Genomic DNA, 45546 nt, shown 5'->3' on the forward strand with positions numbered 1-45546 from the left:
AAAAAATATTTTATAATAGTGTTGCGGAATTAAGGTTTAAAGAAATATCCGGCTATAAAGAAGAATATAGCCAAATGATATTGGTTGACAAAAATTTCCCAAAACGACGAGTTTACGCAATGCCCTATCACTACGCTGATGATAGCAATTCCCTTTATAATAGAGAATGTAGGGTTATGTTCATTCTTGAAAACCATACAGTTTATCGTAACTCTTTATGTCCATGTATTTTTCGTTCATCAATAATTCCCATTTTTGCATATTTCTTGCATTGAGTCTTTTAATCTTCGGGAAAAGCAACTTTATAGCTTTGGGCGAGATATAAGCACAGGCAAGTGCTCTTATCGCATACCATTTGCGAACCTTGATCCATGGAATATTTACGAAGGCTTTCATAGTAGTTACATCAGTTGCGAAAATGCGTATAAATTTCAATAAATAGCATTCAAGATCTTTGTCGTATTTTTCCAATTGCCCGACATCTAATGATAATAATATTTTTTTTATCAGATGAAGATGACTTTTCAAGTGCTGCTTGCTGCTGATCTTACTGCTAATACTGCCGTTAGTTTTAAAAATACGATAAAAATAATCCGGCTTAGTATCAGCGTAAGCGTATTTACATCCTTTCAACAATGCCTGTATGTTAAAGTCGGAATCTTGCATGGAAAGTAAATTTTCATCCCATTCGAGTTTTCGCTCTTTATATGACAACACCCTATAAATATTAGTCCATCCTACCATCGGCAAAGTCCAATTTAATAAAGCCTTTAAGGTGTCATCAAACAGCTGGTAGCCATAAACATAGTGATACTTATGGTCTTCGCAAACCATAAGAGCCGGGAAAATGGCAAAGTCTAAGTCTTTATGTAAATCCATGTAAGAAACCCTTTGCTCAAAACAATAAGGAGCGATAAGATCATCGGCATCGAAAAAGATAACATATTCAGAATCGCTCGCTAAACTCAGCCCCATGTTTCTGCACGTTTGCGCACCTTTGGGCAGGCGATTCCTTAAATGATATGCAATACGTTGGTCTTTTTTACTAAAACCTTTGACAACTACTGCCGTGTTGTCCGTGGAATGATCGTCAATTAGCAAAAGACGCCAATCTTGAAAACTCTGGTTCAAGATACAATTTAATAGTTGCGCGATGTATTTTTCGCAATTCCAGCATGGAACTACCACTGTTAGTTTGGGTGTGTGCATTTTAATTTATATTTTTACTTTTTGAACCATCAAGATAAGGAACTTCTTCGTGAAGTATGTCATACGTCCGGCAGTTGATGTGAAGGTTAATTCTCCAAAATACACATGCCCGTCTATTTTATAGAAATCAACTCTAACGACCTTGAAAGGTTCAGAAAGTTTGCGTGCGTATTCTATCATATCAGCGAGCTTTGAAGGCTGTGGTACCATATGATTATTCTTGTAATCAGGCGATATGTATCGGTCTAAATTTTCCCATTTTAAAGAGAATAGATTCAACTCCCTCTCTCTTGGGGGTAATATTTTTCTGCAATAATTAATGGTTTAATATTCAGATAATGAGGTTTTGCTGTCATTTTACCGAATTTCCGGTGTAGTTTTTTTTGAGTATATGATTAATGTGTTTTTTATCAATGTTCATCTTGTCATGAACAAGGATTGTGTCCAATTAATATGTTTATGAAAAATTTCATAATACAAATAATCCGCCAGCTTTTAAGGATTATATATTGAGTAAAACTTCTTGATGTAATAACGATATTCCCTTCTGACCTTTTGGGGCATATTCTGTAACTTCATCTTTCTTTATTATTGTAAATTTACGCTAAACTAATCAACCTATAAATAGAATATTGAGCCATTTTTGAATCCTGCCATTCGTAGTGTTCAAGTTGCGTATCAATTGCTCTTGCAAAAAAACTATGAGAAACGCTGCGCTCATAGCGATAGCAAACTTAGCCATATAATGCATGTCACTGTTTGTATATGTAAAAAATTCCACAAACGGAATATGCCAAAAATATATCCAAATAGTATGTGAGCCAATGTATTTAAAAAAAGTGCTTACTTTACCCTCTAACATGCCATTTATTTTTCGTTCTATAGATTTTCTTCTCATCCATAATATGCTAATTATTGCAATAGCGAATGAGGAATAATATATTTGAGGAGGATATTTATATGCACTTGTCACAATGAATTGGTGCGAAGTAGAATAATAGTAAAATGCAATAATGGTAAATATCAACAATCCAGATCGTTGTATTGTGTAATATATTTTTACCCCCCCCCGTTTTAACAGTAACCATGCCTAATATGAAAAATATGGAATAGGGTATTATTTGCGCAAAAATATTCCACAGAAGAAAATCTGTATTGATATACCTAAGCGTTATTTCATAGCAAACGTAAACAAGTGTTAATTGTGTGGCTATTTTCTTAGAACTGTTGATGAAATTAATATATTTTTTAAATAAAGGTGCCAATAAAGCAATCAGAAAAAATACCCTTATTATCCAAACAAACCAATAAGTATAGAAGATGCTATTGAAAAGCAGGAATTTGGCCATAAAATTGGATGAAAGAAATGACAGAACGCACCCATATCCCCATATGAATATCCACGCAGGAAGTATCAGACGCTTGAAGCGCTTCCAGCAATAAGAACCATAAGATTCGTTTTTAGAACTTAATGCATATGACACTCCTGAAAGGAAAACCATCATAGGTACATTAAATTCTGTCAACTGACATACAAAATTACTATCAGGATGACAATGTATAAGAATAATGGCAATTAGAGCAAAGCTACGTAGTATATCAATACTGTTATCTCTAGTTTTAGTGGCAGAACTTATTATCGTTTTCATTTAATAGTTTTTTTCTTTCCTTTTTTCAAGCCCTTAGCTTTTCTATAGCACCATGAATATATCCGATAAATAAATTTATATTGGCAAAACCAAAGAAATCGTCTGTCTATATATCGATACAAAGGTTCCTTCCCATAAGTAGCTATAAATGTTTTTAAAGCTTGATACTCTTCGTGTTGAAAAGATCGTGACGGGTTAAAGAAGTTGCTTACACACGTTGCTTTTTTTAGCAATTTTGCATAGTTCCATTGAGGGTCATCCCCTAAAATCATACGATTAATCTTACCTATCCGAAGTCCATATTCATCAGACATTGATATTGTATTCATCACTCCATTAGGATTCTCGCAATAAACATATGTGCATTCATTTATTATTTTAGCTTGAGATATATGCTTACCAATATACAGATTCGTAGTAAAATCTTCACCGATTGTAAGCTTGTTTTTAATGCACAAATTAAATATATAATCGTCTAATAGGTTTCTACAAAATAAAGAACCGCACATATATGCATCAAGATCTCCTAAAAAAATTTGCTCTATAAACTCTTTTGAGGTCAAAGATTTAGTCTGATACTCATTCTTCCCTTTGCGAGGCGTAGCGTTATTAACGCATACCACACCTTTCACTATGTCGCAGCCATTGCCAATTTCAGCAGCCATTACTTCCAAAGAATAAGGAGGAAGCAAATCATCTGAGTCAAGAAAAGCGACATACGCTCCATCGCTATGGTGCAAGCCAGTTAATCTTGCCCCGTGAGCACCGCGATTTTCTTGCTCCACCACGATGATACGCCTATCTTGTTCTGCCATTTTCCGGCAAACAACCACCGAATCATCGGGGCTGCCGTCAATCACTAAAATTAATTCCCAATGAGTATATGTTTGAGAAATAACCGAACGCACTGTACGCTCAATAAACTTCTCAGCCTTATAAATAGGTACGATTACTGATATTTTTTCCATCAAATACTATTCTTTTACTTTTTAAATTATCATCAACCTTTTTTTATTTAGGTGTTTTTTCAGCCATACCAATAGACCTTTTTGATTTTACTATTTCAATGAGGTCATTATAATTTTCATCATTTGTAAGAATAGATATGCCTATATAACTAATTATGCCAATAAAACTACCTAAAATGAACTGATAATAATAATTTGAAGTTAAGAACATAGGTATTGAACATAACAATCCCATAGCCCATGCTTTTGCAAGCAGAGGAATAATACACTTCATTTGTTCCCAAAAGCCTAATTGAATAAATTTGCCTGTATAATAACAGTTAACACTATAGGCTATTAAGCCGTAAAAAGCACGGCCAAAGCACAACCACCAAAGACCAAAGGGAATTGTCGTAAATAAAATAGACAAACCTATTATACGATTAACTATGTCCAATTTTAATATAAGGTCAGTTCGTCCTTTTACATACAAAATATTCAAATTAACACGAGTCAACGGATCAAACATATAGCCAAATGCTAATACTTGTAATAAAGGAACACAAAAAATCCATTTTTCACCTATCAATAGAACAATAAAAGGTTCTGCGAGCACAATTAGTCCTACTAAAATGGGATGAATAATATATATAGGAAGCCGCAGAATTTTTTGATAGCTTCGTCGTAAACGGTTTGTATCATCTTGTACTTTGCACATTAATGGATATGCAACTTTCATCACAACACTTATCAATGTACTGGACGGTAAATCAGCGAATTGATTAGCACGATTGTAGTGTCCCACTTCCGTTGGAGTAAAAACACGACCAATAACCAATGTATATAGATTATTATAAATACTAAATAAAAATCCGGACACTAATACCTTGCTCCCAAAATTAAACAGATAGTGGAAAGACTTCCTTGAGAAAACAAACATTGGTATCCATCTTGTATATATTTCAACGAATAAGACTCTTAGCAAACAGGCTGAGACTTGTTGGAATACAAGCGACCAAACTCCAAATCCAACATAAGCCAAGACAATCCCTATGATTCCGGAAATGAGATATGAAGTGATATTTATAATTGAAGAGGCTTTAAATTTAAGTTCTACAGACAGCTTGGCGTTTTGCGAAATAATTAGAGAATTAAATACAAAACCTAACGAAATAACCTTGATTACATCTGTAAGCTCAGCTGTATGATAAAAAACGGCAATATGTGGTGCCGCTATAAACAATATTGCATACAAAAACAATCCAACAATTACATTAAAATAAAAACAAGTTGAATAATCGACCTCATTCCTATCTTTTTTTTGAATCAATGCGCTGCCAAAACCACTGTCGAGAATTGATTGCGCCAAATCGGTAAATATAACGGTCATGCCCACAATCCCAAACATTGACGGTTCAAGAATACGGGCGATTATTATTCCGATTATTAATCTAAGAAATTGGTGACCAAACCGTTCCATAGCTGTCCATAACATTCCGGAAACGGCACTGCTCCTTAAAGATGCTTTCATTATCCCAAGATTTCTATTTAGATTGTAAGTACTCAATTTAGGGTATCCTTCTTTGAAAGGGCTCTTTAGAGTGTCCTAAAAATGAGTATGGCTAAAAATTCAATTGATTTTACTCAGTCCCTCCTGAAAATATCCCTCGTATAAATCTTCTCCTTCACATCCTCCAAACAAGCATCATATCGATTGGCTATTATCGCATGGCTCTGCTTCTTGAACTTGTCCAGATTATTCACCACCCGGTTGCCGAAGAACGTGCTTCCATCTTCCAGTGTCGGTTCGTAGATGATAATCTCTGCCCCTTTTGCCTTTATCCGTTTCATTACACCTTGAATGGATGATTGTCGGAAATTATCCGAATTGGACTTCATCGTCAAGCGATATACGCCAATTACAACTTGCTTTTCTTTTGCAACATCATAATTACCTTCTGCATAACTATAGTAACCGGCTTTCTGCAATACACGGTCAGCAATGAAATCCTTGCGTGTGCGATTGCTTTCCACAATGGCGGTCATCATGTTTTGGGGGACGCGGTCGTAATTGGCAAGGAGTTGCTTTGTATCTTTAGGTAAACAATAGCCGCCGTAACCGAAAGAGGGGTTGTTGTAGTGTGTGCCGATACGTGGGTCGAGACATACTCCGTTGATGATGGCTGCGGTATCAAGCCCTTTCATTTCGGCATACGTGTCGAGTTCGTTGAAATAGCTGACACGCAGGGCAAGGTAGGTATTGGCGAAAAGTTTTACGGCTTCGGCTTCTTTCATACCCATAAATAGGGTATCTATGTTCTCTTTAACAGCACCTTGTTGGAGCAATGCTGCGAAAATTTTGGCATATTCTTCCGCATTGGGATTGCTGATGGCATTTATAGCTGTATTTTCTTCTGTAAATTCTGTTCCTTCAATAATTTTAGGATAACCTACTATGATGCGAGAAGGATAAAGGTTATCGTAAAGTGCTTTACTCTCACGCAAAAATTCCGGAGAAAAGAGCAGGTTGAATTTCTTGCCTTCCAGTTCCGGATTGTGAAGGAATTGTTGTGCATATTTTATATAGAGTGAACGGGTATACCCCACGGGGATGGTTGATTTGATGATCATTACCGCATCCGGATTTACGCTGATGACGAGGTCTATCACATCTTCGATATGATGGGTGTCGAAGAAGTTCTTCACCGGGTCGTAGTTGGTAGGAGCGGCAATAACGACGTAGTCCGCATCTTTGTAGGCTGCCTTGCCGTCCAGAGTAGCAGTTAGGTCAAGCTCCTTTTCTGCCAAATACTTCTCTATATATTCATCCTGAATGGGTGATTTCTTGTTGTTGATAAGTTCTACTTTATTAGGGATTATATCGACAGCAGTGACATGGTTGTGCTGTGCAAGCAAAGTTGCAATACTCAGACCTACATAGCCGGTACCTGCAACGGCAATATTATATTGTTTCATAATCATGATTATATTTTATATGGAATAGCTGCTTACTTTCTCTAATATCTATACCATAAAATTCACAGATTCTTGTAGGTAATTTTTCTTTTCAATTTCTGTCAATTTATGTAATCAGTGGTAAGCCGAAATGACACCTGTGTCACCCCTTAAACATAAATACCCGTTACGCGCGCGAGACAAATTATCAATATGCACAGACCTGTATCGTTTGTGTGTGATAAATATTAGCCTAATAGGGAGTATTGGAAAAAGGGTGCCACAAGTGTCAAGGTTGCAAGTGAAGTTAAGGCTTCAGGACTCCGGTATGGATTCTGTAGTTCCTCAAATCACTCTCCAGGCAATCTGCCACCTCTTTCTCAAAACTCTCCCTTTCTTGGTCTGTTTTCGGGAACGACCTCCAGAAATGCGTTATGGCATGTATCTGGTTGATGTTGTTGCTCAGCCCTTTTTTAAAAGGTTGTAGGTTCTGGTACTCATCATCGTTGCTTGGGCGATGGTCTCGTTGGTCAGATGTCTGCCGTTAACGAGCTGTTCTTTCTGGCATTTGCTCAGAAAGGCTCCGAATGCCGGTGTCACCGGCTCTTTCTTTGTCATGTTGACTCTTTTAATTGTTAAACAATAATAAAAACAAGCGAAATCATTTCCATGTAGTGGAAACGACCGGACTTGTGTATCTGGGCACTTATGCGTTCCTTCGCGTCGTAATTTTAAACATAAACAAAAATCAGTAAATTATGGAACACCGCAATATCAGCCTTTTCAGAGGCTATTCGGACACAGAATCAGTAGAAACTTCTCTTGAAGAAATAGTCAACATCATTAAATGCGACGCTGCCCTGCGAGACCGCACCGAGAAACATCGCTACTACTTGCAGCAAGACCTGCGTAGGGATGCCGACCGCGAGAAGTCCGGCTGTCCCTGCTTCGCTGTTGCCGTCTGCTTTGAAGGTGGGAAGACCCGCGAACATATCTGTGCCTGGACCGGCTATACCTTGGTCGACCTGGACCATATCGCTCCCGAGCGGATGGCTGCCACACTGACATTGATTTGTGCCGACAAGTATACATTGATGGCCTACACCACTATCAGCGGTCATGGCATCCGTATCATCTGCCGCATCGATGACCTGAACGGAGCGGAAAAGGGAAAAGCCTTCCGGCAATACGCCAAGTATTTCAATCAAGTCAACGACTACTATTCCTGCCTGGTGGGCTTCGAAAGCGACGGGCAGTGCAAGAATGCTACCCGTATCAGTGGACTGGCTTCCGACCCTCATGTATATTACAATCCCAGTGCCGCTTCTTTTGTTTTGCAAGATAGTCCGATTGCTCCCCAACCGCAGGATAGCGCTTCCGAAGCTGTGCCGACAAAGCGCAACAAACGTTTGGAGAAGGTGGTGAAAGCTGCCGAACGCCTGCTGGAAGAGGAGGGAGTGAGTTATTGTGAACATCATCATAACGAATATGTGATGCGCATGGGGTATCTGCTCAACCAGTACGGAGTGGCCCGGAAGACAGCCGCCGCTTGGGCAGCGGAGCACTTTCCTGACTATGACGGGGATGTGGCAACTGTCATCGGCTCCTGCTACGCGAATACCGGGGAGCATGGCACCCGCTCCCTTGTCCGCAGGGGAGAGGGCGATGAAAAGTTTGCCACGGTGGCAGATATCGAGCAGTTCCTTTCCGAACAGGCGAAGTTCCGCAAAAATACGGTGAGTGGCAAGTTCGAAGTCCTGATGACCGACTGCGGAGAGGAGTATGCGGAGCTGACCGACCGCTACGTCAACACGTTGTGGAGCCGCATGAACAAGGCAGGGATGCTTGCCCGCATTGCGGACATACGTTCCGTGCTCGATTCGGAGTACACACCGCTTTTCAATCCCTTTGTAGCCTATCTGGAGGGGCTGCCTGCTTGGGACGGTACTACTGACCCTATTGCTCGTCTGGCTGCCGGCGTACATGTGAAGGACGACCAGAAGCTTTTCGGCATCTACTTCAAGAAGTGGCTGGTGGCCACCATTGCTTCGCTGCTCGATACTAAGGTGGTGAATCATGAGATTCTGGTCTTCATCGGTAAGCAGGGCATCTACAAGACTACCTGGATGCAGCGTCTGCTTCCTGTCGAACTTCAGCGTTATTTTTATGTGAAAAGCAACAGCCGGCGCGTCAGCAAGGACGACCTTTTTACGCTGACCGAGTTTGCACTGGTATGCCTTGAAGAGCTGGAGGAGATGACCTCTGCCCAGGTCAGCCAGTTGAAGGCCATCACCGGCATGACAGACGTGAACGAGCGTGCCGCCTACGGACACTTCAAGGAGAGCCGTCCGCATATTGCCAGCTTCTGTGGCACGAGCAACAACGTCACCTTCCTCAACGACCTCAGTGGCAACCGCCGTTGGCTTCCCTTCGAGGTGGATTCCATAGACAGTCCTTTCGATTATCCCATAGACTATGCCGGAGTGTATGCGCAAGGCTATGCCCTCTGGAAGAGCGGCTTTCACTACTGGTTTGAGCAGGAGGAGATTGATGCCGTGAATCTTCATAACCGTTATTTTGAGGTGCCCTGCCTGGAGCGTGAGCTCGTTCAGGTGTACTATCGCCGCCCCATGCCGGGCGAGGAGTGTATGTTCTTGACCAATGCCCAGATACTGGGACATATCAACATAGGTATCCGGCAACCCTTGAGTCCCACGCGCCTCGGTCTGGTGATGAAGCAGGAGGGCTATGAGGCTGTCCGTTCCGGTGGCCGTCGTGGTTATCGGGTGGTCGAGCTGAAAGGGGATGAAATCTACCGCAACCAATGCGCCATGGCGCGCTATGTGGGGGATTGATTCTTTCACGGTTTTCCTAAATACCTGAATATAAGTTCCACCTGCAGGGAGGTGAATATTTTCTGGGAGCCTTTGTAGCCGGTATGCCGCAGGGCTTCGTCCAGTTCCAAATTCAGCTTCATCCATTTGGACAAGCGGTTGAGTGCGGATGCCGGTGAAATGGTGGGGGCGTATGCCTCTGCCAGTTCACGTTTGTAATAGGGGCGGACGGGCCACTCTTTGCCGGGGATATTTTCGTAGTCTTCAACGTACTTCATAAACAATGCTTTAACTGGTTATTACACTGTAAATGTACGGAATTTTTTCTGTATACCCATTGCCGGAACCCGGTATAATCTTACCTAATCTCACATTTTCCCACATCCCTTCATATCACTTCACCGCATCTCTTATTCTGCCCGGAGGTACGTCGTATCTTTGTTCTGTCAGACGATGAAGGGTGAAGATTAGTAATCGTGACGCGCGAAGATTAGTAATCGTAAGCCCCTGGGATTAGTATCGTCTCCCTATCTTTTAATTTTTAACTTATAATTTTTAATTTATGATTAACTACAGTATCGTGATGCGTGGCAATCCTACCGATAAGACGGTTGCCAAAAAAGCGTACGCAAGTGCGCAGTATTCGGAAGTGATGGACATCAACCGCTTTGCCGAGCATATAGCCAGTCATGGCTGCGTGTACAAGCGTTCGGATATCGTTGCCATCCTCACCATGTCCGTGGATTGCATGCGGGAGCAGTTGCTGGCCGGACAAAAAATCCAGTTGGGCGACCTGGGGAGTTTCTACATCAGCATCAACAGTATCGGCGCGGCTTCTGCCAAGGAGTTCAATCCTGCCATCCATATCCGTAGGCTGAATGTGAACTGGACCTGTGGCCAGCGTTTTGGAGAGCTGCTGGAGGAGGCGGAATTCAATCTGGTGGCAACCCGAAGTGCAGCCCGTGCCGTGGTGAAAGCCCTGAAGGCCGGAAAGACTACCGTGGACCTGACCGGAGCCACTGGCGGGGGTGAAGATGCCGGTGGAGGCAGCAACCCGGGAGGCGGTTCGGACGGAGACCAGGGGGAAAATCCGTTAGGATAGAAGGCTAATGTGCTAATTGGCTGCGCTTTAGCATGTTAAAAATCCAGATAACCATATTATTTAATTCCTTAATTGCAAATTGTTATGAGTGAGAAAACAAAATCAAAATCTGTATGGGGCATTGTCCTCAAAGTGATTATTACCGTGGCCACTACATTGGCCGGAGTGTTTGGTCTGACTTCCTGCATCAACCGTTAGCCGGATGAAGGCAGGCAGTTTCTATCAGAACTATCGGGAGGTACGCCTCCTGGTAGTTCATTGCAGCGCTACGCGTTGTGACCGCCATTTTTCGGTGGAGGCGCTTCGCCGCAGTCATTTGGCACGGGGCTTTGCCGATATCGGCTATCATTTCTACATCACCCGTGACGGTGAGGTGCATATTTGTCGTCCGGTCCATCAGATTGGAGCTCATGCCACCGGTTGGAATGACAAGAGTATCGGCATTTGCTATGAAGGCGGGCTCAACGAAGAAGGTTCTCCCGCCGATACACGTACGTATGCACAGAAATGTTCCTTGCTCGACTTGCTCCGGCAGTTGAAGACGGACTATCCCCTTGCCCGGATTTTAGGGCATCGGCAACTCAGTGCATCCATCCATAAGGCTTGTCCTTGCTTTGATGCAAAGGGGGAATATGGGGGGATAATCACTAATCACCCAGCATTGCGGTAATATCTTCCCGTATTTTGTCTATTTCCCAATATCCTATGGTCTGCAGACCTTCTAATATAACATCTTTCTCAAAGTTTATATTCGAGCGATGGCAAAAGTAGTCTCCTATTGATTTTATCAGTGTATAGATGGTATGGCCTTTTATATGCAGATATGTATTTTTTTCATTCAGACCTAACTGTTGAAAGTATACTTTATCTTGTACATTGACATACGGGAAGTTGTCTGTTTTTATTTTACGAAGAATGCCTTTCCCGTTTTCTGCTAATTCTTTATTGTTGCATTGTCGTGGGATAGGTTCATCAAAACGCCTTAAAGAAAAGTCTTCTTTGAACCCTCGTTTCCTCATTGTCAGAAGATGCAGGAAACTTGTATAGGTGGCACACGAAAATTCATTGATGAAATATAGAAAACTGAAACCCTGCGCTTTCTCCGGACATTTGCTTTTCCATGATTTTTCTAACTTTTCAGCGTAACAATAATGGTTTTCCCATGAATAACTATATGTTTGCAAGATAAAATGAGCACTGTCTATCCCTTGTTCCCGAGATAGATGCCTCAAATCGCTGTCTATACAGATAAAAAAATTACGGGAAAGATGATTTTTGTATTTTAAACATTGCTTACACCCCTTTGAATCGTTCCCTAACTCACTTTTACTGAAATAAATGTAGTTGTACTTTCCGGGACGGCATTCTTGTAACATGGTGTCCCAAAACATCTCGTCTTTTTCATTTTCCAAGTGGACGGAAGCTCTATATGTTTTGTCAAGAATGGGAATATTGGCAAAATATTCGGCTTGCATCTCAAAAGCAGATACTGATTCCGGCATGGCTTACTTTATTATATCTTCCATATAAACAACTTTATCTCCCCAGCCGGCTCCAAACATACTTGGTGAATGGGTAGCAATAATGATTTGACAAGAAGGGTTAATCTGTCGTATTCGGTCGATAATTTCTCTTTGCCATCGGATATGCAATGAGATTTCCGGTTCATCCATAAAAATGATGGCAGGTTTCTTTTCCTGCAAGAAGACTTTTAACAAAATTAGCAGTAATTGTTTTTCGCCGGATGATAATTGCTCCAAATGGAGTGTATTCTCATTTTGGTGGAATATCAATGTACTGTTGTTCCCTTTGGAAATACTGATTGTTTTACCCGTATCCTGGAATAATTCATTGATGATACCAAACAATTCATCTATATTTTGTTGTATCTCGTTTGCTTTATCGCGAAAATCCAGCATTTTCATCCGATAATTGAAAAATGAGATGCCTTCCTTGTTTTGAAAGACCACATTGTTCAGTTCTTCCATCAATGGACTTCCTGATTTACGTTTATTGGCTAAAGGGGTATCGAATGTACGGAGATATACCAGCGGATAAACTTCTGTGCTGAGAGGGGTGCTTTGAATATCTTGATATTGATATTTTTTTAGTTCTTTTGCATCATTGGTATAATAAGCATACATGATATCCATGAGCGTAGTTTTTCCACTGCCATTGATTCCAACCAATACATTTACATCTGAATTGATGGTTGTCCACTCCACTTCTTTATACCCCCACAATCCTTGTAAGGAAAATGATTTTATATATGTTTTATGAGAATCCTTCATAATTTTTCCACTTATCATCAGCAAATATATGGAAAGTTATTGAGACTTATGTTTTTTATGCATTTTAATTTTTAACTTTTAGTTTTTCCACGTATCCTATCGGCATGTCCACATGTGCGCAGCCCAGCATATCCAGCCGGACTGCCACTTTGCTTTTTCCTCCTATCATGACCAGTTCTCCCTCCAATCCGGCAAGGGGGCCTTTTATTACTTTCACGGCATCACCTGCTGCCAGAGGTGTACTGCAAATCTCTACAGCCTCCGGGCTATAGTCCAGCATAAAGCGGAAACGTTCCATCTGTTCCTCGGGAATGACGGCGGGACGGCTTTCACCGCGCAATACCATGTATCGACTGATAGCTTGTAAGGTAAGCGGCAGGGGGCGTTCCTGCGGAGTGACATGCACGAAAATCATCATCGGGATGACCAGGCGGTCCACTTTCTTGCGCCGGTCGCTCCATTGGCGTATTTCGCTTTGTATGGGTAAGTAATATTCCACTCCCATAGCTTTCAGCCGTTCGGCAGTCTTCTTTTCCAGACAAGACTGCACGTATGCCACCAGCCATTGGCGACGAGGAATAATATGAGGGGTGATATCAGTATGGCTCATCTGAATTTTTTTTAATAAGGTGTTCCGGAACAGCGCTCTGCCTGCCGGAACACCAAACAAACAAAACAAACAAAATAAATCCGGGTACAAAGAACAGCGATGCACTTTGCATGACGCCCCAGACTTATAGGAATATGCTGAATAAAGTATTTCTATGGTCTATAAATAGTTGAGGTTCGGGCGCGCTACGCGGTCGCCTGTCACATTGGAGGGGCGGGGTTAATTAAAAATTAGAAATTAGAAATTAAAAATTAGACACTCGATTATTTACTCTCAACTCTTAATAGCTAGTCGCTAACTCAACTGTATCCGTATTTCTTACCGTAGCCGTAATACTTTCCGTATTTACCATAGCCGTAGTAATAACCGTATTTTTTCTTCTTCATATCGATTCCGTTGACTACTGTGCATAAGTTGGGGAGACGATGATGCTCCTGAAGCTCGTTGATGAGCTGGTAATCGGTCTTATGCGTATAATCTGCACGACAGACGTAGATGCTGGCGTCCGCTACGCGCGAAAGGATGAGCGTGTCGGTCACCATGCCGATAGGGGCTGTATCCAGTACGATATAGTCATATTCTTTGCGTAATGTACTGATGGTGTCTTCCAGTGACTGGCGTGCCAGTAGTTCCGTAGGATTGGGTGGGATGGGACCGCCCAATAGCAGGTCGAGGTTGGAAGTTATGCCGGAAGGCTGTATCAGCGCATGAAGGTCTGTGGATTTGGGGGCGGCAAGGTATTGGGTGATTCCTTTTTCTTTGTGTGAAAGATGGAACAACTTGTTCAATCCCGGTTTGCGTATATCCAATCCTACCAGAATGACCTTTTTGCCGAGCAGCGCCAGACTGAGGGCGAGGTTGGAAGCTATGAAAGTCTTGCCTTCACCGCTTATGGTGGAGGTAACCAGGACGACTTTCTTATCCGGATCGCCCATCATGAAGAGCAGGTTGGTGCGCAGGCTGCGGAAGGTTTCCGTCATGATGTCGTTGTCGTTTTCGCGTACGGCAATGGCAGACTCTTCATGCTTGTTTGAACCGGTAAGGGGGATGTCACCGATAATGGGAACCTTTGTGAGCTTTTCCACATCGGTATGCCCTTCAATGCGGAAACGGAGCAGGTTCAATAGGAAAATGATGCCCAAGGGAATGCCGATGCCGATGACAAAGGCAATCATATAGATTTTTTTGCCTTGGGGAGAAACGATGCCGGCAGGCATGGGCTCTTCGATAATGCGTCCATTGTTGGCGGTTGCAGCCAGTGTGATGGCGTTTTCCTCGCGTTTCTGCAGCAGCATGATGTAGAGGGTGGCCTTGATTTCCTGCTGGCGTGCGATACTCATGAACTCCTGCTCCTGCTTGGGGGCGTTGCTGATGCGGCTTTCGTACTTGCGCGACTGTCGGTCGATGTTGCTCCGGGTGATTTGCAGGCCTTTCAAAACACTGTTTACGGTGGTTTTCACATTGTGGCGCATGGCCTCGATCCCCGTGTTCAGATTGATGATGGCGGGATTGCTTTCGGAGGAGGTACGTAGCAGGCGCTTACGCTCCACGATGAGATTGTTGTACTTGTCTATGGCGGAGGTCAGGTTCATGTCGCTCAGTCCTACGTTGGCAGGGATGATCTCGTCGTTGTTTGCAGGATTGTTGATGTAGTCGCGCAGATAGTTCACGAGGTTGATTTGGGTGGCGTTCTCTGCATATTGCTGTTCGTACTTGGAACTTTCCTGAAGGGCAAGCTGCGCGTCGCTGCTGATGTCGGTCAGTCCGGCGCGTTGCTTGAATTCCGCCAGTTCGGTTTCTGTGGTGCCCAGTTCGTGGTTGATGATGCTGATACGTTCCTCGATGAAGTCGGCGCTTTTCTGGGCCACTTCATTCTTTTCGGTGTTGGTGTCCTGATTATAGAGTATTATCAGTTCTTGGGTGAAATCGGAGGCTCGTTGTATATGGGTGTTTTGTACACTGATGGTGGCAATGGTACTGGTATTGGATATGGGGGCTACGGTCAGACCTGCCCTATAGCCTGCTGCTGCGGCAGTGGGGGTACTGATGATAGCCTTCAGATTGACGGGCTCTTGCGGAGCAGGCAATGAATCATTGTGCGAAATGGTGATGACACCTACCGGGAGTGGTAGAATGGCAGGTAGTTCGTCGAAAGATTTGGTCGTTTCTTGCTTGTCTCCGTTTTGTATATAAAAGGCTGTGACAGTCAGTTGGCCGGTAGGGGAGTATATCAGTTCCAGCCGAATGTTCCCTTCCAGTTTGTCAGCTTCCTCGGCGGTCATGAACACATCAAGAGGGGAGTTTTTGTAAAGTGGAACATCGTAGCCGAAAGATTGTTCGATGGCGATGTTGGTATAAAGGTTCAGACGTGACACGACTTTCTTGATGAGTGTCCTTGATTTCAGAATTTCCAGCTCATTGTCAAAGTTGCTGGTCATGGAAAGCATACCAAAATCCTGCATGGCAGACAGTGCATTGTTGGTACTTTTCTTGTCGTCTTCTTTAATTAGGATAGAAGATGACACTTCGTAGACAGGTATTTGGTAACGGAGATAAGCAAAGGCCAGGCCAGTGCATATCAATACGCTTGCCACAAACCAGGGCCAATGAATGATGTATTTGAAAAAGAGGGCTTGGAAATCTGTTTTTTCCTCTTTTTCGTTTAAAAGGTCATCGTATAAATCTTCTTTCATTTTTTGAGGATTAAAATTATCTTACAATGTTGACAATCAGACTTGCGAGTGAAACAAGGGAAGTAATCACAGAAACCCAGATAGTGGTACTGTTACTGACGCTTGCACTCTTTGCCTTGGTTTTATTTGGAGCTATATAAAGGATATCATTCTGCTGCATGTAGTAGTAGGGAGAATGAAGAATATTCTGCTCGTTCAAGTTTAGGCTGATGACATTTCGCTGGCCGTTACAGTTTTCGCGGATGAGCTTGACGTTGTTTCGTATACCGTAAATGGTCATGTCGCCTGCCATGGCAAGCGCCTCGAAAATATTCACTTTCTCATTATTGATAGTGAAAGTTCCGGGACTGTTCACTTCACCGAGGACAGAAATTTTGTAGTTGGACATACGTACAGTGACAATAGGTATTTCTTTGAGATAAGGACGAAGCTGTTCACGGATAAGGTTCTCGGCTGCATTTTTAGTTAAGCCCCCTACTTTCAGTCTGCCTATCACGGGGAAGTCTATCTCACCTGCATTGTCTACGAGATATTGTTGCAGAGCTGGTTGCGATGTAGTGCTGGCATTGGATTGTGCTATATTATTATAGGTCTGCATGGTCAGGTTGAACGGTGCGGCAGCTTGCGGATCAGTGGTGTTTATGGTGATATTCAGCAAGTCTTTAGGTTGGATATGCGCATCGTAGAGGGTATCCTGCTGGTTGACTTCATTGATGACGATTTCCTTATAACTCTTATCTGTAAGTGATTTGTAACTTTGTAGATAAGGTACTTTTTTGTAAGATTGGCAGCTTGCCAATGTAATTGCCGCCATCAAGATGGCTATACTTTTCTTGTTTTTCATTACTGCTCCTTTTAATTTTTGATTTTCAATTTTAATTCTCAATACGCTTCTTTCTCGCCTTGAATGGCGTTTCTGATTGTCTTGTATATAATGTATAAATCCAATAGAAAAGTCCAGTGTTCCAGATACCATACATCGCGCTGTACACGTCCTTCCATTTGCCAGAGTTCTTTGGTCTCACCACGGTAGCCGGTGACTTGGGCCCAACCGGTGATGCCGGGCTTTACCAGATGTCTGACCATATATTTGTCGATAAGGCGTGAATATTCTTCAGTGTGTTTCAGCATATGGGGGCGTGGCCCTACAACGGACATTTGCCCCAGTAACACATTGAAAAATTGGGGAAGTTCGTCAATGCTGGCTTTACGGATGAAATCTCCGATTTTTGTTTTGCGCGGGTCATTGGCGGTGGCTTGTAGTTCGTCACTGTCTATGTTGACACGCATCGAACGGAATTTGTAACACCAGAATTCATTTCCATTCTCTCCGCTTCGTTTTTGTTTGAAGAAGATAGGACCGGGGGAGGATAGCTTGATAGCGGTACCTATGATGATGTAGACGAAGGGGAATACTGTACACAGAAAAACGAGGGAGAAAAAGAGGTCGAAGGCTCTTTTCAGTAGGCGATTTTCCATTTGTGCCAAAGGTTCCTCGCGGATAGTGAGTACGGGGATATTGCCAAACATCTCGAAGTGCATGCGACGATGCAGGTAATTGCGAATATTAGGTACACTATAGAAACGAATCAAGTGATTTTCGCAATAATTGATGATTGGAAGTATTTCATGGCTACGTGCAGAAGGCAAGCAGCAATAGACTTGTTCTATATGGTGTTGCTGTAAATAAGTGACAACTTCTTTAGGCTGCCCTAAATAGGGGACATCTTCGGGAAAATCATCAGAAGGTACATCACAGAAATAGCCGGTAATGCGGAAGCCCGTGGTGGGATCTCCGGTCATTTCTTGATAGAGTTCTGTCATGTTTTTGTTACTGCCGATTAAAATGACGGTACGTGAGTTACCTCCATGTTCTCGATATTTTTTCAGTAAATACCGGAAAAGAAGGCGATATATAGCGAGGCAGATAAAGAAAATACTATAAAAGCATGTAAAAAAACGGAGTGAACTGGTACCTATATCTGCTAAAGTAGCCAAGCTGATGAACAGCGTGGCGTGAAAAGTTGTATTACGGAGAGCCCGACGTACAATGCGTTCCGGACGTACAATACGTTCATGCAGTACGACGCCATTGGAGTAATTGCAAAGTAGATAGACTAGATTCAATAATACCAATAGCTGGGACAATGAATGTGTAAATTCATTGCCCAGTGTTTGGTAGTCAAAAATGTGATATAGCGAGATGAAAATGATGTTCAGTAAGCATAAGTCACCAAAGATAATGACGAACTTAATCACTTTATTGAAATGGAGAACTTGTTTCATAATTCACACTAATTCAATAGCTTTTTTCTTTCTCAATGGTATTGAAAGAGAAAAAACTGTTCATTCTTGTTTGTTTAATAATTCTCTTACTTACAAGGTAATGGATACCAATACTCTCTTACTTACAAGGTAAGAGGTGGTATTTTATTTGGAGAATAATCTTATAAACCAGCCATTAAAAGGTATTTTACATTAAAAGACTATATATGTAATTAAAATGTAAAACGATATTTTATCTCATAATTAAATTTAATTTTTGAATTCAAAATGGGGGCTTTTATGTAAATATATAAGACTGAAATACAAGTGGCTGCAATGTGTCTTATATCTATATATGAGATAAATATGAATTAAAAAATAAATCTATTTTTTTGCGATTGTAGTAATCTTTTTCATATCTTTGCAGCCACAAAACATATTCTCTTACCTTGTAAGTAAGAGAATAAAATTGGATAATAAAAGTACTCCTATACAAATAGGAATACTTTTACAAATTCTAGTTTTTAGGGTTTTTTCTTTTTGTTTGGATGGATTGTTGCAATCACTTTTTTATTTGCTTTACTCATCGCATTGTTGTCAAAAGAAGCAAGGTAAACGTGAGTTACCTTTTCAGAAGTATGTCCTAAGCTTTCACTAATCACAGAAATGGCCACTCCTTCGTCTTTGGCAGTGGTGGCCCAGCTATGGCGGGCTACATAAGATGTTAATGGAATGCTTAACCGTAACATCTTCGAAAGTGTGTGTAAATGTTGGTTGTAGAGCCGTAAAGCACTTTTGTATTGTCTGTAACCATCTTCCCCGGTTAGTGATAATATCGGTAGCAAATAGGGGGAAGAGGCGGCTTCGTTTTTATACCTATTTATAATCTGTGCGGCATACGACTCTATATGTACGGACAATTGCTGACGGGTCTTATGGCGGTAATAATAAATGGTATTGTGCTTGACATCCGTTTTGCGGAGATGTACAAGGTCTACGAACGGAATGCCTCGTAAGTAAAAACTTAACAGAAACATGTCGCGGCTGAAACGCAAGGCGGGTTTCTTCTCCAAATCAAGATTTACCAAGCGCCGGATTAGTAAAGGAGAGATGGCCCGTTTGGCGGTAGGCTCATAGCCAGTGAATACATAGGCGAACAAATCGTCTATACTGTGTGTGAATGGAATGCCTTGTTCGGCAGCTTGGTGAGAGATGGAACGGAGCATACGCATATAGGTGGATATGGTATTATGGCGCCGCCCTTCGCCGAGCAGCCGGTCTTCGTATTGCTTGATGAGGCTGGGGGTGAGATCTGCAAAAGTGATGGAACGGTGGCCGATGAAGCGGAAAAAGCTGTTCACTGTACTGGTATATATACCGGATGTACTGTATCGTCCGGCTTGTTTTGTCCGCTGTATCAGGGAAGCGGAAAAATTATGTATAGTATTCATAATCTGAATTTTAATATTTTAAATACATATAAAACAACCTTGAGCATGAAATGATTGTATGGCAATCAATGCACGCTTAGGGGAGAAATGGTAAAATTTCTATATAAATTCAGATATGTATTCTCCGGGCAGACAGGAGGAGGGTTACAGTATGCCCGAACGTACCCGACTCAGTGTTTCGGGGGTCATCAGCAGATAGGACGCAATGTGCGACAAAGGAGCCCGCTTGATGACTTCGGGCTGATGTTCCATGAGCTGGTTATAGCGCTCGCGTGCAGTCTCAAACCGCCAGGAGTCAGCCTTTATCTGTGAAACAATCAGGGAATATTCCAGAATCTTCCGATAGAACATGTTTATTTCCCATGAGATTTCGGTAAGTGTCAGCAGCTTGTTGTATGGCAGCAGGTATACGACACTCGGTTCGAGTGCCTCAATCATGAGGTGGGTGGGTTCCTGCTTCAAGGTACTTTCTATGCAGATGATGATGCAGCCTTCATAGGAAAAGTGTTCGGTGACGTCTTTACCGTTTTTATAATAGAATTGGCGCAACATGCCTTTTCCTACAAATACGATATTATGGCTTATCTGCCCTTCATTGAGTAATAATGCGCCCTTTTCTACTTCCTTGCGAATGAGGATTTCCTCTATCAACCTTCTTCCCTCGGGAGCCATGCCTGGATAGCGGGAGTTGATAGCGGCATCTACGGTTTCTTTCAATAGTGCATCCATAAAGCCATAATTTGTTTGTTCGAGGGGCAAAGATAAGGTTTTTACGAGAAAAAATCAGCTCCGTATGAAACTTTTGTTTACCCATTTCATGCCATACCAGCGGCGGACGAAAATGAAGCCGCGGATATTCTCGTCCAACAGGAAGGCTACCCACATGCCGCAGATACCCCAGCCGAAGGGGAAGCCGAAAAGGTATCCCACACCTACAGCTACACTCCACTGCACCACCAACCCTACGTAGAAGGGGTAGTTGACATCTCCTGCCGCACGAAGGGCGTTGGTGGCGAAGATGTTGATGGGGCGGCCTATTTCGAGGAGTACATCTATGATAAGGATGGTGGCACCCATACGTATGATGTCGGGGTTGGACGTGAGCCAGCCAAAGATGGCATGCCCCGAAAGGGCGAGGATGCAGGACAGCATGACGGTAATCATGACGGATTTCTTCATGACGTATTTTCCCATAAGGAAGGCTGCGTGAGGTTTCTTCTCGCCTATCAGATGCCCGATACAGATGGCGCCGCCTTGTGCCATGGAGATGCTGAACAGATAAGCGAACATGATGATGTTGACACAATAGGTACGGGTGGCGAGCGCTTCCACTCCCAACATGTTGATGAAGTAAGTGATGACGACCTGCGACGAGCTGTACGACAATTGTTCGCCGGCGGAGGGTAGGCCTACCTTCATCAGATTCTTTAGTTCTATCCATGGGAAAGGGCGGAAGTATGCCACTGGGAAACGGTGGATGTGCTTGCGGAACAGTATGACGAACAGTATAATCATGGAGACACCCCGGCTGAAGGCTGTGGAGATGGCAGCGCCTTCCACACCCAGTTCCGGAAAGCCGAAACGGCCGAAGATGAGGGAGTAGTTGCCGATGATATTGAGGATATTGACCACAACGGTGACCATCATCGGGTAGATGGCTTTGTTGGCACTGCGCAGGGAGGCGGAGAGAGTGAGGGATAATGCCTGGAAGAAGGCAAAAGCGCCTACGATACGCATATAGTCCATGCCGTCCTGCATCAATTCGGCGGTGAGCCCCATCAGTTGGAGGATGGGACGGGCACAGAAAAACAGTACCAGGCTGACCGTGACACCGACCACCAGGTTGATGAGGATGGATACGCCGACCACTTGCACCACTTTTTTATGCAGTTTCGCACCGAGATACTGGGAACACAGAACGGACGTTCCGAGGTTGATGACTTCGAAAACGAGGAAAGTGAGCATGATAATCTGGTTGACTACCCCTACGGCGGCAACACTGTTGTCCGAGTGGCGGCTCAGCATGATGGTGTCCACCGCACCGAGCATCATGATGAGAAGTGTCTCTATAAAGATGGGGGCAGCCAGCTTGGCAAGCCGCTTTTTCAGGCTTTCTTGTTGTATCATTGTCCGTGTATGTGCACTATACTTTAAAAATCGCGCAAAGATAAGGAAAGGTTGAAAAGGACGGTTTGATATGTATCAAATTTTTTTTCTTGTTTTAGGGTTTGAGTGTTAACGTGTTATCTCAAATTGTATGAAAACGGTGAAAAAAATATGTAGGAAAGATTTGCACAGTCCAAAAGTTTGCCCTACATTTGCACCGCATTTGAAAAGAATGCTGGTTATAAAAAAGGAAGTTTGGGTGAGTGGCTGAAACCACCAGTTTGCTAAACTGACGTACGGGTAACCGTACCGGGGGTTCGAATCCCCCAGCTTCCGCCAGATGCACTCTTAGCTCAGTTGGTAGAGCAACTGACTCTTAATCAGTGGGTCCAGGGTTCGAATCCCTGAGGGTGTACAAGACAAATGCGAGGGTGGGTTCATCTAACGGTTAGGATACATGCCTCTCACGCATGGTATACGAGTTCGATTCTCGTACCCACTACAAAAACAAGAAAGCGGTTGACTGATGAAACGGTTAACCGCTTTTTGTTTTTCATTTTTCTGTTGTAATCCGAAAATAGTTTCTATATTTGCACCCGCTATGGCGAAATGTATATTCTATATCTTGTTAGGGTTGTTCCTCATATCGAAGTTCACTTCCGTTTCTGATGATATGGAGGGATGTAAGACACTCCCTACTGCGGATGTGCATTATTTCTCCGGAGCCCAGCACAGCTTGTCGGGGGCAGATGGCAGACAATGCCAGGAAAAAGGGGAGGACGCGAATTATAATTGCCTGGCAGATGCCGGTTGCATAGGAAATACCTTCTCATTACGGCATGCCTCTTGCTCGAAATTGTTGAGGCTTAATCCGGACTTCATTGCCGCCAAGGTTGCGAGAACCCTGAAAACTCTGCTCCCGGAAGAAAAGACAACTTCTTTCCCCTTTACTTTCCATCCCCATAAGATTTCATATAGATATTATGTATATACGCTGAGGCGTATTCTTATTTAGTACTTTCCCCTCCTCTCTTTCGGGAGCCGGAGAGATTGCCCGTCTCCCCATGCCGAGTTTTTCTCTATTTTTTAAGTACTGATAATCAATATATAATGGATTTTCTATTAGATTTTATTCTCCATATCGATCAGTATATGATTGATATAGTGCAGGAATATCATATGTGGGCGTATGCCATATTGTTTCTGATTATTTTCTGCGAAACGGGGCTGGTGGTCACACCTTTCCTGCCGGGCGATTCCCTGCTTTTTGTGGCGGGAGCTATTGCTGCACTGCCCGACATGCCTCTCGAGGTCAATGTGCTGGCTTTGATATTGTTTGTTGCCGCGGTATTGGGAGACTCTTGCAACTACATGATAGGGCATTTCTTCGGGCGAAGGCTCTTCAATAATCCCGATTCCAGAATATTCAAGCAAAGCCATCTCGACAAGACCCATGAGTTCTATAAGAAATATGGAGGCAAGACAATTATCATAGCCCGTTTTGTGCCTATCGTCCGTACGTTTGCGCCATTCGTGGCGGGGATGGGTAAGATGCATTACTATTACTTCATGCTGTACAACCTGATTGGAGGCGCCTGCTGGATTGCCATTTTCTGTTATGCGGGTTATTTCTTCGGCGACCTTCCGTTTGTACAAGAGAACCTCAAACTGCTGATTGTGGCCATTATTGTGGTTTCCATACTGCCGGCCGTGGTAGAAGTGCTGCGTGCAAGACTGAAACAACGAAAACAAAAATAAATTAATATACTTAGTACATTTATCCATTATGAAGAATTCTTTTTTTAGCCGGTTCACACCGAAAGAACCGAAATTCTTTCCTTTGCTGAAGCAATTGTCTGAGATTTTATTGTCCTCGTCGGCTCTGTTGATAGAAATATTGGGCCATGACTCGCCTGAGAAGAGGGCGGAAGATTATAAACGAATCAAAGATTTGGAGCGCGAGGGCGATAAACTGACCAATCTGATTCTGGATGAACTGGGCACTACTTTCATTACTCCTTTTGACCGGGAGGATATCCACGATCTGGCTTCGGGCATGGATGATGTGATTGATGGAATAAACAGCTGTGCCAAGCGTATCACTATCTATAATCCTTATCCTATTTCGGACAAGGGGAAAGAGCTGGGACATATGGTTCAACAAGAAGCGGCCCTCATCGGCCAGGCCATGGATGAGCTGGAGGCATTCCGCAAGAGTCCGGATAAGCTGCGCGCATATTGCAACCAGATGCATGACATAGAAAACCGGGCGGATGATGTTTATGAATTTTTCATCACCAGGCTTTTTGAAGAAGAGAAGGACTGCATTGAACTCATCAAAATCAAGGAGATTATGTATGAGCTGGAGAAAACGACGGACGCAGCCGAACACGTGGGCAAGATTTTGAGGAGCCTGATTGTGAAATACGCATAAACGGACGGACGCATGGAACTATTAGTGATTATCATTGTACTGGCTCTGATATTCGATTATATCAACGGTTTTCATGATGCGGCCAATTCTATTGCCACCATTGTGTCTACCAAAGTGCTTACACCGTTTCAGGCGGTGATATGGGCGGCTTTCTTCAATTTTGTGGCCTTTTTCATCGCCAAGTGTGTCATCGGCGGTTTCGGCATTGCCAACACCGTATCGAAAACGGTGATGGAGCCTTACATTACTTTGCCTATCATTCTGGCCGGCGTGATTGCGGCCATTGCCTGGAATCTGTTCACTTGGTGGAAGGGAATCCCTTCCTCTTCTTCGCACACGCTTATCGGAGGTTTTGCCGGAGCTGCCATCATGGCACACGGTTTTGAGGCTATCCAGTTGAGTATCATTCTGAAGATTGCGGCATTCATTTTTCTGGCTCCCTTGATTGGTATGGTGGTGGCATTCGGTTTTACGTTGTTGGTCTTGTACATTTGCCGCAGGGCGCATCCCCATACGGCCGAGGTGTGGTTCAAGAAACTGCAGCTGGTGTCTTCGGCTTTGTTCAGCATCGGGCATGGTCTGAACGATTCACAGAAGGTAATGGGTATCATTGCTGCGGCCATGATAGCCGGACATTCGGAAGGACTGGGGATGGGGATAAACAGTATTGATGACCTGCCGGACTGGGTGGCATTCTCTTGTTTTACGGCCATTTCACTCGGTACCATGTCCGGCGGGTGGAAGATTGTGAAGACCATGGGGACTAAGATTACGAAGGTGACGCCGCTGGAAGGGGTGATTGCGGAAACTGCCGGTGCGTTTACGCTCTATCTGACGGAGTATCTGAAGATTCCGGTAAGTACGACACACACCATTACGGGAGCCATTATCGGGGTAGGGGCCACGAAGCGGCTTTCAGCCGTGCGCTGGGGAGTTACGAAGAGTCTGATGACCGCCTGGGTGCTGACTATCCCCGTCAGTGCTTTGCTGGCAGCAGGGATTTATTGTATCGTGTCCCTTTTTTAGAAGTACTGCCGCATAAAAAATAGACGGGTTCGTTTTTTTTGCATTAGGTTTGCACTATCTTTGCAGCCTGAAACTGTAAAATAGAATGCACATTGGACTGGCTATATAGTTTATTCGTTGAACACTCCGCCTTGCAGGCGGTTGTGGTACTCTCACTGATTTCCGCTATCGGATTGGGATTGGGGAAGATACATGTTTGCGGCATTTCATTGGGAGTGACGTTTGTATTCTTTGCCGGCATCATTGCCGGGCATTTCGGGTTGTCCATAGACCCTCAGATGCTGAATTATGCGGAAAGCTTCGGGCTGGTGATATTTGTGTATGCTTTGGGTTTGCAGGTGGGGCCGGGCTTTTTCAGCTCTTTCCGTAAAGGAGGGGTACAACTGAATATGCTCGCCACGGGTGTAGTGCTCATCGGCACCCTGCTGACTGTACTGGGCAGCTATGGATTGGGAGTATCCCTGCCGGATATGGTGGGCATACTTTGCGGTGCCACGACAAACACACCGGCACTCGGTGCGGCACAGCAGACATTGAAACAGATGGGATTGGAGTCCAGTACCCCTGCTTTGGGGTGTGCGGTGGCATATCCTCTGGGGGTGGTAGGGGTCATTCTGGCCGTACTGTTCATCCGTAAGACGCTGGCACATAAGGAAGACCTGGAATTGAAAGAGAAGGATGACGTGAACAAGCCTTACATTGTTGCGTTCCAGGTGCACAATCCTGCCATCTTCAACAAGAGTATCAAGGAAATAGGTGGGCTGAACAGTTATCCGAAGTTCGTGATTTCCCGCTTGTGGCGGGATGGGAATGTGAGTATCCCTACCTCGGAAAAGATTATAAAGGAAGGTGACCGCCTGCTGGTGATTACCTCGGAGAAAAATACGCCGGCTCTGACCGTGCTTTTCGGCGAGCAGGAGCATACCGACTGGAACAAGGAAGATATAGACTGGAATGCCATAGACAGCCAGTTGATTTCGCAACGTATCGTGGTGACGCGCCCGGAACTGAACGGCAAGAAGCTGGGCTCTCTCCATCTGCGTAATCATTACGGCATCAATATCAGCCGGGTCTATCGTAGCGGCGTGCAGCTGCTGGCCACGGCGGAACTGACCTTGCAATTGGGTGACCGCCTGACCGTAGTGGGCGAAGCCGCTGCCATACAAAATGTGGAGAAGGTGCTGGGCAATGCTGTGAAAAGCCTGAAGGAACCGAACTTGGTGGCGGTATTTATCGGCATTGTCATCGGTCTGGCTTTGGGGGCAATTCCTATTTCCATTCCCGGCATCAGCGCTCCCGTGCGGCTCGGATTGGCAGGAGGTCCTATCATCGTAGGTATTCTTATCGGAACATTCGGCCCGAGAATGCACATGGTGACTTATACTACGCGCAGTGCGAACCTGATGCTCCGTGCATTGGGATTGTCTCTTTACCTGGCTTGCCTGGGACTGGATGCGGGTGCCCATTTCTTCGATACGGTATTCCGGCCGGAAGGGCTGTTATGGATTGCTACGGGTTTTGCGTTGACTGTGGTTCCGGTATTGATTATGGGTATCGTTACTTTCAAGTGGCTGAAGATAGATTTCGGAACAATGGCGGGTATGCTGTGCGGAAGCATGGCAAACCCCATGGCGCTGAACTACGCCAACGACACCATTCCGGGAGACAATCCGTCTGTAGCTTATGCTACGGTTTATCCGCTGTGCATGTTTCTACGGGTAATTATAGCCCAAGTGCTGCTCATGTTCTTCATTAATGGATAATGAAGAATGAGGGATATTATCAACTGTCAATTATCAACTATCAATTAAATAACTATGGGAAATATAACTCCGGAAAGTATTGTCAATGACTTGCGTTATTTGCAATTATTATCACGCAGTTTTCCTACCATTGCTGATGCCAGTACAGAAATCATCAATCTGGAGGCCATTCTGAATCTGCCGAAAGGTACAGAGCATTTTCTGACGGATATTCATGGCGAGTATGAGGCTTTTCAGCATGTGCTGAAGAATGCATCGGGGGCAGTGAAACGTAAGGTGAACGAAATATTCGGGCATACACTGCGCGAAAGTGAGAAGAAGGAAATCTGTACGTTAATTTATTATCCGGAAGAGAAGCTGCAACTTATCAAGGAGCAGGAAACGGACCTGGATGACTGGTATTTGATAACACTGAACCAGTTGGTAAAAGTATGCCAGAACGTTTCGTCCAAATATACCCGTTCGAAAGTACGCAAGGCACTTCCAGCAGAGTTCTCGTATATCATTCAAGAGCTGTTGCACGAATCGAGCATCGAACCTAACAAGCATGCCTATATCAATGTCATAATCAGTACCATTATCTCTACGAAGCGTGCGGATGATTTTATTGTGGCGATGTGCAACCTTATCCAGCGCTTGACCATCGACTCGCTGCATATCGTGGGCGATATATACGACCGCGGACCGGGTGCGCATATTATCATGGATACTCTCTGTGATTATCATAATTTCGACATCCAATGGGGTAACCACGATATTCTGTGGATGGGTGCCGCATCGGGTAATGATGCTTGTATAGCCAACGTAATCCGTATGTCGATGCGCTATGCCAATTTAGCAACGCTGGAGGATGGTTATGGCATCAATCTGTTGCCGCTTGCAACGTTTGCCATGGATACCTATGCGGATGACCCTTGCACCATCTTTGCGCCGAAAATGAACTTTGCCGATGCGGAATACAATGAGAAGACCTTGCGGCTGATTACACAGATGCACAAGGCGATTACGGTTATCCAGTTGAAACTGGAGGCGGAAATCATCAGCCGCCGTCCTGAGTTCGGTATGGAGAACCGGAAACTGCTGCATCTGGTGGATTTCGAGCGTGGTGTGTTTGTATACGAAGGCAAGGAATATCCGTTGCGCGATGTGAATTTCCCCACCGTAGACCCGGCGGACCCGTATCGTCTGTCGGACGAAGAGCGCGGACTGATGCACCGGATTCATTCTTCTTTCATGAACAGCGAGAAGATGAAGAAGCACATGCGCTGCTTGTTTACGTATGGCGGCATGTATCTGGTGTGCAACAGTAACCTGCTTTATCATGCTTCCGTGCCTCTGAATGCGGACGGCAGTTTTAAACATGTCCGCATCGGCCAAAAGGAATACTGGGGACGTAAGTTGCTGAAAAAGACCGACCAGCTGATACGTACCGCTTACTTTGACGAGGACGGTTCGGACGAGAAACAGTTTGCACTGGATTATGTCTGGTACATGTGGTGCGGACCGGATGCCCCTTCCTTCGATAAAGACAAGATGGCTACCTTTGAACGCTATTTTGTGGCCGACAAAACATTGCATAAGGAGACGAAAGGGCATTACTATGCTTTGCGCAACGAGGCTGAGGTGTGTGACCGCATTCTTGAAGAGTTCGGCGTGAAGCCGGGGCCACATTCGCATATCATCAACGGACATGTACCGGTAAAGACCATTAAAGGTGAGAAACCCATCAAAGCGGATGGTAAGCTGCTGGTGATTGACGGTGGTTTTTCAAAAGCCTATCAGCCGGAAACGGGAATTGCGGGATATACGCTGGTATATCATTCCCACGGCTTGCAGTTGGTGCAGCATGAGCCGTTCCAGAGCCGTCAGAAAGCCATTGAAGAAGGACAAGACATCAAGTCTACAACCCTGGTTGTCGAATTCAATTCGCAGCGTATGATGGTGAAGGATACGGATAAAGGAAGTGAACTCGTTACGCAGATTCAGGATTTGATGAAACTGCTGGTGGCGTATAGGACGGGGCTGATTAAGGAGAAACAATAATTTATAATTTCAGTATCGTCACCCCGCCCTCTACAATGATGCCTTTGTCATAGGTTTTCCCTTGGGTGTAGTAGCGGCTGCCGCCATAACCGCCGGTGAGGAATATGCCAAAGCGCTCGGTCAGGTGGTATTCCAGATTGACACGTGCCTGGAGGGCATAGAGACGTGCCGGAATGCCGTAGTCCTTGTTCTTGAAGGTTTCTATATGTTGGTATCCCAGATCTCCGCTGATGAACAGCTGTTTGTAGAGCGGTAATTCAAGACCGGCACGGTAGAAGAGGGCAGCGGAAAACTTATCGCCAAAATCCAGATAATGGGTACCGCCACCGAGGATGGTATAGAAGAGCCGGTTCTTGAAACGGGCACCTACATTCAGCTTGGTGGCATTACCACCGAAAAACATCAGTTGAACTTTTGTTTGGGGATTGGCATTGACTAATCCCAACTGGAAACCATCTAATTTTTCTTTGTAGTAGTTGAATAGACCTATTTGAAGCCCTTTGGCACGTATGGCCATATTGGCAGCGCCTATTTGTAATCCTCGGGCTGTACCACCCACCACATTGCCCAGGCCGGAAACCTGAACACCGGTCATATCTCCGGCGGTGATGTTGGTAAGGGCGGACATCTGCATGCCATTCAAGTCTTCACCGATTACACTTAGCAGGCCGGCCCCTGAAAATCCTTTGAAATTTCCACCGGAAATATTGGCGAGTCCGGCAAAGTGTATGCCGGAAGCACCTTCTCCGCTGATATTCAACAGGCCGCCTATGGAGGCGCCACGATTATAGTCCCCACTGATGTTTGCCAGACCGGAAATGATGACGCCTTGCGCATGGTTTCCGGTGATACCTACCAGTCCCGAAACGGATACTCCGATAAGGTTGTTGCCATTGATGTTGGTAATTCCTGCTATCTGCATGCCTCGCATGCTTCCCCCCACCATATTTGACAGACCTGCCATCTGTACACCGTTCACATCCCTGCCGGTTATACTGCCAAGAATATTCATGCCGAGGCCATTCAGACGGTTCATGGATGAGAACACACCCAGATTGAAGCAGGTGCTTCCTATGGTATCAGTCCGCTGTGTGGAGATGTTTTTCCATAAGGAGATATTGATACCTACCGGGCCATGGTCTGTTCGTGGAGAGCGTTGTTTCCGGAAAGATTTCTCGGAGGATTTCTGAATCGTATCCGGCTGTACGCTGCCCGGATTATGTTCTTGGGCAAGAGCTGTCCCTGCAAAAAGCAGGGACACAAGGAGGAGGGAAAGGTTTCGTTTCATACTTTTTTCTATATTTCGTCCGGCCAGGGAGCTGGTTGGCGGGTGGCACGCAACAGAGGGCGCTGCGCATCCACAGACCGGAGGTAATTACTTAATTTCCGTGACAACTCTTTGACAACTTCAGGCTTCTCTCGGGCCATATCATGTTTTTCACTGATGTCGGCGGGGATGTTGAAAAGTTCCCGTCTACCGTCACCGAAATAATACACCAGCTTCCACTCGCCCGAACGGATGGAGCAAGTGGCTCCGATGCCCGGGCCGGAAGGACCCCAGCTATTGGGATAATGCCAGTAGATATCACGGTCTTTCATTTTACCTTTTCCGGTGAGCAATGGCATGAAACTGATACCGTCGCGTTGCTGTACGGTTGTATAGTTGTCTACGCCTGCCATCTCAAGGATGGTGGGGAAGAAGTCCTCTATCATCAGGTAATGGTCGCATTGGGTTTGGGGCGCTACGATGCCCGGCCAGCGGACAATCATCGGTTCACGTATGCCTCCTTCGTAGGCGGAACCTTTACCACTATTGAGCGGATAGTTCTGGATATGCAATTGCCCGGCGCGGGTATGGGCCGCCAAACCGCCATTGTCGGACATGAAGATGAGGATAGTGTTTTCCGTCAGGTTGTTCTTGTCCAGATAGTCCATGATGTCTCCCAGACTTTTGTCCATACCCTCAATGAGAGTGGCATAGGCGGCTTCTACCGGAGGAAGGCCTTTGTCCAGGTACTTCTGGTAGAAACGCATGTCAGGTTGTATAGGGGTATGGATGGCATAGTGTGCCATGTACAGAAAGAATGGCTTGTCAGTCTGCTGTGCATCGTCCAGTGCCTTCATGGCCTCTATGGTAAGGGCTTCACTTAGGAAAGTGTCGGTTCCATGATATTTCTCCAGACCGGGTACGGCAGCCAGCGGGCTTTTACCGTCTGTTTTGTTGCCGAAATTCTCCTTGCCATAGTAGCTGGCAGGTGAACCAGCGGCATGTCCGGCTATGTTCACTTCAAACCCCATTTTCAACGGGTCGGCTCCGGGAGTGCCTTCAGCACCGAAGTGGGCTTTTCCGCAATGAATGGTGTGATAGCCATGGTCTTTGAGCACTTCGGCCAGGGAGGTGACTTGTGTGGTCCGTTCCACGCCAGGCTCTTGACAAATGCCGTTAACGTTCCATTCCGGATAAATCATGACCGAGTCGGGTTGTTCATGGGTCGTGTTCTTACGGAGGGTCCAACTGGTGACTCGGTGCCTGGCAGCATTCATTCCCGTAAAAAGGCTGACACGCGTAGGTGAACTGATGCTGCATGCATAGGCCTGCGTAAACATTTTGCCTTGTGCGGCCATCCGTTCCATGTTGGGAGTATGGTACGTATCGTTGTACTTGGTACGCTGTGTCCAAAAGGGGAGGGACGTGTCTTGCCATCCCATGTCATCCACTAGGAACAGAATGATGTTTGGCTGCTCTTTTGGAGCAGGTACGGCATCCCCAGGCGGCATGCCATACGCTTCTCCCGCCATTCCGCATATCGGAAGCATGGCGGATAATAATAATTCGTTTCTCATTTAGATAATAATTTAGAAAGGGTTAGATAGGTTGTAGTTTAATTGTTTTTTTACATTATCCTTTGGCCTCCTGATACAAGAAGCGCTTGATAGATTTCTTCGGCGTTTTTTCAAATTCTTCAGGATAGATTTTCATTTTGAATATCTGGCTGTATGCGGGCAGTTCTGCATTCAGTACCACACGGTTTTCCTCCATGACGCGTTCGATGTCGTCATTGTTCAGCCCATGGGCAAAGGCATCATCGAAGTCGGGGTAAACCAGACCTACTAGTTTCTCATTCTGCTGCACGATGATGCTTTCGGCTACATACGGCATATTGTTCAGTTTGTCTTCTATCTCTTCCGGGTAGATATTCTGACCGCTCGGACCAAGGAGCATGTTCTTGCTGCGTCCCTTGATGCTTACGTTGCCTTCGGCATCCATCAGGGCAAGGTCTCCGGTGTGCAGCCAGCCGTCTTTGTCGAGTACCTCTCCGGTGGCCTCGTCGTTCTTGTAGTAACCCAGCATGACATTGGGACCACGGCAGACAATCTCTCCCGGAATGTTTTCGGGATCGGATGATAGGATTTTCACCTCCATACGCGGTGCAGCCTTTCCGCATGAACCGGGTTTGAAGCGGGTCCAATCCTCGTAACAGATGATGGGGCCGCATTCCGTCATTCCATAGCCTACCGTATAGGGGAAATCTATCATCTTTAAGAACTGCTCCACTTCCTGGTTGAAGGCAGCTCCTCCTACAATGATTTCTGCAAAGTTTCCGCCAAAGGCTTGAATCATTTGTTCGCGTACGGTCGCCTTTATCTTGTCATTGATGATGGGTACTTTCAGCAACAGTTTCATGGCGGGAGTTTCCAGCTTGGGCAGTACGCTCTTCTTTATAATCTTTTCGATAATGAGCGGAACAGCCACAATCAGGTTAGGCTTCACTTCGGTGAAAGCCTGGAAAATGATTTTGGGGCTGGGCATGCGGGTGAGGAAGAATATGTGGCAACCTACGGCGAATTCATACAGAAACTCGAATGCAAGTCCGTACATATGCGCCATTGGCAGCATGGAGACAATCTTGTCACCGGCTTTCAGCGGCAATACTTCGAAAGCAAAAGTGGTGTTTGACCAAAGGCTGCGGTAGGGCAGCATCACTCCTTTGGAGTAACTGGTGGTGCCGGATGTATAATTGATGACAGCCAGTTCGTCGGGCTGGTCCTTGTGATAACTGACATGTTCCTTGCGGAAGTTCTTGGGGTATTTCTTACCGAACATTTCGTTGAGATGTTCGCGGGCATAGTCCAACTTTTCGCTGCGGGAGACAAGAATGTAGAAGTCTGCCATCATCATGATGCCCTCCAGCAGCGGCATGGCACTTTCGTTGAGGTTTTCCCAAACCTGGTCGCCTACGAAAAGCAGTTTGGCTTCGGAATGGTTCACGATGTTGTGTACATTATCTGCCTTGAACTCGTGAAGGATGGGAACGATTACCGCACCGTAGGTCAATGTTGCGAGGAACGTTACGCCCCAGTGGGAACTGTTGCGGCCACAGACGGCAATCTTATCACCTTTCTTGATGCCGCTTGCCTCAAAAATGATATGCAGCTTTTCTATTTTGCGGGCTACGTCCTTATATTGTAGGGTTGCTCCCTTGTAGTCGGTCAGAGCGTCTAAATCCCAATTTTCCTTTATACTATTCTCTATATAGGCGATAAAACTTTGTTCCATGATATTAATTGCACATTTGATTGAAAATTGTGCAAATATAAGGGTTTATATATAGAAAGCAAACTTTTATAGGGAAAATAGTTTTTATGGCGGCTATTTGCTAAAACTCGACAGTTATACCTAAAGTGGGCAGGATAGTGCCGCTTTCCTGCTTGAGGTATTTCATTTTATAGCGCTGTTCGGCAACAGGAGCAGACGGATTTTCGATGATGCCCGTACTCATTATCACATCCGGCTGCTTCAGTTTGTTGCCGGTGATATTCTGTATGTCCAGATAGATTCCTATCATGCAGTGATGGAAGTAGAAGGACTTGTCCACGCGCAAGTCTAACTGGGCAAAGTTGGGAAGCCGCCCGGTATTATAGTACGCATAGTCGTAGTAGGGCTGTCCTTTGGCATCCCATGCTTCTACGAGTGATGATTTGTCTTCATCATAGGGAGTGTAGGGGCTGCCGCCTATATAGCTTAGCTTGCCTCCTATGCTCCAGCGCCGGGGCAGGTTGTATGTACCGCTCATGTTGAGTATGAAACGGTTGTCCCAGGCAGATGGAATGAAGTCTCCATTTGAACGGTTGCGGTATTCGCTGCGGTATAAGGTGAAGGAGGATACGAGATTGAACTTGCCGGATGCCTGCCAGCGGAACATGGTTTCCAGTCCGTAGGCCCTGCCGCTGGCTGTAGGGACGAGTGCTTCGTTGCCGGTGACACCGTAATCGTTTCCTTTGCATGCCAACGGAATGTTGTCTTGGAGGGAAAGTGGCATACGGCTGTAACGCTTGAAGAAACCTTCTGCAGAAACCATGAACCGGTCTTGCAGGTGCCAGTCCAGACCGAGGCTACTTTCAAAGACCTGCATGTACTTCAGGTCTTTGTTGAGATATTGCCCTTCATTGTCTTTATATCCCAAAGCGGTGTAGGGAGGCAATTGGTGGTAGAGGCCGGTACTTCCGCTCAGGGTCCATTGTTCCGAGAGTTTGTAGGATGCAGAGAGGCGTGGGGAGAACTGTTTCCATAGCTGCCGCATCTTTCGGTTGTAAGTGTTGCCGTCCATACGGATACCGGCAGAAAGGGCCAGACGCTTGTCGGCGGTGGTATAGTCGGAAGAGAAGAAAGCCCCCCAGCCGAAGATGTTGAGTGAGGTTTCATAGATGGAAAGCGTACCCGAATGACTGCCGTATAATCTTTGCCGGCTGTGGTTTGTATAGATGGAGTTGTTCAGTTCTGCTCCTTCTTTTAGGGTCCATGCTCCCAAGCGCGTCTGGTTTTCAAAACGCAGGGTGGTCTTTTGCTCTGTGGAGCGTAGGCGCAGGGTCAGGTTGTCTTCGGAAGAGTCATCGTTGTTGCGGTATTTCAGATTGCGGTTGTTCAGGTAGTTATGGCTCAGTATAAGGGATTGCACGTGTCTTCCATTGTAGTGTCTGTAAGAGGCTCCGAGAGTGAATGTTTCCTGATGGATGGTGGGGAGATAGCTGAGCAGATATTCGGCATCTTCTCCTTTTTCATCGGTATTCAGTTTCATCTTGTCAATGCCTACGAGACCAAGCAGGGTCAGCTCGCTGTGCTCGTTGAAACGGGTTTTTGTTTTGAATTGTCCGTCAATGAAATTGGGCAGGAAGGGCAGTCCCAAAGCCTTGAACAAAAGTTGCAGGTAGGACTGGCGTGCAGAGAACAGATAAGTGGTGCGTTGTCCCAGGTGTCCTGCTCCGCTGAGCGAGACTTCCGATGCACCGATGGTGGCTTTGAACGCCTGCTTGTCCGGATTGCCGTCCTTGAGGCGGAAGTCGAGGACGGAACTCAGGGCTCCGGAGCGGTTGGCGGGGAAGGCGCCCGTATAAAATGTAATCTCGCGTATCAGGTCGGCATTGACAATGCTTACCGGTCCTCCGGATGCACCTTGAGTGGCAAAGTGGTTGATGTTGGGAATTTCGATGCCATCCATATAAAAGCGGTTTTCGGAAGGAGAACCGCCCCGAACAATCAAGTCGTTTCGATAGCCGATGGGAGAGAAAGAAACACCGGGATAGGAGCGTACGATGCGCGAGACATCCCGGTTGGCTCCGGGACTTTTCTCTATTTCCTGCAGGCCGATGATACGCATGCTGACCGGGCTTTCGATACTTCGCCGGAAGGGGGAAGGCATCACCACTACTGTGTTCAGCAGATTGGCATCCTCTTCCATCTCTATCTCGATGAACGGGGTTGAGGCTGAAACGATATATTCGGGGGTGGAAACAGTCTGGTATCCTATGCAGGATGCTTCAAGGCTATAAATGCCCGGAGGCACCTGCTCTATCTTGAATGTGCCGAGTGAATCGGTGGAAGCCCCTTTCCCGGGGATGCCGGCAACGAAAACGTTGGCGTAGGCCACGGGTTGTCTGGACTGTCTGTCGATGACTTTGCCGCGAACGGAATAGGTCACGGGAGCCATCATGGCATGTACGGTGGGGCTGATACCTGATAAAAGTATCAGCAATATAAACAATACAGCTCCCACCTTGTGCCGCATGACATTCATGGCTAATCAGACGTCACTAATTACTTTCCCAAGTACCATCGGTACATGCGTTGCACACCTTCCTCGATATCAATCTTATGACGCCATCCCAATGCATGTAACTTGCCGGGATCGGTCAGTTTGCGCATGGTTCCGTCGGGTTTGGAAGTGTCGAAGGTCAGCCGGCCTTGATAACCTACGGTATTGACAATCAGCTCTGCCAACTGGCGGATAGTGATTTCCTTGCCCGTACCGATATTGATGTGGCAGTTGCGGATGTCCTTGTCGCCCGGCTTGAAGGTATCTTTGAAGTCGACGTGTTCCATGACGAAGACGCTGGCATCTGCCATCTCCTCGCTCCAGAGGAATTCGCGCAAGGGGGTGCCGGTACCCCATAATCTCACTTCTTCTTCGCTGATGCCGTATTTCCGGAGGATATTCAGAATGTCCTCTTTGCTGCTGTCGCCGTTGATGCCTTCCACCGGACGCAGGTTCATGTCGTGGCATACGGCATCCCAGTCGCCTTGTTTCAGGCAGTGGGCAAGGTGTATCTTGCGTATCATGGCGGGGAGCACGTGACTGCGTTCCAGGTCGAAGTTGTCGTTGGGGCCGTAAAGGTTGGTGGGCATTACGGCAATGTAGTTCGTACCGTATTGAAGATTGAAGCTTTCGCACATTTTCAGTCCGGCTATTTTGGCGATGGCATAGGGCTCGTTCGTGTATTCCAGCGGAGAAGTGAGGAGTGCGTCTTCTTTCATCGGCTGTTCGGCATCACGGGGATAGATGCAGGTGCTGCCCAGAAAGAGAAGTTTTTTCACTCCGTGGCGGAAGCTTTCGCCGATGACGTTCTGCTGTATCTGCAAGTTCTTGTAGATGAAGTCGGCACGGTAGATACTGTTGGCCATGATGCCACCCACAAAGGCGGCGGCAAGGAATACATATTCGGGCTGTTCCTCGTCGAAGAAGCGGCGTACGGCAACTCCGTCGAGCAGATCGAGTTCTGTGTGGGTCTTGCCGATGAGATTGGTGTATCCTTTCTCCTCAAGATTTTTCCAGATGGCAGAACCTACCAGTCCCCGGTGGCCTGCTACATATATTTTGGCATTTTTGTCTAACATTGTTGTCTGAAAGTTTAATAGTTCATTCAAAGCTCTTTGCTTCTTAAATACAGTTTCTTCACAAATTTCATGTCGTGCTCTGCCATGATGCGTACCAACTCTTCAAAACTGGTCTGCCTCGGATTCCATCCCAGCAGTGTTTTTGCTTTGGTGGGGTCGCCCAGCAATTGTTCCACTTCGGCAGGCCGGAAATATTTGGGGTCGACTTCCACGAGGACTTTTCCGGTCTGTGTGTCGATACCCTTCTCATCCACTCCCTGGCCTTCCCAGCACAGAGTGATGCCTACCTCTCGGAATGCCAGTGTCGCAAATTCGCGTACGGTATGCATTTCTCCGGTGGCAATGACGAAGTCTTCGGGGGTGTCGTGCTGCAGGATGAGCCACATGCACTCGATGTAGTCTTTGGCATATCCCCAGTCGCGCCGGGCATCCAGATTGCCCAGATACAGCTTGTCCTGGAAGCCTTGGGCGATGCGGGCAGCCGCCAGTGTGATTTTTCTTGTCACGAAGGTTTCACCTCGGCGTTCGCTCTCGTGGTTGAAGAGTATGCCGTTTACAGCAAACATGCCATAGCTTTCGCGGTAGTTCTTTGTAATCCAAAAGCCATACTGTTTGGCTACGCCATAGGGGCTGCGGGGATAGAACGGGGTCGTTTCGCTTTGCGGCACTTCCTGCACTTTTCCGAAGAGCTCGGAAGTGGAGGCCTGGTAGATGCGTGTCTTCTTTTCCATACCGAGAATGCGTACGGCTTCGAGCATGCGCAGGGTGCCTACGGCATCGGTTTCGGCGGTATATTCGGGCACGTCGAAGGATACTTTGACATGGCTTTGGGCGGCAAGGTTATATATTTCGTCCGGCTGCACACTCTGGATGATACGGATGAGAGAGCTGGAGTCTGTCATGTCTCCATAGTGCAGGTTAATGGTACGTTTCTGTTTCATGTCGCGTACCCACTCATCGAAGTAGAGGTGTTCGATGCGGCCGGTGTTGAAAGAGGAAGAGCGACGCAGGATACCGTGCACTTCATATCCTTTCTGCAGGAGGAATTCGGCAAGGAACGAGCCGTCCTGCCCGGTAATGCCGGAGATAAGGGCTTTCTTCATAATGTATGCTTCTTGTTATTATGTCTTTTCGGACTGCAATATTCGTTATTTTCCACGAGATGGCAAAATATAAACTATTTCTTTCCCATCACTTTGTCGATAATCAGTGCGATTGCCCCGTCGCCCGTCACATTGCAGGCAGTACCGAAGCTGTCCATCGCTATGTATAGTGCAATCATCAGCGCTTGTGCCGACTCGTCGAAGCCCAGCATGGATTGCAGGATGCCCAGTGATGCCATGATGGCGCCTCCCGGTACCCCGGGAGCGGCTACCATAGTGATGCCCAGCATGAAGATAAATCCTGCAAATAGAGGGAAATCATGGGGCATGCCTTGCATTATCATCAGTGCCAGGGCGCATGCCACAATCTTCAATGTGCTGCCCGACAGATGGATGGTGGCGCAAAGTGGGATGACGAATCCGGCAATATCGGCAGAGACGCCGTTCTTCCGACTTTGCTCCAATGTTACAGGGATAGTGGCGGCACTGGATTGAGTGCCTAGAGCCGTGAAGTAGGCAGGCATCATTCGTCCCAGTAGTTTGAGAGGGTTCTTGCGGACAAACAGTGCCGCAATGCTGTATTGGAATACCAGGAGAAAGATGTGAAGCAGGAAGATTACACCGATAATCTTAATAAAGACCATCAGGATGCCGAATACTTGTCCACTGTGCGTCATGTTGAGGAAAATGCCGAAAATATAGATGGGAAGCAGCGGCAATATCACTGCACTGATCATGCGGATGACAATCTCTTGAAAATCGCGTGCCGCATTTTTCAGTACCTCACTTTTCAGATGAGCCAGGCCCAGCCCCAGTGTGAAGGCAAGTACGAGTGCGGTCATAACATTCATCAAGGGCGGGATACCCACGGAAAAATAGGGAAGAATGCCTTGAGACTCACTGACTTCTTCTAACGGCACCCCGGTTTCTATGAGGGAAGGAAATACCGCCATACCGGTGAAGTAGGAGAGAAAGCCGGAGAATAGGGTAGCTCCGTAAGCAATGAGTGCCGTGACGACCAGCATCCGTCCGGCTCCTTTGCCGATGTCGGCAATGGCAATCGTGACCAGTCCCACAATGATGAGGGGGATGGAGAAGTTCAGGAATTCACTGAAAATGGCATTGAATGTTACGAACAGCCGTACCAGCGAAGCCGGTAGGAAATTTCCGAAAAGTATACCTAAGATAATGGCAATGATGATGCGTGGCAATAGTCCGATGTGGAAGTTCTTCATGAGCATTGGTTTTCTGTCTGGTTGAAAAATAGGCTTTCGCTGACAAAAGTACTATTTTATTTTCGTAATTCATACGAACAAATGCTGTTAGCATTTTGTTTCCATATAAAGACAAAATTTACATGAATATGAAGAATTTAAATAAAACAGACATTGGACTTATCGGTCTGGCCGTGATGGGCGAGAATTTGGCTCTCAATATGGCAGATAAGGGATGGAACGTATCGGTGTATAATCGTACGGTTCCGGGAGTGGAAGAAGGGGTGGTGGAACGTTTTGTGAACGGCCGCGCCAAAGGGAAAAAAATTGAAGGCTATACAGACATAGCCGAATTTGTAACTTCCATTGCCACACCTCGCAAAATAATGATGATGGTTCGTGCCGGCAGTGCGGTGGATGAGCTGATGGAGCAGCTGTTTCCCCATTTGTCCGAAGGGGATATCCTGATTGACGGTGGTAATTCCAACTATGAGGACACCAACCGGCGTGTGGCATTGGCCGAAAAGAAAGGCTTCCGTTTTGTGGGAGCCGGAGTTTCCGGTGGAGAGGAAGGGGCGCTGAACGGCGCGTCTATCATGCCCGGAGGCTCTGAAAGTGCCTGGCCTGAGGTGAAGCCTATCCTGCAGAGTATTGCGGCAAAAGCATCTGACGGTACTCCGTGCTGCCAGTGGATTGGTCCTGCCGGTTCCGGTCATTTCGTCAAGATGATACATAACGGTATCGAATATGGAGATATGCAGCTTATTGCTGAAGCTTATTGGGTGATGAAGAATCTGCTTGGTCTGGACAATGGACAGATGGCGGAAATCTTTGCTGATTGGAATGAGGGCAAGTTGCGTAGCTATCTCATTGAAATTACCGCCAACATACTGCGTCATAAGGACAAATCAGGAGGTTACCTGATAGATAAGATATTGGATACCGCCGGACAGAAAGGTACGGGCAAGTGGTCCGTTATCAATGCGATGGAGCTGGGCATGCCGTTGGGGTTGATTGCTACGGCTGTGTTCGAACGTAGTTTGTCGGCACAGAAGGGCTTGCGAGAAACGGCTTCCAAGCAATTTGTATGCCGACGCTCGCAGGCGGTGTACAACAAGTCGGAGATGGTGAAGGATATCTATTCCGCACTCTATGCTTCCAAATTGGTGTCATATGCTCAGGGATTTGCCGTGTTGCAGCGTGCATCCGACGCTTTTGCCTGGAACCTCGATTTGGCATCCATCGCCCGCATGTGGCGGGGTGGCTGCATCATCCGTAGTATTTTCCTGAACGACATAGCTACGGCTTTCGAGGCTAAAGACAAGCCCAAACATCTGCTGTTGGCTCCTTATTTCAAAAATGAAATGCAGCTGTTGCTTTCCGGCTGGAAACATCTGGTGGCACAATCCATGAAAGAGGAACTTCCGGTGCCTGCATTCTCGTCCGCCTTGAATTATTTCTATTCGCTGGTGTCTGCCAAGTTGCCTGCCAATATGATTCAGGCGCAACGTGACTATTTTGGTGCGCACACCTTTGAAAGGACAGACGAGTTGCGTGGACAGTTTTTCCATGAAAATTGGACGGGACACGGAGGAGATACGAAATCGGGTACGTACAATGTGTGAGAAAGGGGAGAAGATGATGAAAAAATTAGTGATTGTTATATTCGGCGCTTCGGGTGACTTGACGAAGCGCAAACTGATGCCGGCGCTCTACACTTTATATAGTGGCGGGCGGTTGCCGGAAGGATTCTCCATTCTGGGGATAGGACGCACCGAGTATACGGATGCCCGTTACCAAGAATATATAATGAGTGAATTGAGTAAGTTCGTAGCTTCCAAAGAGCAGGTGGAAGATAAAATGAAGGATTTTTGCAGCCATCTGCATTACCAGACTTTGGACCCTGCCGAGGTTGAAGGCTATCATCTGCTGGACGGACGTTTACAAGAGTTTACCGGTGAGCAGAAACCGGACAACCTGCTGTTCTATCTGGCTACTCCACCTTCCTTGTACGGTGTCATTCCCTTGCACTTGAAGGCGGCCGGTCTGAACCGTCCTGATACGCGTATCATCGTTGAAAAGCCGTTCGGTTACGATTTGGAGTCAGCCAGAAAGCTGAATAGCATTTATGCTTCCGTTTTCAAGGAGCATCAGATTTACCGCATCGACCATTTTCTGGGTAAGGAAACGGCGCAGAACATTCTCGCCTTCCGTTTTGCCAACGGAATCTTCGAACCGCTATGGAACCGTAATTATATAGACTATGTGGAGATTACAGCCGTAGAGAATCTGGGTATCGAAGGACGTGGCGGATTCTATGAAGGTGCCGGAGCCCTGCGCGATATGGTACAAAACCACCTCATACAGCTTGTGGCGCTCACTGCATTGGAACCGCCTGCCGTTTTCAATGCCGATAATTTCCGCAACGAGGTGGTGAAGGTCTATGAGTCATTGGCTCCCTTGACAGAGGAGGATTTGGAGGAACACATTGTCCGCGGACAATATACGGCTTCGGGCTCGAAAGCCGGGTATAGGGAAGAGAAGAACGTGGCACCAGATTCGCGTACCGAAACGTATATTGCCATGAAAATCGGTATTAACAACTGGCGGTGGAAGGGGGTTCCTTTCTATATCCGTACCGGCAAACAAATGCCGACAAAAGTGACTGAGATTGTTGTGCATTTCCGTGAGACGCCCCATCAGATGTTCCGTTGCGAGGGTGGACATTGTCCCCGTGCGAATAAGCTGATTCTCCGCTTGCAACCCAATGAAGGCATTGTGCTGAAATTCGGCATGAAGACTCCCGGACCGGGATTTGACGTGAAGCAGGTGATGATGGACTTCAGTTATGACCAGTTGGGCGGGTTGCCTACCGGCGATGCTTATGCCCGTCTGATAGAGGACTGCATACAAGGTGATCCTACACTCTTTACCCGCAGCGACGCGGTAGAGGCTTCATGGCGCTTTTTCGATCCCGTGTTGCGCTATTGGAAAGAGCATCCGGATGCTCCTTTGTATGGGTATCCCGTAGGTACGTGGGGACCTTTGGAAAGTGAAGCGATGATGCGCGAACATGGTGCTGAGTGGACCAATCCGTGTAAGAATTTGACTAATACAGATGAATATTGCGAGTTATGAAAAGTTATGTTTACCATTCGGCTACAGCTACGGCACATGCGTTGATTGAACATTTGATTGCGATGATGGAGCGTGAGCCGGAAAAGACCTTTTATTTTGCATTCAGCGGGGGAAGTACTCCTTCGCTGATGTTTGACATTTGGGCTAACGAATACAAGGAGGTGACTCCTTGGATGCGGATGCGGATTTATTGGGTGGATGAGCGGTGTGTACCGGCAGAGGATTATGAGAGCAATTATGGTACCATGCGCCGTTTGCTGTTGGATGAAGTAGGCATGCCCGATGAATACGTTTACCCTATTTATGGAGTGAACCGCCCGGAGATTGAAGCAAAGAACTATTCGACGCTGGTTTGCCGCACGGTTCCGCTTTGGGGTGGCTTCCCGGCCTTCGATGTCGTTTTGCTCGGTGCTGGAGACGACGGGCATACCTCCTCTATCTTTCCGGGGCAGGAATATCTGCTTTCTTCCTTTCATCCTTATGAGGTGAGTGTCAATCCCTATAATGGGCAGAAACGCATAGCCATGACCGGCTGCCTTTTGTTTGCTGCGAAGAATCTTATTTTCTTTATTACCGGCAAGAATAAGGCGGATGTGGTCCGCGATATTCTTGATTCCGGGGATACCGGTCCGGCAGCTTATGTGGCCCACCATGCCGAGCGTGTGGAATTGTTTCTCGATGCTCAGGCCAATGGCGGGAAAATGTCTACTTAGATGTACCGCTCTCCAGAATGCTTACGATGGAGAATAATGTAAAGCAGATGCCTCCCAAACCAGCCAGTACGCGTGCAGGGACAAAATAGGCATTGTGCAGGCTTGCCATCTCAAACAGAAAGGCGGAGAGAAACAGACAAGCCAGGGCCGTGAAGACCGGAATCAGCGGGATGCGGTTGGCCAGCTTGAAAGTGTTCCGCCAGATGGCGGCAAGTAGTATGACTTTGCTGGAAATGCTGTAGCATACCAGTCCCAGGCCTATCATAATATATCCTGTGGAGGAGAGTGCCGGATTGCTGTTGGCCAAGACCTGAAGTCCCCAGAGAATGCTGATGCTGCCCATTATCAAAACAAGGGCCGGCCATTGTTTCCGTTCAGCCTTTGTATAGTTGTTGCGTATCTGGCGGACGATGGTTGCAACCAGCGCCACTAAGCTGGAACAGATACAAGCAAGTCCTGCCATGACATGGCCTGCTACATAATATGCATTGTGCTCGCTGCTTTTTGACAATAGCCAGAAGGCCCATATCCATGCCATTACTGCCATAAGGGTGGCAACTGCTATCAGGATATATCCCTGGGAGGAATTGAATGCATCGGCAGGTTGTAGCTGGTCGGTACGTTCCGAGTTGGCGGGAATGAGGGTGAAGCGGGTGGAGGCTGTGGCTGTGGTAGCTACACAAGCTGTGATGAAACCGACTCCGCAAATCACGTGTCCTGCCACGAAATTGCTTGCCGTGGCAGTTTCGTGCATATAATTCCAACCATAGATTACTGTGAGTACGGCTGCCAGGTAACCAATAACCGGAAGTGCGTATCTGGCTATCGGATTGTAGGTATGAATAATTTGTCTAATGATTGTTGCCGCTGTGGCGAACAAGGCAATGCAAATCATCCCTAAGGAAAATACTACCGGACCGGCCACAAATTTTGCCGAATCCAGTCCTTCGTGGAGCACAAAGGCTCCGTAGCCGAAACAGAAAAGGGCCATCAACAAGGGTATAGCCCTGAAAAGAATACTGATACCGTAATTCATAACTGTTGTTTTTAGAGTTTCCCCTTCAAACAGCGTTTCTGTGGCTTTGTTCCTCCTTTTAAGATTTATTTGTGATGAGAAGTGTTTCCCTGTCCGTATTTAGGGAGCCAGCCTCTCCTTTTTCCAGCTGCCATCCGCTTGTTGGGAATAGAGGAAACGGTCGTGTAGCCTGCTTTCCCGTCCTTGCCAGAATTCAAAACGGAAAGGGGTGACGGCAAAACCTCCCCAGTTGTCGGGACGTTTGATACTTTGCCCTACCCATGTTGCCGCTTCGCAGACGAACGCGCGCATTATTTCCATACGGCTGCCGATGACGTGACTTTGGGGTGAAATCCTCGCCCCGATTTTACTTTTGTAAGGCCTGCTTGCAAAATAGGCGTCAGAATCGGCAGGAGCGCATCTTTCAGCTTTTCCTTCAATGTGTATTTGCCTTTCCAGTTTGTGCCATACGAAAGATAAGGATATATACGGATTTGCAGTCAGTTGCCGGCCTTTCCTGCTTTCGTAGTTGGTGAAGAAGATGAACCGGCCATTTTCCACCCCTTTCAGCAACACTGTGCGTGTAGAGGGATGTCCGTCTGACGAGACTGTAGCTACCGTCATGGCGGTGGGCTCGTACTCATCACTATGGATAGCATCGTTCAGCCAATGGTCGAATTGCTCAAAGGGATTGTCGTTGAGGTTACCCGGTGTCAGCCTGCCTTTCTTATATTCTCTTCTGATGTCAAAGAGTTGTGATTTCATTATCGTGTGGCATTAGTGTCCCGTTAAAATGGGACGAGTTAAACAATTAA

The 45546-nt window shown here is 46.1% G+C and carries 39 protein-coding genes and 3 tRNA genes; 16 read left to right on the plus strand and 26 right to left on the minus strand.

Translation table 11 applies throughout. The features are described from left to right. Positions 1-180 precede the first annotated feature (180 nt). The 7 genes from DW096_RS18040 to DW096_RS19475 all read right to left on the minus strand — a co-directional run bounded on the left by DW096_RS18040 (position 181) and on the right by DW096_RS19475 (position 7378). Positions 181-1209, minus strand: a complete 1029-nt coding sequence (locus tag DW096_RS18040; protein ID WP_117866164.1) for a glycosyltransferase family 2 protein — start codon at positions 1207-1209, stop codon at positions 181-183. Positions 1210-1215: 6 nt separating this feature from the next. Beyond that, positions 1216-1488: an ATP-grasp fold amidoligase family protein gene (locus DW096_RS19750; protein ID WP_158589305.1), complete on the minus strand. Its 273-nt coding sequence runs from the start codon at positions 1486-1488 to the stop codon at positions 1216-1218. 677 nt (positions 1489-2165) lie between these two features. Continuing rightward, positions 2166-2858: an acyltransferase family protein gene (locus DW096_RS19755; protein WP_120028833.1), complete on the minus strand. Its 693-nt coding sequence runs from the start codon at positions 2856-2858 to the stop codon at positions 2166-2168. Continuing rightward, complete coding sequence (locus DW096_RS18060; RefSeq protein ID WP_117866161.1) at positions 2855-3826, minus strand: glycosyltransferase family 2 protein; 972 nt, start codon at positions 3824-3826, stop codon at positions 2855-2857. The genes DW096_RS19755 and DW096_RS18060 overlap by 4 nt, the downstream gene beginning before the upstream one ends. A gap of 43 nt (positions 3827-3869) precedes the next feature. Beyond that, entirely contained in the window at positions 3870-5336 is a 1467-nt protein-coding gene (locus tag DW096_RS18065) for a lipopolysaccharide biosynthesis protein (RefSeq protein ID WP_120028834.1), read from the minus strand. 113 nt (positions 5337-5449) lie between these two features. Next, on the minus strand, positions 5450-6787 hold the full coding sequence (locus DW096_RS18070) for a nucleotide sugar dehydrogenase (protein ID WP_117866159.1): 1338 nt from the start codon (positions 6785-6787) through the stop codon (positions 5450-5452). Positions 6788-7222: 435 nt separating this feature from the next. Next, on the minus strand, positions 7223-7378 hold the full coding sequence (locus DW096_RS19475; protein ID WP_005828011.1) for a hypothetical protein: 156 nt from the start codon (positions 7376-7378) through the stop codon (positions 7223-7225). 140 nt (positions 7379-7518) lie between these two features. On the opposite strand from DW096_RS19475, the gene DW096_RS18075 reads away from it, so the two are divergent. Then, positions 7519-9615 (plus strand): BT4734/BF3469 family protein, encoded by a 2097-nt coding sequence (locus tag DW096_RS18075; RefSeq protein ID WP_117962782.1) that lies wholly within the window; start codon positions 7519-7521, stop codon positions 9613-9615. A 5-nt stretch (positions 9616-9620) separates the two neighbouring features. Here DW096_RS18075 and DW096_RS18080 read toward each other — a convergent pair whose 3' ends face one another. Next, entirely contained in the window at positions 9621-9872 is a 252-nt protein-coding gene (locus tag DW096_RS18080; RefSeq protein WP_005828017.1) for a DUF4248 domain-containing protein, read from the minus strand. Between the two features lie 284 nt (positions 9873-10156). On the opposite strand from DW096_RS18080, the gene DW096_RS18085 reads away from it, so the two are divergent. The 3 genes from DW096_RS18085 (at position 10157) to DW096_RS18090 (ending at position 11366) form a co-directional block, all read left to right on the plus strand. Continuing rightward, positions 10157-10696 (plus strand): hypothetical protein, encoded by a 540-nt coding sequence (locus DW096_RS18085; protein WP_005828019.1) that lies wholly within the window; start codon positions 10157-10159, stop codon positions 10694-10696. Positions 10697-10780: 84 nt separating this feature from the next. Beyond that, the gene (locus DW096_RS19335; protein WP_005828021.1) at positions 10781-10894 is read left to right on the plus strand and encodes a smalltalk protein; all 114 of its coding nucleotides are present in this window, start codon (positions 10781-10783) and stop codon (positions 10892-10894) included. A 4-nt stretch (positions 10895-10898) separates the two neighbouring features. After that, positions 10899-11366 carry an N-acetylmuramoyl-L-alanine amidase gene (locus DW096_RS18090; RefSeq protein WP_057281280.1) on the plus strand — a complete coding sequence of 156 codons (468 nt, stop codon included), beginning with the start codon at positions 10899-10901 and terminating at the stop codon, positions 11364-11366. Here the strand turns inward: DW096_RS18090 and DW096_RS18095 are convergent. From DW096_RS18095 to DW096_RS18135, 9 genes are all read right to left on the minus strand, one after another. After that, on the minus strand, positions 11344-12198 hold the full coding sequence (locus DW096_RS18095) for a DUF4435 domain-containing protein (protein ID WP_057281279.1): 855 nt from the start codon (positions 12196-12198) through the stop codon (positions 11344-11346). The genes DW096_RS18090 and DW096_RS18095 overlap by 23 nt on opposite strands. A 3-nt stretch (positions 12199-12201) precedes the next feature. Further along, on the minus strand, positions 12202-12987 hold the full coding sequence (locus DW096_RS18100) for an AAA family ATPase (RefSeq protein ID WP_064774928.1): 786 nt from the start codon (positions 12985-12987) through the stop codon (positions 12202-12204). Positions 12988-13051: 64 nt separating this feature from the next. Continuing rightward, positions 13052-13597: a UpxY family transcription antiterminator gene (locus DW096_RS18105; RefSeq protein WP_057281277.1), complete on the minus strand. Its 546-nt coding sequence runs from the start codon at positions 13595-13597 to the stop codon at positions 13052-13054. Between the two features lie 299 nt (positions 13598-13896). Beyond that, positions 13897-16290 carry a polysaccharide biosynthesis tyrosine autokinase gene (locus DW096_RS18110; RefSeq protein ID WP_008663076.1) on the minus strand — a complete coding sequence of 798 codons (2394 nt, stop codon included), beginning with the start codon at positions 16288-16290 and terminating at the stop codon, positions 13897-13899. A gap of 16 nt (positions 16291-16306) precedes the next feature. Next, complete coding sequence (locus DW096_RS18115; protein ID WP_118930917.1) at positions 16307-17134, minus strand: polysaccharide biosynthesis/export family protein; 828 nt, start codon at positions 17132-17134, stop codon at positions 16307-16309. A 38-nt stretch (positions 17135-17172) separates the two neighbouring features. Next, positions 17173-18576, minus strand: coding sequence for an undecaprenyl-phosphate glucose phosphotransferase (locus DW096_RS18120; RefSeq protein WP_057253254.1), 1404 nt, complete (start codon positions 18574-18576; stop codon positions 17173-17175). 503 nt (positions 18577-19079) lie between these two features. Beyond that, positions 19080-20006: a site-specific integrase gene (locus tag DW096_RS18125; protein ID WP_008663082.1), complete on the minus strand. Its 927-nt coding sequence runs from the start codon at positions 20004-20006 to the stop codon at positions 19080-19082. 144 nt (positions 20007-20150) lie between these two features. Then, complete coding sequence (locus DW096_RS18130; protein ID WP_005828036.1) at positions 20151-20735, minus strand: Crp/Fnr family transcriptional regulator; 585 nt, start codon at positions 20733-20735, stop codon at positions 20151-20153. A gap of 54 nt (positions 20736-20789) precedes the next feature. Further along, positions 20790-22133: an MATE family efflux transporter gene (locus DW096_RS18135; RefSeq protein ID WP_118930915.1), complete on the minus strand. Its 1344-nt coding sequence runs from the start codon at positions 22131-22133 to the stop codon at positions 20790-20792. Positions 22134-22361: 228 nt separating this feature from the next. On the opposite strand from DW096_RS18135, the gene DW096_RS18140 reads away from it, so the two are divergent. From DW096_RS18140 to DW096_RS18180, 9 genes are all read left to right on the plus strand, one after another. Further along, positions 22362-22451, plus strand: a tRNA-Ser gene (locus DW096_RS18140). 3 nt (positions 22452-22454) lie between these two features. Further along, positions 22455-22527: transfer RNA gene (locus DW096_RS18145), tRNA-Lys, on the plus strand. 15 nt (positions 22528-22542) lie between these two features. Then, positions 22543-22614 (plus strand) — tRNA-Glu (locus DW096_RS18150). A gap of 99 nt (positions 22615-22713) precedes the next feature. Then, complete coding sequence (locus tag DW096_RS18155; RefSeq protein ID WP_005828038.1) at positions 22714-23127, plus strand: hypothetical protein; 414 nt, start codon at positions 22714-22716, stop codon at positions 23125-23127. 95 nt (positions 23128-23222) lie between these two features. Then, positions 23223-23870: a DedA family protein gene (locus DW096_RS18160; RefSeq protein WP_016273484.1), complete on the plus strand. Its 648-nt coding sequence runs from the start codon at positions 23223-23225 to the stop codon at positions 23868-23870. A gap of 28 nt (positions 23871-23898) precedes the next feature. Next, positions 23899-24546 carry a DUF47 domain-containing protein gene (locus tag DW096_RS18165; RefSeq protein ID WP_118930914.1) on the plus strand — a complete coding sequence of 216 codons (648 nt, stop codon included), beginning with the start codon at positions 23899-23901 and terminating at the stop codon, positions 24544-24546. Positions 24547-24558: 12 nt separating this feature from the next. Then, a complete protein-coding gene (locus DW096_RS18170) occupies positions 24559-25572 on the plus strand; it encodes an inorganic phosphate transporter (protein WP_005828041.1) in 1014 nt (337 codons plus the stop codon). Positions 25573-25664: 92 nt separating this feature from the next. Further along, on the plus strand, positions 25665-27335 hold the full coding sequence (locus tag DW096_RS18175; RefSeq protein ID WP_005828042.1) for a putative transporter: 1671 nt from the start codon (positions 25665-25667) through the stop codon (positions 27333-27335). 54 nt (positions 27336-27389) lie between these two features. Next, on the plus strand, positions 27390-29378 hold the full coding sequence (locus DW096_RS18180; protein ID WP_120028835.1) for a fructose-1,6-bisphosphatase: 1989 nt from the start codon (positions 27390-27392) through the stop codon (positions 29376-29378). A 1-nt stretch (position 29379) separates the two neighbouring features. On the opposite strand, the gene DW096_RS18185 is transcribed toward DW096_RS18180, so the two are convergent. From DW096_RS18185 to DW096_RS18215, 7 genes are all read right to left on the minus strand, one after another. Then, positions 29380-30666 (minus strand): LA_2272 family surface repeat-containing protein, encoded by a 1287-nt coding sequence (locus DW096_RS18185; protein ID WP_118930913.1) that lies wholly within the window; start codon positions 30664-30666, stop codon positions 29380-29382. 8 nt (positions 30667-30674) lie between these two features. Then, complete coding sequence (locus tag DW096_RS18190) at positions 30675-32222, minus strand: sulfatase (protein ID WP_118930912.1); 1548 nt, start codon at positions 32220-32222, stop codon at positions 30675-30677. Positions 32223-32277: 55 nt separating this feature from the next. Beyond that, positions 32278-33936, minus strand: a complete 1659-nt coding sequence (locus DW096_RS18195; RefSeq protein WP_118930911.1) for a long-chain fatty acid--CoA ligase — start codon at positions 33934-33936, stop codon at positions 32278-32280. A 100-nt stretch (positions 33937-34036) separates the two neighbouring features. Further along, on the minus strand, positions 34037-36451 hold the full coding sequence (locus DW096_RS18200) for a TonB-dependent receptor (RefSeq protein WP_118930910.1): 2415 nt from the start codon (positions 36449-36451) through the stop codon (positions 34037-34039). Positions 36452-36471: 20 nt separating this feature from the next. Next, the gene (locus DW096_RS18205) at positions 36472-37548 is read right to left on the minus strand and encodes a GDP-L-fucose synthase (RefSeq protein WP_120028836.1); all 1077 of its coding nucleotides are present in this window, start codon (positions 37546-37548) and stop codon (positions 36472-36474) included. Positions 37549-37574: 26 nt separating this feature from the next. Further along, positions 37575-38651, minus strand: coding sequence for a GDP-mannose 4,6-dehydratase (gene gmd / locus DW096_RS18210; protein WP_005836261.1), 1077 nt, complete (start codon positions 38649-38651; stop codon positions 37575-37577). A 74-nt stretch (positions 38652-38725) separates the two neighbouring features. Continuing rightward, a complete protein-coding gene (locus DW096_RS18215) occupies positions 38726-39886 on the minus strand; it encodes a dicarboxylate/amino acid:cation symporter (RefSeq protein WP_005837656.1) in 1161 nt (386 codons plus the stop codon). A gap of 128 nt (positions 39887-40014) precedes the next feature. Here DW096_RS18215 and gnd point away from each other — a divergent pair, with 128 nt between their 5' ends. From gnd to pgl, 3 genes are read left to right on the plus strand one after another with little or no spacing between them, the layout of a single operon-like run. Next, positions 40015-41490, plus strand: a complete 1476-nt coding sequence (gene gnd, locus DW096_RS18220; protein WP_117962891.1) for a decarboxylating NADP(+)-dependent phosphogluconate dehydrogenase — start codon at positions 40015-40017, stop codon at positions 41488-41490. A 16-nt stretch (positions 41491-41506) separates the two neighbouring features. Then, entirely contained in the window at positions 41507-43003 is a 1497-nt protein-coding gene (gene zwf, locus DW096_RS18225; protein ID WP_117962889.1) for a glucose-6-phosphate dehydrogenase, read from the plus strand. Then, entirely contained in the window at positions 43000-43716 is a 717-nt protein-coding gene (pgl, locus tag DW096_RS18230; protein WP_005836269.1) for a 6-phosphogluconolactonase, read from the plus strand. The genes zwf and pgl overlap by 4 nt, the downstream gene beginning before the upstream one ends. Here pgl and DW096_RS18235 read toward each other — a convergent pair. Further along, positions 43709-44752, minus strand: a complete 1044-nt coding sequence (locus DW096_RS18235; RefSeq protein ID WP_117962794.1) for a DUF2776 family protein — start codon at positions 44750-44752, stop codon at positions 43709-43711. The genes pgl and DW096_RS18235 overlap by 8 nt on opposite strands. 99 nt (positions 44753-44851) lie before the next feature. Further along, the gene (gene pdxH / locus DW096_RS18240) at positions 44852-45496 is read right to left on the minus strand and encodes a pyridoxamine 5'-phosphate oxidase (RefSeq protein WP_117962796.1); all 645 of its coding nucleotides are present in this window, start codon (positions 45494-45496) and stop codon (positions 44852-44854) included. Positions 45497-45546: the final 50 nt, after the last annotated feature.

This window comes from Bacteroides sp. AM07-18, assembly GCF_003602695.1.
Lineage (GTDB): Bacteria > Bacteroidota > Bacteroidia > Bacteroidales > Bacteroidaceae > Bacteroides > Bacteroides uniformis.

Excerpts from the sequence above, each read along its gene's own strand:
- DW096_RS18040 (WP_117866164.1), bottom strand. The coding sequence starts at position 1,209 with ATGCACACACCCAAACTAACAGTGGTAGTTCCATGCTGGAATTGCGAA.
- DW096_RS19755 (WP_120028833.1), bottom strand. The coding sequence starts at position 2,858 with ATGAAAACGATAATAAGTTCTGCCACTAAAACTAGAGATAACAGTATT.
- DW096_RS18060 (WP_117866161.1), bottom strand. The coding sequence starts at position 3,826 with ATGGAAAAAATATCAGTAATCGTACCTATTTATAAGGCTGAGAAGTTT.
- DW096_RS18065 (WP_120028834.1), bottom strand. The coding sequence starts at position 5,336 with ATGAAAGCATCTTTAAGGAGCAGTGCCGTTTCCGGAATGTTATGGACA.
- DW096_RS18070 (WP_117866159.1), bottom strand. The coding sequence starts at position 6,787 with ATGATTATGAAACAATATAATATTGCCGTTGCAGGTACCGGCTATGTA.
- DW096_RS19475 (WP_005828011.1), bottom strand. The coding sequence starts at position 7,378 with ATGACAAAGAAAGAGCCGGTGACACCGGCATTCGGAGCCTTTCTGAGC.
- DW096_RS18075 (WP_117962782.1), top strand. The coding sequence starts at position 7,519 with ATGGAACACCGCAATATCAGCCTTTTCAGAGGCTATTCGGACACAGAA.
- DW096_RS18080 (WP_005828017.1), bottom strand. The coding sequence starts at position 9,872 with ATGAAGTACGTTGAAGACTACGAAAATATCCCCGGCAAAGAGTGGCCC.
- DW096_RS18085 (WP_005828019.1), top strand. The coding sequence starts at position 10,157 with ATGATTAACTACAGTATCGTGATGCGTGGCAATCCTACCGATAAGACG.
- DW096_RS19335 (WP_005828021.1), top strand. The coding sequence starts at position 10,781 with ATGAGTGAGAAAACAAAATCAAAATCTGTATGGGGCATTGTCCTCAAA.
- DW096_RS18090 (WP_057281280.1), top strand. The coding sequence starts at position 10,899 with ATGAAGGCAGGCAGTTTCTATCAGAACTATCGGGAGGTACGCCTCCTG.
- DW096_RS18095 (WP_057281279.1), bottom strand. The coding sequence starts at position 12,198 with ATGCCGGAATCAGTATCTGCTTTTGAGATGCAAGCCGAATATTTTGCC.
- DW096_RS18100 (WP_064774928.1), bottom strand. The coding sequence starts at position 12,987 with ATGAAGGATTCTCATAAAACATATATAAAATCATTTTCCTTACAAGGA.
- DW096_RS18105 (WP_057281277.1), bottom strand. The coding sequence starts at position 13,597 with ATGAGCCATACTGATATCACCCCTCATATTATTCCTCGTCGCCAATGG.
- DW096_RS18110 (WP_008663076.1), bottom strand. The coding sequence starts at position 16,290 with ATGAAAGAAGATTTATACGATGACCTTTTAAACGAAAAAGAGGAAAAA.
- DW096_RS18115 (WP_118930917.1), bottom strand. The coding sequence starts at position 17,134 with ATGAAAAACAAGAAAAGTATAGCCATCTTGATGGCGGCAATTACATTG.
- DW096_RS18120 (WP_057253254.1), bottom strand. The coding sequence starts at position 18,576 with ATGAAACAAGTTCTCCATTTCAATAAAGTGATTAAGTTCGTCATTATC.
- DW096_RS18125 (WP_008663082.1), bottom strand. The coding sequence starts at position 20,006 with ATGAATACTATACATAATTTTTCCGCTTCCCTGATACAGCGGACAAAA.
- DW096_RS18130 (WP_005828036.1), bottom strand. The coding sequence starts at position 20,735 with ATGGATGCACTATTGAAAGAAACCGTAGATGCCGCTATCAACTCCCGC.
- DW096_RS18135 (WP_118930915.1), bottom strand. The coding sequence starts at position 22,133 with ATGATACAACAAGAAAGCCTGAAAAAGCGGCTTGCCAAGCTGGCTGCC.
- DW096_RS18155 (WP_005828038.1), top strand. The coding sequence starts at position 22,714 with ATGGCGAAATGTATATTCTATATCTTGTTAGGGTTGTTCCTCATATCG.
- DW096_RS18160 (WP_016273484.1), top strand. The coding sequence starts at position 23,223 with ATGGATTTTCTATTAGATTTTATTCTCCATATCGATCAGTATATGATT.
- DW096_RS18165 (WP_118930914.1), top strand. The coding sequence starts at position 23,899 with ATGAAGAATTCTTTTTTTAGCCGGTTCACACCGAAAGAACCGAAATTC.
- DW096_RS18170 (WP_005828041.1), top strand. The coding sequence starts at position 24,559 with ATGGAACTATTAGTGATTATCATTGTACTGGCTCTGATATTCGATTAT.
- DW096_RS18180 (WP_120028835.1), top strand. The coding sequence starts at position 27,390 with ATGGGAAATATAACTCCGGAAAGTATTGTCAATGACTTGCGTTATTTG.
- DW096_RS18185 (WP_118930913.1), bottom strand. The coding sequence starts at position 30,666 with ATGAAACGAAACCTTTCCCTCCTCCTTGTGTCCCTGCTTTTTGCAGGG.
- DW096_RS18190 (WP_118930912.1), bottom strand. The coding sequence starts at position 32,222 with ATGAGAAACGAATTATTATTATCCGCCATGCTTCCGATATGCGGAATG.
- DW096_RS18195 (WP_118930911.1), bottom strand. The coding sequence starts at position 33,936 with ATGGAACAAAGTTTTATCGCCTATATAGAGAATAGTATAAAGGAAAAT.
- DW096_RS18200 (WP_118930910.1), bottom strand. The coding sequence starts at position 36,451 with ATGAATGTCATGCGGCACAAGGTGGGAGCTGTATTGTTTATATTGCTG.
- DW096_RS18205 (WP_120028836.1), bottom strand. The coding sequence starts at position 37,548 with ATGTTAGACAAAAATGCCAAAATATATGTAGCAGGCCACCGGGGACTG.
- gmd (WP_005836261.1), bottom strand. The coding sequence starts at position 38,651 with ATGAAGAAAGCCCTTATCTCCGGCATTACCGGGCAGGACGGCTCGTTC.
- DW096_RS18215 (WP_005837656.1), bottom strand. The coding sequence starts at position 39,886 with ATGAAGAACTTCCACATCGGACTATTGCCACGCATCATCATTGCCATT.
- gnd (WP_117962891.1), top strand. The coding sequence starts at position 40,015 with ATGAAGAATTTAAATAAAACAGACATTGGACTTATCGGTCTGGCCGTG.
- zwf (WP_117962889.1), top strand. The coding sequence starts at position 41,507 with ATGAAAAAATTAGTGATTGTTATATTCGGCGCTTCGGGTGACTTGACG.
- pgl (WP_005836269.1), top strand. The coding sequence starts at position 43,000 with ATGAAAAGTTATGTTTACCATTCGGCTACAGCTACGGCACATGCGTTG.
- DW096_RS18235 (WP_117962794.1), bottom strand. The coding sequence starts at position 44,752 with ATGAATTACGGTATCAGTATTCTTTTCAGGGCTATACCCTTGTTGATG.
- pdxH (WP_117962796.1), bottom strand. The coding sequence starts at position 45,496 with ATGAAATCACAACTCTTTGACATCAGAAGAGAATATAAGAAAGGCAGG.